Origin of the sequence: Sphingomonas sp. 3-13AW, from assembly GCF_049311085.1 — a bacterium.
GTDB lineage: Bacteria > Pseudomonadota > Alphaproteobacteria > Sphingomonadales > Sphingomonadaceae > Sphingomonas.
Genome location: NZ_JASNVZ010000010.1, coordinates 1 through 56,435 on the forward strand (window position 1 = coordinate 1; position 56,435 = coordinate 56,435).

Sequence of the window (56,435 nt, forward strand, 5' to 3'; positions counted from 1 at the left end):
GCGGGGTGGAGCAGCCCGGTAGCTCGTCAGGCTCATAACCTGAAGGTCACAGGTTCAAATCCTGTCCCCGCAACCAACAAAGCCCGCTAAGTCGCAAGACTCAGCGGGCTTTGTTGCGTCCAGAGCAGGCGGGCGCGCGCAAGGTCGCGTCTCAGCGCCGGATTGAGCTGCTGGTCCCGCGCACGCCACCGGGCAGAGCTTTCTACGGTAGCGGTACCGCAATTGCGTTGACCGCTCGGAAACGATGTGCAGACTTCCCTCAAAACAGAACATGGAGAGGGATCGCGTGGCTCGTACGTTGCTCGTTGCACTTGGACTTTTGTCGTCGATCGCGCCGCTCAGCGTCGCCCATGCGCAGACTTCTCCTGCCGAACTCTCCTATCGCAATCCGCGGCTGACTCCGGCCGAGCGTGCCCGCGACCTCGTCTCCAGAATGAGCCTTGAGGAAAAGGCGCTCCAGCTGGGACATGACGCACCCGCGCTGCCGCGGCTTGGGGTGCCGAAATATAATTGGTGGAACGAGGGACTGCACGGGGTGGCGCGCGCCGGCATCGCGACCGTCTTCCCGCAGGCCATTGGCATGGCGGCGACCTGGGACGTCGCGCGGATGCAGAATACCGCCGATGTAATCTCGACCGAGTTCCGCGCGAAATATCTCGAACGCCGGCACCCCGATGGCGGCAGCGATTTCTATCGCGGGCTGACGGTGTGGTCACCCAACCTCAACATCTTCCGTGATCCGCGCTGGGGTCGTGGGCAAGAGACCTATGGCGAGGACCCGTATTTGACGGGCCGGATCGGGATCGCCTTCATCCGCGGCCTGCAGGGTGACGACCCGAAATATTACAAGACGATCGCGACGTCGAAGCACTTCGCCGTCCATTCCGGCCCGGAGAGCAACCGCCACCGCGAGGACGTGTATCCGAGCCTCCACGACCTGGAGGACACCTATCTGCCGGCATTCCGCGCCACGGTGACGGAGGGGAAGGTCGCGTCGATCATGTGCGTGTACAACGCGGTCTGGGGCGTGCCCGGCTGCGCGAGTTCGGTCCTGCAGGAACAGTATCTGCGCCGCGACTGGGGCTTCCAGGGCTATATCGTCTCCGACTGCGGTGCGGCGGCGAACATCTATCGCAAGGACGCGCTCGCCTACACCAATACCGCGCCCGAAGGCGTCGCCGCCGGGTTCGAGAACGGCATGGACCTGATCTGCGGTGACTACCGCAACGGGATGACCACCGATCCTGAGAACATCGTTGCGGCGGTGAAGGCCGGGCACATGAGCGAGGCGACGGTCGACCGTTCGCTCCAGCGGCTGTTCGAAGCCCGCATCCGATTGGGTCTGTTCGATCCGCAGCTGCCGTTCGCGAACATCACCGCAAAGGATTACGACACGCCGGCGCACCACGCCAAATCGCGCGAGATGGCGCAGGCGTCGATGGTCCTGCTGAAGAATCAGGGCAATCTTTTGCCGTTCAAGGGCGCCCCCCGGACGATCGCGGTGATCGGGCCGAACGCCGACAGCTTCGATACGCTGGTCGGCAACTATTATGGCACGCCGTCCAAGCCGGTGACGGTGCTCGACGGGATCCGCGCTCGCTATCCCAATGCCCGGATCCTCCACGCGCAGGGCGTCGGGCTGATCGGCCCGGCCGAGGCGCCGGTGCCGGATACTGCCTTCCGGGGCCTCCGCGTCGAGCATTTCGCCAATCCGGGCTTGCAAGGCGCCCCCAGCACGACCGAGGCAGCGACGAACGCACGGGCCGAGTGGACCGGCGATCGCGTGAGCTCGGCACGCTGGACCGGCACGCTGACCGCACCGGAGACGGGCGAGTATCGTTTCCGCTTCTCCAGCGAGAACGGCTATCGCGTCTGGATCGACAACAAGCTGGTGGTCGACGAATGGGGGGTGGGCGATGCGCCCTCGATCCTGTCCGGATCAATCCGCCTGAAGGCCGGGAAGCGCTATCCGGTACGGGTCGAAGGCTTCCAGCGCGGTGCGCGCGGCCAGCAGCAGCTGCTCTGGAGCCTGCCGAGCGCCAATGGCGACGACGCGGTCGCCGCGGCCAGCCAAGCCGATGTGGTGATCTTTGCAGGGGGCCTGTCCGCCCGCATCGAGGGTGAGGAGATGAAGGTCCAGGCAAAGGGCTTCGCCGGCGGGGACCGCACCAGCCTCGACCTGCCGGAGCCACAGCAGAAGCTGCTCGAGCGCGTCCACGCCACCGGCAAGCCCGTCGTCCTCGTGCTGATGAATGGGTCGGCGCTGAGCGTGAACTGGGCGGACGCGAACGTCCCCGCCATCGTGGAAGCCTGGTATCCCGGCGGTGAAGGCGGCCACGCAATCGCTGGACTGTTGGCGGGCGATTACAGCCCGGCCGGACGCCTGCCCGTCACCTTCTACAAATCGGCGGACGATCTGCCCGGCTTCGAAGACTATTCGATGAAGGGCCGCACCTATCGCTACTTCAATGGCGAGGTTCTCTATCCCTTCGGGCACGGCCTTTCCTACACCAACTTCAGCTATGCGAATGCGCGGGTCAGCGACAAGGCGATCGGTCCCGACGGGGCGGTGACGGTGTCGGTCGATGTCGCCAATACCGGGCCGATGGACAGCGACGAGGTCGTCCAGCTCTATGTCTCGCACCCTGGCCAGGAAGGTGCGGCTATCCGCACGCTGCAAGGATTCGAGCGCGTTCACATCAAGAAGGGCCAGACGCGCACCGTCCGCTTCACTCTCAAGGATCGTCAGCTGAGCTTCGTGGATCCGCAGGGGCGTCGCCGGATCGCAGCCGGCCAGACCGCTGTCTGGATTGGCGGCGGCCAGCCCGTCGCGCGGCCGGGCCTTGCACAGGCGCCCGGGGTGGCAACGTCCTTCACGATTTCGGGCGAGAAGCTGCTTCCCCGGTGATGGGCGGGTAGACGTCCAGCCCGATCGCCGAACAGCTGTTGCTTCAGAGCACCGGCCGGATCCTATCCGGCCGGTGCTTGAAATAACCGGAGCCGTTCTTGTGCCGGCGCGCCAGGCTAGTTTCTCGCCCCTGCCAGTCCTGCAGGGCGCAGCCTTGCCGCTTCTCGCGAACGGCCGCGAGCGATCAAAGGATGCCGGGGAAGCTGCCGCCGTCGATGAGGAGGCTCTGCCCGGTGATGTAGCCGGCATGGGCCGAGCACAGGAATGCGCAGGCAGCGCCGAACTCGGCCGGGGTGCCGAGGCGGCCGGCAGGAATCGAGGCTTCGCGCTTCGCGCGCTCCTCCGCCTCGCTGGCACCGGATTTTTCGGCAGCCTGTGCGATGATGCTGGCGATGCGGTCGGTGTCGAACGAACCCGGCAGCAGGTTGTTGATGGTGACATTGGCATGCGCGACCGAGCGCGCGACGCCGGCAACCAGTCCGGTCAGCCCGGCACGCGCACCGCTCGACAGGTCGAGGCCGGGGAGCGGCATCTTTACCGAGCCCGAAGTGATGTTGACGATCCGGCCGAAGCGGCGCTCGACCATGCCGGGCAGCAGCGCGTGGATCAGCAGCGTCGGGGTGACGAGATTGCTCTCGAGGCCCGCGCGAATCTTGTCGGCGTCGAGCGCCTCGAACGGGCGCAGCGGCGGGCCGGCGTTGTTATTCACCAGGATGTCCGCATCCGGAGCGGCGGCGATCAGCGCATCGCGCCCGGCTTCCGTGCCGACGTCGGCGACGACCGTGATCACCTCACCATCGGCGGCCTTCCGGATCGCTTCGGCGGTCGCCTCCAGCTTGGCGGCGTTGCGGCCGTTGAGGATGATGCGTGCACCTGCCTGTGCGAGCGCTTCAGCACAGCCCCGGCCAAGCCCGCCGCTGGAAGCGCAGACGATTGCGGTGCGTCCCGCGATGCCCAGATCCATGCTCTCAATCCCTTTTTTCTTGCCCCGCGACAGTCGGCGGGAGGAGGATTTGCGTTGGGAGAGCGCATGCGTCATTTTAGGGCTTAGTCAAAGAGTTGAGTGACGCGTGACGACAGCAGAAAAAATCGAAAACGGCACGCAGATAGGCCAAGACCTTGCGGCATGCGACCGCGAGCCTATCCATCTTTCGGGAGCGATCCAGCCACACGGCGTGATGCTGATCGTCGATGCGGCGACCCTGCGCACCGTCGCGGGGGCGGGCGACCTCGAGGAGCGGCTGACGCCGGATTGGCTGGATCGCCCGATTTCGGAGCTGATTGGGCAGGATGTGGCGGCCGTGCTGCGCTCCGCCGACGCAGGGCCGGGCGGGACGCTGCGGCTTGCGCCCGTTTCGGCCTCGTGCGGCCGCTTGGAAGCGAGCCTGCATCGATCGGGCGACCTGCTGATCGTCGAGCTTGAGCCGGGGCCGGACGTCCCGCGTTCCGCAGGCGAGGTGCTGACCGGCATCGAGCGTGCCGCCGCCAGCTTCGAGCGTTCGGCCGACCTGGTCCAGCTGTGCGAGCGCGCCGCGGTCGCCTTTCGCCAGCTGACCGGGTTCGACCGGGTGATGATCTACCGGTTTCTGGACGATGGCGCCGGCGTGGTGCTGGCAGAAGACCGGGCGGAGGGGCTCCACACCTTCCTCAACCACCATTTCCCGGCGTCCGACATCCCCCGCCAGGCGCGCGCGCTGTATGTTCGCAATCGCGTACGCGTGATTCCAGACAGCAACTATGTTCCGGCACCGATCCGGCCGCAGTCCGCCAACCTCGCGGGTATCGACCTGTCCGACGTGGCGCTGCGCAGCGTGTCGCCTATCCATGTCCAGTATCTGCGCAACATGGGGGTCGAGGCCTCTGCATCGATCTCGATCGTGCGCGACGGCGTGCTGTGGGGGCTGATCGCCTGCCACCACAACAGCCCGCGCGGGCTGGACCCCGAGCTTCGTGCCGCCACACGCGCGTTGGCGAGCGGCTTGGCGCGTCAGATCCGTGCCCAGGAAGAAGCGGAAAGCTACCGCGAACGGCTGCGGCTGCACGCGGGCGAGGACACGGTGATCCGGCAGCTCGGCGGCGACATGCCGCTCCGAACCCAGCTGGCCCAGGCGGCCAAGGAACTGGCCGAACTTCTGGAGGCTGACGGTTTCGCGTTGCTGGGCGGTGGCACGGTCACGCGCGAGGGTGAGTGCCCGGAGACGCAGGACCTGCTGCAGCTCGCCGAATGGGTGAGGGCGCAAGGCGGTGGCTTGGTCGTTAGCCGCGAGCTTTCGACGGTGTTCCCGGCGGCCGAACGCTATGCCGCGGTGGGAAGCGGGCTGCTCGCGATGCCGATCGACGGCACGGAGTGCGAGGTCATGTGGTTCCGGCGCGAAGAGATCGCGAGCGTCGAATGGGCCGGGAACCCGCATAAAGCGGTCGACCTGGTGCCCGGCGCGGTGCTGACGCCGCGTGCGTCGTTCGAAAGCTGGTCGCAGATCGTGCGGGGGCGTTCGCGCCGCTGGACGCTGGAGGAGGTGAAGGCGGCACACCGGCTTCGCCACGTCTTCAATGACGTGCGGCAGCGGCTGCGGCTGCGCGAACTCAACGGGCAGTTGTCGATCGCAAACCGGGATCAGGAATCGCTGCTGCGGCAGAAGGACGTGCTGATGCACGAGGTGAACCACCGGGTGCAGAACAGCCTTCAGCTGGTCTCCGCCTTCCTGGGCATGCAGGCACGCGCGGTCGGAGATCCGGCGCTGACGAGCCATCTGACCGAAGCGCAGGCGCGGCTGTCCGCGGTCGCGCTCGTCCACCGTCGCCTCTATCGCGACGACCAGGTCGAGACGGTGGAACTGAGCCGCTACCTGGACGAGTTGATGGGCGACATGCGCGCGTCGCTGGGTGCCGGATGGGGTTCGGCGCTGCGGGTGTATCTGGCGCCCGTGCTGGTGCCGACCGACCGCGCCATCGACATCGGCCTGATCGCGACCGAACTCGTCATCAACGCGACAAAATATGCGTATCCTGGCGAGACCGGTCCGATCACGCTCAGGCTGGAGCAGCACCGCGCGCACTTGCGATTGATCGTCGAGGACCAGGGTGCGGGCAAGAGCGGCAGCGGCGAAGGGTTCGGGAGCCGGATGATGAGTGCGCTGGTCGGCCGCCTGGACGGCGAGCTGACCTTTGAGGACAACCACCCGGGCCTGCGCGCGATCCTGACGGCGCCGATCGGGGAAGTGCCGCGCTGAGGCGGAACTAGGCGGCCACTTCGGCTTCCTCGGCGCGCTGATAGAGCGCGAACCCGGCCGCGGCGCCCGCCGACGCCGCCTCGATCCAGTCGGGGCCGCCGGCGAGTCCAGCCTGGTCCAGCCAGCCGAGGAAGGCGCGCCACTCGCCCTTGCCGTGGGCGGCCGACAGGTAGCGCGCGGGCAAGCCGGCGCCGACTTGCCGCGCGAGGTAGACGCCGCCGAGGCGCGAACCTTCGACCACATAGGCGAGGCCTGCGATGGCCGCCGCACCCGCGGGCAGCTCGAGCGCGAGCGGAGCGGGCATGACACGGCCGAGATCGTGCAGATCCTCGGCAAGAAGCGGCGTACGCGGCCGCCAAGCCGGCAGGCTGCTCTCGGCGGCCATCGCTGCCTCCGCGACCGGCAGCGCGCGTGCGTGGGCGACCAGCATCGCGGCATAGCTCGCCCGATCGGTCAGATCGAACCGGGAGAAGAGGGTATCGACCGCGTCATGGGCGGCGCGGGTGGTTTCGCGAAGAACGGCACTGGCAAGCATCCGGGTCGCCTCTAGAGCATCTTTCACGCGACGCGAAGCTGGTGGGGGCGGGGTGGCATGCGGTTCCGGTCTGCCGTGTCAGCCGAGGCGGGCGGCGGCGGTCCGCAGGTCCTCGACGAAGCGGCCGTATTCCTCCTCCGCCTTTGCCCGGTCGGGAATGCGCAGGAGGTAGCTGGGGTGGACGGTGATCCAGCCCTCGCCGCCGTGGGGAAGCGCGATCGCCTGGCCCCGCTCGCGACTGATGGTGACGGTGCGGCCGAGCAGCGAGCGAGCGGCCGTGGCGCCCAGGGCAACCGTGACCTCGGGCTTCACCAGTGCGGTTTCCTGCTCGATCCACCAGCGGCAGGCGTCGATCTCACCCGCATCGGGCTTGCTGTGAATGCGGCGCTTGCCACGCGGCTCGAACTTGAAGTGCTTCACCGCATTGGTGACATAGACGGTGGTGCGGTCGACACCGGCTTGCGCAAGCGCGCGGTCGAACATCTGCCCGGCGGGGCCGACGAACGGCTTGCCGGCAAGATCCTCCTGGTCGCCCGGCTGTTCGCCGACGAACATCAGGCGGGCGCCGACCGGGCCCTCGCCGAACACGGTCTGGGTCGCCGGCTTCCACAGGGGGCAGCGCTTGCAGCCGAGCGCCTCTTCGCGCAGCGCTTCCCAGGCGGCCTGGATGTTGCCGCCGGTCTGGGTACGGGCCTTGTCGATCATTCCTGCCTCTCGTGCCTGGGCGCCGGCGATCAGCTGCCCGACGAGCGCCGTCTCCGGCATGTTCTTCCAGTATTTGCGCGGCATCTCCTTGAGCATCGCGCCCTTCTTGAGCCGCGCAGGATTGAAGATGGAGGCGTAATAGGTCTTCCACACCTCCTCGACCGGATCGCCCTCCGGCGCATCGGCGCGCGTGGCGCCCGGGCCTTCGGTGAGGGTCTCGCCGTCCCAGTGGAGGGAGACTTCCGGCGTCAGGATCGACCAGCGCATGCTCGCGAAGCGGTTGACGAAGAAGGCCGCGTTGGCACGCACGATGTGGTGCTCGGGTTCGAACCAGGCGACGTAGCGGCTGGTGCCGTCCTCCTCCGCCACTTCGCGGAAGCGGAGGAACGCGCGCATCTTGTGGATGTCCCGGCGGACTTCCTTGGCCAGGATTTCGAGCCTGCGCACCAGCGGATCGGCGCGGTCCTCGATCAATCGCGGCTGGGTGCGCAGCCGGCAGAGCAGCGTGTAGAGCAATGCGAAGCGATCCGGGGCGGACGCCATGACGACGTCGCGACCCAGATCCAGAAAGGCGCGCGGAACCGAGAAGGCGGCACCGGCGGGGGGTGCGGGCCGAGCCTCGGGCGCCGACTGGGCGAACAGGTCCACGACCGCATCGCCGGTGCGCCATACCACCTGGTCGGGTGCCACCCCCTCGGCCGCGAGACCGCGTGCCGCATCCCGCCACGCGTCGAAATCGTCGGGAGCGGGAAGGGTGACGCCGCGCATCAGCCAGGGTTACTCGCGCTCGTCGCTGCCGGGCGGATTGTCCTTCGCCTCCTCGAGCTCCTTGGGCTTGCGGTCCTCGTAGATGTCGGCGAGCTTTTCCTCGGTCGCGTCGTCCAGCTCCTCGGCGGCGGCGGGGAACATGTCTTCCTCCTCCTCCTCGATGTGGTGCTCATAGCGGCGGCGCATATGGAAGAACTTCTCCTTCCACTCGTCCGAATCGAACTCCAGGCTCAGGAGCTCGCCGAGCAGATCGTCGACTTCCTTGTGCTCGGCGACCGAGTGGCGGGCGTCGTCGCGCAGTTCCGGTTCGCCGAGCATGGTGGCATAGAGCGATTCTTCCTCGGCCGCGGCATGGCTTTGCAGCTCCAGCCGGAAATCCTCGAACAGCTGCTGGCGCTCGGCAGCCGGGCTCGAGAAGTCGGCGAGCTGCGCGAGCATTTCGCGCTGCTTGTCGTGGTCGCGCTTCAGATCCTGATAGATGCGGGCGTCCGCCATGGTCTTCTCCCTGGGTTTCGTTGGGCACAACCGGCGGCGGGCCGAGGCGTTTCACCCGCGAATCACTCTCAGGCGGCAAACAGCTCCAACTGCTGCTTCTTGGGCGCCACGAGCGGCTTCAACTCGGCACGATCGGCAAGCGCCAGCGGGCGCCAATCCTCCGCGATCAGGAAGGGGCGGAGCTTCTTGATCGACACGGTGAGGCGGGCGACGTCATCCAGCCGCAGCCGCCGCCAGCGGCGCGCCGACAGGATCGCGTTCACCGCCTTTACCCCAAGGCCGGGCACGCGCAGCAGCGCTTCGCGCGGCGAGCGGTTGACGTCGACGGGGAAGTTGTCGCGAAACTTCAGCGCCCAGGCGAGCTTGGGATCAATGTCGAGCGGGAGCATGCCCGTTGCGTCGTCGGCGGCCGCGCGCACCTCCTCGGGCTTATAATCGTAGAAGCGCATCAGCCAGTCGGACTGGTAGAGCCGGTGCTCGCGCATCAGCGGTGGACGCTGGAGCGGCAGCACGGCCGAAGCCTCGGGAATCGGGCTGAAGGCCGAATAGTAAACGCGACGCAGATCGAAGCGATCGTAGAGCGTCGCCGCCCGGCCGACGATGTCGCGGTCGGTCGCAGCATCGGCCCCGACGATCATCTGGGTGGACTGACCCGCGGGCGCGAAACGGGGAGCGCTGCGGTACCGCTTGCGGGCGTCGGCACCGTCGGTGATCGCGGTGCGCATGCCGGACATCGCGCCCTCGATCTGGCTCTCCGACTTCTCCGGCGCGAGGCGCTTCAGGCCGCTGGCAGTGGGCAGTTCGACGTTGATCGAGACGCGGTCGGCGTGGAGGCCCGCCTGATGGATCAACTCCGGATCGGCGTCCGGGATCGTCTTGAGGTGGATATAGCCGCGGAAGTCGTGATCCTCGCGCAGGCTGCGCGCGACCTCGACCATCTGCTCCATGGTGTAATTGGACGATCGGATGATGCCGGACGAGAGGAACAGCCCCTCGATATAGTTGCGGCGGTAGAAGCTGAGGGTCAGCCGCACGACTTCCTCGGCCGTAAAGCGCGCGCGGCGGACGTTCGAGCTCTTGCGATTGATGCAATAATGGCAGTCGAAGATGCAGCTGTTCGTCAGCAGGATCTTGAGCAGCGAGATGCAGCGACCGTCGGGCGCATAAGCGTGGCAGATGCCCATCCCCTCGGTCGAGCCCAGCCCCTTGCCGTCGCGCGAGTTGCGCTTTGAAGTGCCGGACGAGGCGCAGGACGCGTCATACTTCGCCGCGTCCGCAAGGATCGCCAACTTCTCACGAGTGTCCAGCTGCGCCATATGTTCTGCATATGTTCAAACATGGACCGGCGCAAGGCTTGTGAATCAGGCGGTTAGCGGGTTCCGATCTTCCGCATCCGCCCGCAGCGCCATCCAGGCGACAAGGCCCAGCAGCGGCAGCGCGATCAGCGCCCAGATGCCGAGCCCCTCCCAGGGAGTGAAGCCGAGCCATTCGTCGGCGACGGTGCGAAGATAGCCGGGTGCGAACCGCTCCAGCAGGACCGAGCGCCAGACGGCATATTCGAAGAAGTCGGGGGCGGCGATCTCCGCCGCCGCGATCATCAGGTTGATCGCGATCGACACCGCGAGCAGCTGGGCCGCGAGCAGCTTTCCGATTCCCGTCCGCAGAAGGGTCCAGAAGCTGGCGAGGCCGAGGCCCAGGAAGCCGAGCGCCGGAACGGCGTGGCGAGGTCCGGTGGAATGGCCGCCGTCCCAGTAATAATAGGCCGCGTTGTAGAGGAAGGGGAGGATGCTGAGCACGATCGCGATGACCGCGATGTCGCGGTGGCGCGGGTCGCAGTAGAGCCAGGCGAGGCCGATGGGGGCGAGCACCAGTACGGGCGAGACCCACAGGATACCCCGCCGCGGGCCGAACACGATCTCCCACAGCACGTGCGGCTTGGGATAGGTAAGCCCGAAGAAGCCCTGCTGCATGCCAGCAAAGTCGGTAACGCCGGCATAGCCGGACTGGAACGGCGATCCGAAGGCGAAGGCGTTGTAGGCGAAGAGCGGCAACACGGCGATCAGGGCCATGCCCGCCGCCGCGATCATCACCGGGGTTCGTTGCGGCCAGGTCCATTGGCGCATCCGCCACAGCGCCCAGATGCCGATCGGCAGCGCCTCCAGCACCGAAGGCGGCTCGATGACGACACCCCAACCGAGCGCCAGACCGGCGAGAGCCGCGTACCCGATGCTCGCACGACTGCCAGCCGGTATCCGGGTGCCGCGCCACACGGCCCACACGGCGATGACCAGCATTGCGCCGGATGCGGCATGGCCGAAGATGGTGGTGGCCCACCCCCAGGCGATCGACCCGAGCGCATAGCCTATTGCGCCGAACAGGCCTGCTGCATTGCTGCCGGTGATGCCGCGCCCGAGATCGAACAGCAGCATGGCGGCGATGGCGACGAACAATGCGGAAGTGAATACGGCCGTCAGCCGGGTGCGGATCTTGATGAACCGGTTGAACCCGGGGTCCTCGTTGCGGATGCGATGGAACTCGGCGTTGTCCCCGGTCACCGCGTCGGCGAGGGCGACGAAGGGCACCGCCATCAGCGTCATGCCCGGTGCCTTGTCCGTGTAGAAATGCTCGCCGAACTGGGCGCGGTCGATCGTCAGGTTGGCGAATTCGTCGATGGTGGCGTCGCCCTGCTCGACCAGCGAGACGGCGGCGTACATGCGCGTGGCGTTGTTGGGGTTGAACTCCCAAGAGCCGAACCAACCGCAGGAAAACCAGACCAGTGCGAACAGCAACCAGGCGATCGGATCGCGTCTAAGCCCCTTCTGCCTCGTCATGCCGCCGCCATCGCTGCCCCGTCCAAGAGGCGAGCGGCTACGACGGCAGCGACATCATGGCAATGCACGGTGATCGCCTGTGCGGTCGGCCGAGCGTCAGGGAACGCTCGCCCCCTCAGCCGCCTTGGCGGCGCGGCGTTCTGCCCGCCAGCGATCGGCATTCTGGAAGAAGCAGCCGGACTGGCCGCTGGCGCCGATGGTGTTGCAGGTGCCGACGCCGGTGGCCCCGGCCTCCAGCGCGGACTTCTGGCGCACGGCCCAGCTCTGCTGGTCGGGTGACGCCTCGGTGGTGCGCAGTTCCTTGGGGATGCGGAAACGCTCTTCCTCGCCGCGGCGCACGCAGACGACGATTTCTTCGCCGTTGGAATTCGTCGGGCAACGGTCGTTGCCATAGATCACCAGCACGCCATTCTGTGCCGCATTCTGGGCGACCGCAGGTGCAGACAGTCCCAGCACCGGCGCACCCAGGCCGATCGCCGCCATCAGCATCCACTTAGCCATCGATCGTCCTCCTGTTTCCATCGTCAACGCGCCGATCTTCATATGCGTTTCGACGTAGCGATTGCCAGTCGGCAGCCCAGCCGGATCACGGTGGACAGCACGGGATACCCGACTGCCTGTTCGGCACCATGTGCCAGGGCTGCTTCCTTGTGCTCCAGCTCTTCGGCCTGGAACTCCCGAACGGCCGCCGAAAGCTCCGGCTCTTCGTCGCGAAGCTCGGCGAGCTGCTGGTCGTAATGCTTGTCGATCTCAGTCTCGACCGCGGCCGTACAGGCCATCGCCGCCTCCGGGCCGATCGCGGCGGTGACGGCCCCGAGCGCAAAGCCCGCGACGCTCCAGATCGGCTGGAGCAGGGTCGGGCGGACACCGCGTTCGGCGATCATGCCGTCGAACCAGGCGCGGTGGCGTTCCTCCTGCTTGGCCATGCCGACGATCTCCCGCGCGAGCGGCACGCGATCGCCCATCACCGCGAGCTGCCCCGCATAGATGCGCGTCGCGCCATATTCCCCCGCCTGATCCACCCGGATCATCTGCGAAACCGGCTCACGCCGGTCGCCTGGTCGCCACCGTTTCATCCACGTTTTCCTGCCAGCACAAAGATCGCCAACGCGCCGGCGAGCGAAAAGATCGCGTTGAACCCCGCGAGCGAGATCCCGGCGAGTGTCCATTGCGGCACGTCGCAGCGGATCACCGGCGCCTTCATGATCGCGTCGAGCATGTTGCCGGTGCCGCCGGAGAAGGGGGTCGCGCAGCCGGTGATACCCTGCCACCAGCCATATTCGACGCCGGCGTGGAACACGCCGATCGCCCCGCTGACCGCGATGGCGACGCCTGCGAGCAGCACCAGCGCGACCCGCGCGGAGGTCCGCGACACCAGGAAGCTCAGGAGCGCCAGCACGATCGCCACATAATGCGGCCAGCGCTGCCAATAGCACATCTCGCACGGGTAGAGCCCGCCCAGGTACTGGCTGCCGAGCGCCCCCGCCATCAACACGGACGGGACGAGCAACGCGAGCCAGCGCGCCGCCTGGAGATTGCCTCCGCGCATCCTAGCGCTTCTTTGCCGGGGCAGCCGCGGCGACCGCGCCTTGTGCCGGACCCAGGCGGCCGAGCGTCTGCAGCGCGTAATGGAGCTGGAAATCCTCGATCCCGCGCTTCTTGAGCGCCTCGGCACTTTCGCTGAATCGGGGATCCGGCTTGCCGTCGTCCTCCAGCACCGAATTGTCGACCTTTGCTTCGTTGATGAGGTGGCGACGGAGATCCGCCTCGCGGAAGACCGGCCGGTCCTTGTAATCCGGGTCGGAGATCTGCGGCACCTTCAGGTCGGGCTCGATGCCGCCTTCCTGCACGGAGCGGCCCGACGGGGTGTAGTAGCGCGCCGTCGTCAGGCGCAGCGCCGTCTGCGGCCCCAGCGGGAGCAGGGTCTGCACCGATCCCTTGCCGAAGCTGCGCTCGCCCATGACGATCGCGCGGTGATGGTCCTGCAGGGCGCCCGCGACGATCTCCGATGCCGAAGCGCTGCCGGCATTGACCAGCACGATGAGCGGCAGCCCCTGGGTCAGGTCGCCGGCCTCGGCATAATAGCGTTCGATGTCGGTCTTCTCGCGGCCGCGCTGGGAGACGATCTCGCCGCGGTCGAGGAAGACGTCGGAGACTTCGATCGCCTCGTTCAGCAGGCCCCCGCCGTTGTCGCGCAGGTCGACGATATAGCCGAGCGGCTTGTGGCCGAGCGCCTTGTCGATCGCGGCAATGGCGGCGCGCGTGTCGGCGCCGGTCTGGGCAGAGAAGGTGTTGATGTTGATGATGCCGATGCCGTCCTTCACTTCCCACTTCACGGGCTTTTGGACGATGATCTCGCGCGTCATCGTGGCGGTGATCGGCTTTTCCTGGCCAGGGCGCACCAAGGTCAGCGTCACCTTGGTATTGGCGGGCCCGCGCATCTGCGAAATGGCCTCATCCAGCGAACCGCCGTAGATCAGCTTGCCGTCGATGTGGGTGATATAGTCGCCCGCCTTGATCCCGGCGCGGGCCGCCGGAGTATCCTCGGTCGGGGCGATGACCTTGATGGCGCCGTCGATCATCGTGACGGTCAGGCCCAGGCCACCGTAATTACCCTCGGTAGCGATGCGCATGTTGTCGAAATCGAGCGCATCGACATAGGAGCTGTGCGGGTCGAGCGCGGACAACATGCCCTGAATCGCGCCCTTCACCAGCACCTTGTCATCGACCTTGTCGACGTAGGAGGCACGGACGCGATTATAGACGTCCATGAAGGTATCGAGTTCGCGATAGCTGTCGGAATCGGCCTGCGCCATCGCGCCGTTGGCGATCGGGACGAGCGCCAGCGCACCCACAATCGCAGTGGCCTGAAGAAACGGGCGGACCATGTGGGAGACCTTATGAACGGACATGCTGCACCAGAATAGCGGCAAAGGGTGGCTGCGTAAAAGGAACTCTCTGGTTCCCGCGTTCAGCCGAGCAGGGCGGCCAGATCGACGGCGACCCCGTGTCGGCGCAGCTCGACCGTGACGTGGGGCGACTCCCCGCCCGGCGCAATCCCGATCGGCGCTCCCGCGTCGACATTCGTGCCCCGTCCGGCGCTCGCCCGGGCAAGGCCGGTGATGAGCGTCGTCCAGCCGTCGCCATGATCCAGGAGGATGATGCTGCCATAGCTGCGGAAGGGCCGCGCCAGCAGCACGCGCCCTGCGAGCGGCGCCACCACCGGTGCGCCGGGGGGCACCGACAGCGTCAGGCCGCGCGCCCGCACGCCCGCGTCGGAGATTTCGGCAAAGCCGGTCACGACGCCGCCTGAGACCGGAAGCCGATAGGGCGAGCGGTGGCGGGGGGTGCCGTCCCCGCCGGGGCGCAGCAATGGGCCGGAAAGCGACGCAAGCTCCCCCTGGGTGGCGGCCGCGATCTGGCTCGCCTCCATCTGGTCGACGATGTCGCGGGCGCGTTCGCCGAGCGCGATCGCCCGGTCCGATTCGACCAGCGCGGTGCGGCCGAGATCCTGAGAGCGCAGGCGCTCGGCGGCTTCGAGCCGCACCAGCTGAAGGCGCTCGGCCTCAAGCTTGCGGCGGCTGGTGCCGAGCGCACGGACGGCCAGGTCCGCGTGCTGGCGGGTGCGCTGAACCTGCGCGAGTTCGGCGCGGACGGCGCTGGTTCGCTGGTGGACGGCGGGAAGGACGGTTGCGAGCACCGCGCGGACGTGGACGGCGTCGGCGGTCGAGCCTGGCTGGGCGACCGCGGCCACGGCGGGGCGCCTAGCCAGGGATTGGAGCGCCGCCATCAGCCGCACGATCGGATCGCGCCTGCGGGCAAGCTCGTCGCGCCGTTCAGAGAGCAGCCGGCCGATCAGTGCGACCCGGGCCTCGGCCGTGCGGTGCTCGGCCTCGGCCACGGCGATGCGGGCGGCCATGCTGCGCTGTCGGGCAGCCGCGCGGTCTGCAGCGGTGCGGGCGGCGGCAGCTTCCCGGTCGAGCGCCCGCGCGCGTTCGGCAGCGCGCGCTGCCTCGATCTTGGCGGCGCGAAGCCGCTCACGCTGCGGGTCGAGCGGGGAGGGGGCGGCCACCGTCGCGGCGGCGACGATCGCACCACCGGCGGCAAGCACCAGCACGGCGGCGGCGGCGCTGCGGGCCCGGCGCATCAGCCTTCGCGGTGATAGGGGTGATTGGCGAGGATGCTGGCGGCGCGCCACAATTGCTCCGCGAGCATCGCGCGGGCCATCATATGGGGCCAGGTGAGCCGGCCGAACGAGATCAGCAGGTCGGCCTCGCGCCGATCGGCATCGTCGAACCCGTCGGCGGCCCCGATCAGGAAGCGCGCCTCACGCACCCCATCGTCGCGCCACTGCCCCAGGATCTGCGCAAACTGGCGGGAGGGCATGTCGCGCCCGGTCTCGTCGAGCATGACGATGCGGGTGCCGGGCTCCCGGGCGGGCACCTTGCCGCCCTTGTCGGGCAGTTCGGTGACTCGCGTCGGCCAGGTCACCCGCTTCAGATAGCGGTCGACGAGTTCAGCCTCGGGGCTGCGCCCGATGCGCCCGCGCGCGACGATATGCAGCAGCACGGGCGCAAAAGGTCAGGCGTGGGCGGGCGGGTTGCCGGTCGAACCCATGGTCGGGGTATCGCCGAACGCCCACATCCGCTCCAGATTGTAGAAGGTGCGGACTTCGGGGCGGAACAGGTGGACGATCACGTCGCCCGCGTCGATCAGCACCCAGTCGGCAGTCGGCAGGCCCTCGATACGGGGGCTGCGGCCGAACTCCGCCTTGATCTTTTCGGCGAGCTTGGTCGCCATCGAGGCGACCTGCCGGGTCGACCGGCCGGACGCGACCACCATGTGGTCGGCGATGCTGGATTTGCCTGCGAGCGGGATCGACACGGTTTCGACCGCCTGGTCGTCGTCGAGCGAGGTGAGGACGAGACGGTGCAGCGCCTCGACGTCATGGGTACCGCCTTCGCGTGCGGAAGAGGGGTTGGGCAACTTGTCTCCTAGCCTTTCATGGCCGTGCGCGTGGGATCGTGGTTCGGCGGGATGCGCCGGTGCCAAGCGGGATCGGCGGCTCGAATGCCGGTCGCCGACGTCGGATCCGGGCGGAAGCGCAGCAACACAAGTGCCGGCAGACTCCACTTTGTCCATCGTTTCGCCTGGCCTGCGGGCCGCACGTGGCGCCGCAGCCAGCCCATCGCGACACTTGCGCGGGCACGCCGATCATACCCCGGACGCGCGATAATCGCAATCGGCATGGTGCGGGCGATTTCACGCCATCCTCGCCAGCGATGAAACTGGGCGAGATTGTCGGCGCCCATGACCCAGATGAAGTCGTGATCCGGGAACCGCGCGACGAGCTTTCGCAGGGTATCGAGCGTGTAGCGCGTCCCCAGCCGCTGCTCGATGTCGGTCGCACGAATTCGCGAGTGGCGAGCCATCCGCCTTGCCGAGGCGAGCCGCGTCGCGAACGGCGCCATGTCGTCCGCATCCTGCTTGAGCGGATTGCCCGGCGAGACCAGCCACCACAGTTCGTCGAGCTCCAGCGCACGGATCGCCTGGAGCGAGATGCCGCGGTGGCCGCTATGGGCCGGGTTGAAGGAGCCGCCGAGAAGGCCGATGCGGGACATGGCAGCCGCGATGCCAGCAACGCTCCGCCGCCGCAATCGGCGCGCGCGTCAGGGTCGCGTCTGGCCGGAGCCGGTCACGACCCATTTATAGGTGGTGAGGCCTTCCAGCGCGACGGGACCGCGCGCGTGGAGCCGGCCCGTCGAGATGCCGATCTCGCCGCCCAGGCCGAATTCGCCGCCATCGGCGAACTGGGTGGAGGCGTTCCACATCACGATCGCCGAATCGACCGCGTTCAGGAAGCGTTCGGCGGCCGCTGCGTCTTCAGTCACGATCGCATCGGTGTGGCCGGAGCTGTGGCGGGCGATATGGGCGATTGCGCCCTCAACGCCGTCGACGAACTTCACCGACAGGATCGCGTCGAGATATTCGGTGTCCCAATCCTCGTCGGTAGCGGGGAGTACGCGCGAGTCGATGGCCTGGACGTCCGGCTCACCCCGCAGCTCGCAGCCGCCCTCGATGAGGGCGGCGAGCAGCGGCGCAGGATCGGCAAAGGCGCGGTCGATCAGCAGCGTTTCGGTCGCACCGCAGATGCCGGGGCGACGGAGCTTGGCGTTGACCACCAGCGCGCGGGCCATGGCGGGATCGGCGGCGGCGTCGACATAGCTGTGGTTGATGCCGTCGAGATGCGCGAGCACGGGCACGCGCGCCTCTGCCTGGACCCGCGCAACCAGGCTCTTGCCGCCGCGGGGCACGACCATGTCGATCAGGCCGTCGGCCGCCAGCATCGCGCCCACTGCCGCGCGATCGGTCGTGGGGACGAGCTGGACCGCGTCCGCAGGTGCCCCGCCGGCGACGAGGCCGCGCTGCAGGGCCGCGTGCAGCGCGCGGTTGCTCTCGACCGCCTCCGACCCGCCGCGCAGGATCGCGGCGTTACCCGCCATGACACAAAGGGCACCCGCGTCGGCGGTAACGTTGGGACGGCTTTCGTAGATGATGCCGATGACGCCGATCGGTACGCGCACGCGGCGCAGCACCAGACCGTTGGGGCGGCGATCTTCCGACACCACCGCGCCGACCGGATCAGGGAGGCCGGCGATCGCCTCCACCCCGGCTGCGGCGCCTTCGAGCCGGCCCGCGTCGAGCCGCAACCGGTCGAGTAGCGCCGCGCTCAATCCGCGTGCTTCGCCCGCCGCGACATCGCGCGCGTTGGCGGTGAGGATCGCCGGCGCATCCGCGCGGATGGCGGCGGCAGCTGCACGCAGGGCCGCAGCCTTGGTCTCGGTCGGAAGCGCGGCGAGCACGCGAGCGGCGGCGCGGGCGCGCTCGCCCATTGCCTGCACGGTGGCGACGGGATCTTCGGATCGGAGCGCGGCGGCAGTGGACATGGACGGAGCCTAGCACGCAGATGCGCGCGACCCAAAGCCCTCGACAGACGGAACCAAGCTGGTAATTTTCGCACCATGGGGGAATTAGAAGCAGGGGGCGACATTGTCGCCGCGGGATTGCTCGGGCGCGCTATCGAGCCGTCGGCGGGCGAGCGGCAGGCGCACGGCAGGGGCGGTTCGCAACGCCTGTGCCTCAACTGCGGAACCGGCCTGATCGGGGCGCACTGTCATCGCTGCGGGCAAGCCGGCGATATCCATCGGACGCTCCACTCGGTGGGCCACGACCTGCTGCACGGTGTGTTTCACTTCGAGGGCAAGATCTGGAACACGCTGCCGATGCTCGTGCTGCGACCGGGGGCGCTCACGCGCCGCTATGTCCGGGGCGAGCGGGCGCGGTTCGTGTCGCCGCTGGCGCTGTTCCTGTTCACTATGTTCCTGATGTTCGCGGTGTTCAGTTGGGTCGGCCTCGGCGGCTGGATGCAAGCCAATGACGGCGCTGCGCCCAATGTCGAAGTGTCTTTCAAGAGCGACCTGGCGGAGATGGAGCGGCAGCTTGCGGAACTCGACCGCGAGCGTGGCCGTGCGGTGGCGGCCGGCGAATCCACGCGCGAGCTGGACCTCTCGCGCGCGGCGCTGACGAGCGGAGAGGCGCTCAAAAAGGGCGGCGGCATATCCGGAATATTGCGGGCGATCGGCGAGAAGCTGGAGCGGAAGGGCTATGCCAAGGCCGCCCACAAGCTGCAGAACCCGGAGCTGTTGCTCTACAAGATCAAGACCAGCAGCTACAAATACAGCTGGGCGCTTATCCCGCTGTCGTTGCCGTTCATGTGGCTGCTGTTCGCATGGCGGTGCGAGTATCGGATGTACGATCATGCGATCTTCGTGATCTATTCCATCAGCTTCATGAACCTGCTGTTCGTGAGCATGGCGTTGTTCAGCCTGACGCCACTGCTGTCGTGGCTGGACGCGTGGCTTGTCCTGGTCCCTGTCGCGCACATGTTCCTGCAGCTGAAGGGGGCGTACCAGTTGCGGACGTTCAGTGCAGCCTGGCGAACCGCTGCGCTGCTGGTCGTCGCCGTGGTGGTGCTGACGATGTTCCTGTCGCTGCTCGTGCTTCTGGGGCTGATGGGGTGAGCTAAGCCCCCTGCGAGAGCGGGGACGGGCGGCCTAACGCTTGCCACAATGGTGCACCGGGCCCTGTGCTCTCTGCCGGGATTGCAGGGACTGCCGGTAAAGAAAAACCCTCCGCGATCGTGTCGCGGAGGGTCTTCTTTGTCGCGCGTTGCCGGATCAGGCGCCGGCAGGGCTCGGCTGGCCAAAGGGGCCTTGCGGGCGCCGCGTCTTGGGGATCGAGGTTCCGCCAGCGGCAACCGGGCGCGTTGGGCCACCAGTCGGCCGACCGATGTCCTCGCCGGCGATCAGGCGCTTGATCTCGTCGCCGCTCAGCGTCTCATATTCGAGCAGGGCGCCGGCCAGCGTGTGGAGCTGGTCGACATGCTCGGTCAGCACGTCCCGCGCGCGGGTAAGGCCGCCCTCGACGATGCGCTTGATCTCGCTGTCGATCAGCTCGGCCGTCTTGTTCGACATGCGGGCCGGGGCCGACTGCGAATAGCCAAGGAAGCTCTCGCCCTGCGGCTCGGCATATTCGACCGGGCCGACCGCATCGGACATGCCCCAGCGGGTGACCATGTCGCGCGCCAGGCTCGTCGCCTGCTGGATGTCGCCCGAGGCGCCCGAGGACACCTTGTCATAGCCGAAGATGATCTCCTCGGCGACACGGCCGCCCATCGCCACCGCCAGGTTCGCGTACATCTTGTCGCGATGGTAGCTGTAGCTGTCGCGTTCCGGCAGGCGCATCACCATGCCCAGTGCACGACCGCGCGGGATGATCGTCGCCTTGTGGATCGGGTCCGAAGCAGGCTCGTGAATCGAGACGATGGCGTGGCCCGCCTCGTGATAGGCGGTCATCCGCTTCTCGTCGTCGGTCATCACCATCGAGCGCCGCTCGGCGCCCATCATGACCTTGTCCTTGGCCTCTTCGAACTCGAGCATCGCCACCAGGCGCTTGCCCTTGCGCGCGGCGGTCAGCGCCGCCTCGTTCACGAGGTTGGCGAGATCGGCGCCCGAGAAGCCCGGCGTACCGCGTGCAATGACGCGCGCGTCGACGTCGGGTGCCAGCGGCACCTTCTTCATGTGGACCTGCAGGATCTTGATGCGGCCCTCGATATCGGGGCGAGGCACCACGACCTGGCGGTCGAAGCGGCCCGGACGCAGCAGCGCGGGGTCGAGCACATCCGGGCGGTTGGTCGCCGCGATGATGATGATGCCTTCGTTCGCTTCGAAGCCGTCCATCTCGACCAGCAGCTGGTTGAGCGTCTGTTCGCGCTCGTCGTTGCCGTTGCCGAGGCCTGCGCCACGATGGCGGCCGACGGCGTCGATTTCGTCGATGAAGACGATGCACGGCGCCGACTTCTTGGCCTGTTCGAACATGTCGCGCACGCGGCTGGCGCCGACGCCCACGAACATCTCGACGAAGTCCGAGCCGGAGATGGTGAAGAAGGGCACGCCCGCCTCACCCGCGATCGCGCGGGCGAGCAGGGTCTTGCCGGTACCGGGCGAACCGACCAGCAGCGCGCCCTTGGGGATCTTGCCGCCCAGGCGTGCGAACTTGGTCGGGTCCTTCAGGAACTCGACGATTTCCTCGAGTTCCTCGCGTGCCTCGTCGATGCCCGCGACGTCGGCAAAGGTGACCTTGCCTTCCTTCTGCGTGAGCATGCGGGCACGCGACTTGCCGAAGCCCATCGCGCCATTGGCGCCGCCGCCCTTCTGCATCTGGCGCACCACGAAGAAGGCGATACCGAGGAACAGCAGGAAGGGGAGGGCCTGGACCAGCATATACTGCCAGATCGACGGGCCTTCCTCCGGACGCGCAGTGATCGTGACGCCCGACTTGCGCAGGCGCTCCGTCAGCTGCGGATCGTTCATCGCATAGGTGCGGAACTTCTCACCGTTGGTCTGGGTGCCGGTGATGACGTTGGCCGCGACATTGACGTCCTTGATCGAACCCTCTTCGACGCGGTCGAGGAAGGCCGAATAGGGGATCGCCGTGCCGGCGGTCTGCGTGCCGCTGCTGGGGAATAGCGACACGAACAGCGCCAACCCCATCAGGATGCCCACCCAGATCAGCAGGCTCTTCATCCAGGGGTTGCCGTTGCCGCCGTTGTCGGGGCTGGGCTGTTTGTCGTTGTCGTTCATGAAAGCGCGTACCTCTTCGTCCCCGCAAGATAGGCTGCGCGAGATGAATGGCAATGGAACAACATCGATCAGGGTGATCGACGCGGCGGCGCGGGGCGGAATCGCCATCGATCGCCAGCGGCCGAGGCGGCGACCCCGGCGTGGGTCGCGCCGGACCCCGACTCCAGCGCATCGAGCAGCGGTTCGATGTTGGTGCCGGCGCCCCAGCTGCCTTCTGCCGGCTGCGCCATGCTGCGGACATGCTCGATCGCGCGGCGCGCCATGCGGCGCTGCAATTCGCGCGGCAGACCTTGAACGTTGATGCAGCGTTCTTCGGGCGGTGCGGCCAGGACGCGGTCCTGCTCCAGCAGGACGATCGTCTCGGCGAGTGCTGCATCCATTTGCGCGCAATGCTGCGCAGCACGGGCGAGGCCGCCGACGTCGAGCAGCGGGGTTTCGGCCAGGAGCGCGCGGAAGCGAGTCCGGTCGTGGCGGGGGTCTACGTTCGATGGATCTTCGACAAACGGCAGGCCGGCTGTGGTTGCGAACGCGCGCAAGCTGGCCCTGCGCCAGCCAAGCAGCGGGCGCACCACCAGCATGCCGTGGGGACCGGCGGCGGCGTCCCCGCGCCAGCGCTCCGGCTGCAACCGCCAGCGAGTACGAATGCCGGCCAGGCCCGACGGTCCCGATCCTCGCACCGCCCGCATCAGAAATGTCTCGGCCTGGTCGTCGGCATGGTGGGCCGTGAGCAAGGCCGTGGCTCCCGTCCCCAGCGCCCATGCGCCGAGCAGGTCGTACCGCGCCTGGCGCGCTTGCGCCTGGATGCTGGCGCCCTCCGGCGGCTGGAGCGGGGCAAGGATGGTGTGGGGGATGCCGACGCTGGCGCACCAGCGCCCGACCATCGCGGCTTCATCCGCGGCGTCGGCGCGGAGACGGTGATCGACGGTGGCCGCATATACCCGGCCCGGGAGCGCAGCATGGGCCAGGGCCAGCATCGCCATCGAATCGGCGCCGCCCGAGACGGCGAGCGCGATCGCACCGGTTGGGGGCGCGCCGATCGCGGCAGCAAGGTCGTGCGCGAACCGCGCGACCGCTGCCGTGTCCGGGGTCACCGGATCAGCTGCACTTGGCGGCGGCGCGTCCACGCTGAATGTCGGCTTTCATCGTTGCCGAGATGCGGTTGGCATAGACGTCCGACAGCTCGGCATAGACTTCGCAGGCGTCCTTGGGCTTCTTGAGCTGCACCAGCGCGTCGGCGAGATAGTAGAGGCTGTCGGGCGCGCGTTCGCCGTCCGGCATCTTCTTGTAATTGTCGTAGAACGCGATCGAGGCGAGGCTGGGCTTGCCATCGTCGAGATAGGAGCGGCCGATCAGGTTCTGGGCCCAGCTGGCGCGGCGGTGCTTGGGATATTTGTCGACGACCGTCTTGAGCTGGGTGGCCGCCTCCGAATAGCGCTTCGCCGCCCACAGGCGATAGCCATAGACATAGGCGTCCTCGGCCGGGTCGCCGCTCGGCGCGGGCTTCTCGACGCCGGCCGCTGCAACTTCCGGAGCCGCCGCTGGCGGCGCCTTGGCGGCGGTCTCGCTCGGGAGTTTCAGCACGCCGCCGCCGTTGCCGGGCACACGAGCCGGCGCAGCGGCGGCGCTTTCGCTTGCGCTGCGGTCGTCCGGAGCAGGTGCGGTCGCGGCGCCGCCTTCGAGTGCGGTCAGACGGCCGTCGTTGGCGCGGCGATAGGCCTCGAACGCCTCCTCCATCTGGCGCAACTTGTACTGCGCCTGCTCGACCTGGCCGGTCAGCGTCATCTGCTGCGATTCAAGCGCTGCGACGCGCGACTCCAGATTGGCGATCGGGCTGCTCGCGGGCGTGCCCGGTGCCTCAAGTGGCGTCTGGGGAGCGGTGATCTGCGGCTCGACCTGCGCCTGGGCGCCGTTCGGGAACACCTTGCGCTGGACCGCGCGCATCTCGCGCTCGAGCTTGTTCACTCGGCCCTCGATCGCGGTTTGTGCGCTGGCGGGAACGGAAACTGCGAGGCCGGCCGCGAGAAGCGGAAGCGTCATGAGGATACGCATGTCGTGACACCCCCCGGTGGGAATTGAATTGGAACGAACCCTAATGGTCCGGCGAAGCTGTCGCCAGCCTTAAGCGCCCCGTAAAAACCCCGGGGCGCTAAGGACCGGGCATCAGCCCTGGGGCGTGGTGGCGGCTGCTGCTGCGGCGGCGGGCGTGCCGCCGCCATCGCGGGCGCGGAGCGCCTGGGCGCTGATGCCGATGTCCTTGATCGGGCGGGCGCCCGTGCCGAGCGGGGCCACCGACGATCCGTTGATGGTGATCGCGAGCTTGTCCGGACGGCCCACGTTGATCATCGGGGCATTGGCATCGGCCGGGACGTCATAGCGCTCGCCCGCCGCCATCGTCTTCTGCATCAGCGTCTTGCCGGCGGCGTCGTAGACGCGCACCCACACCTCATCGGTGGCGGCGAGCGTCACCTGGCTGCCGGTTGCCGGCGCCGGGGTGGGTTCCACCGCAGCGACGGCGGGCACCGGCATCACGCCAAGCTCGCTCTCCGCCGTCGCCTGTTGCGCAGGCGGGGTGTCGCCGCCGCGCAGCCAACCGGTTCCGAACCAGAGCGCGAGCAGCACGAGGATCACCGCGACGGCGATCAGGCCACCATTGGCAAGACCCTTGGAAGGCAAACGCGGCGGGGCATGCGGCTGAAGATCGGGCCGCGGTTCGCGGCGCTGATAGCTGACGTCGAGTTCGCGGCGCAGATCGCGCGCCAGCGCCACCTCGTCGAGGCCCACCGCGCGCGCATAGGAGCGACCGAAGCCCATCGCATAGGTGGTGGAGGGCAGCTGCGAGAAGTTGGAGGTTTCGATCGCCTCCAGATGCCGTTGGGGGATCCGGGTACGCGCCGCGACCTCGGCAAGGTCGAGGCCCTGGGCCTCGCGCGCCTGCCGCAACCGTTCGCCTGCCTTCATCGATGCCGGGGCCCGATCCACGGCGCCCTCGCCCTCACCCATTCCATTCTCCACGCAGGGGGATTTTCATGTACGTCCGGTCCCCGTCTCCGCGGGAGGTTTCGGACACACGTAAACCTGTGTCAACGGCGAGACGTGCGGATCCGCCGCCGTTTCACGCCAGTTCAACTCCATTATTCTGCGCCCAGGCAGTCAGCGTGGCGCGCATGTCCGCGGGGGGCGCGGCGAGCAGCCTCTCCATCTCCGCCTTGATCGCAGCCCGGTCGAGCGAATGGATCATCGCCTTTACCGGCCCCACGGCGGCCGGGGTAATCGACAGCCGGTCGATCCCGAGCCCCAGCAACGCCATCGCCTCCAGCGTCCGGCCGCCCATTTCCCCGCACACGGTCGCGGGAATGCCCGCGGCCTGGGTCTGGCGTACGACCCGGCGCAGGAAGCGGAGGATCGCCGGGCTCAGCCAGTCGTAGCGAAGCGCCAGCAGCGGGTGCGCCCGGTCGGCGGCGAACAGGAACTGGGTAAGGTCGTTGGTACCGATCGACAGGAAGTCGAGGCGCGGGAACAGGAGATCGAGCGCCTCGGCCAGCGCCGGCACTTCGAGCATCGCGCCATAGAGAATTTCGGTCGGAGGCATGCGCCCACGCGCCGCGACCCATTCGCGCTGGCGTTCGAACAGCGAACGGGCCTGCTCGAATTCCCACGGCTCCGAAACCATGGGAAACATGACGCGCAGGGTGCGGCCGGCGGCAGCCTCGATGAGGGCGCGCGCCTGGGCCTTCATCAAACCCTCGCGGGTCAGTGCCAGGCGCAAGGCGCGCCAGCCCATCGCAGGATTTTCTTCCTCATGGTCGCCGCTCGAGAGATAGGGCAGCGCCTTGTCACCGCCGATGTCGACGGTGCGGAACACCACCGGTCGCTCGCCGGCGACGTCGAGCACTTCGCGATAGAGGCGCTGCTGACGCTCGCGCGAGGGCAGGGTGGAGGAAACCAGGAACTGGAACTCGGTGCGGAACAGGCCGATGCCGTCGGCACCGGTCAGGTCGAGCGCAGCGGCGTCGTCGCGCAGTCCGGCGTTCACCATCAGGGTGATGCGATCGCCGTCGCGGGTAACGGGAGGCTCGGTACGCAGCGCCGCAAAGGCGGCACGGCGGCGCTGGGTATAGAGGAGCTTGGCCTCGAACGCCTCTTCCAGGTCGGCCGACGGGCGGATGACCAGATAATCTTCGGCCGCGTTCAAGAGCAGGCGGTCGCCCTCCGAGATCAGGCGGCGAACGTCGCGGACGCGCCCCAGCACAGGGACCCCCATCGCCCGCGCGACGATGGTCACATGCGCGGTGAGCGAGCCTTCCTCCAGCACGACGCCCTTCAGGCGGCGGCGATCATATTCGAGGAGTTCCGCCGGGCCGAGGTTGCGGGCGATCAGGATCGTGTCCTGCCGCAAGCCCAATTGCGCGGCGGTGCCGAGCTGTCCGGAAACGATGCGCAGCAACCGGTTGGACAGGTCCTCCAGGTCGTGCATGCGATCGGCAAGCAGCGGATCGGAAATCTCGCGCATGCGCATGCGGGTCCGCTGCTGCACGCGCTCGATCGCAGCCTCCGCGGTCAGGCCTGAATCGATCGCCTCGTTGATGCGGCGCGACCAGCCCTCGTCATAGGCAAACATCTTGTAGGTCGCGATGACCTCTTCATGTTCGCCGCCGACGCCGAACTCGGCCTGGCTGGTGATGCGGTCGATCTGTTCCCGCATCTTGTCGAAGGCAGCATAGACGCGGTGGCGTTCGGCTTCGGTGTCCTCGGCGACCGTATGCTCCACGGTCACCCGCGGCTGGTGGAAGACGGCGACCCCGGCCCCCATGCCCTCGACGAGCTTGAAGCCGTTGACGCGAACGGTTCCGGTCGCCTGCGGGCGGCTGGTCGTGGACGGGCCGGTGGAATCGATCAGATCGGCGTTGGCGATCAGTTCCGACAGCACCATCGCCACCGTCTGCAACGCCTCGATCTCGACGTCGTCATAGCGGCGCGGTTCGGTGTGCTGAACCGCGAGCACGCCCACGGCTCGCTCGCGCCGGATGATCGGCACGCCGGCAAAGCTGTGGAAGCGCTCTTCGCCGGTTTCGGGGCGGTATGCGAAGTCGGGGTGGCTCGCCGCCTCGGCCAGGTTCAGCGTCTCGACATTGGCGGCGATCGTGCCGACGAGACCTTCGCCAGGGGCGAGTTTGGTGACGTGCACCGCTTCTTCCGCAAGTCCGACGGTCGCGAAGAGCTCGAATACCCCTTCCCGAAGCAAGTAAATCGAGCAGACCTCGCTATCGAGCGTCTGTCCGATGATGTTGACCACGCTGTTGAGCTTGGCTTGCGCAGGGGCGCGCGACGCCATCACATCGTGGAGGCGGGTGAGAATTTCTCGGGCGGAGGCGGCGGCCGATGCGGGCATGGGGGTGGCTACCATGCCATTGCGACCGACACCATCGCGCAGCCGGGGTGTTGCGTAACGAATTGTGGCACGAAGAAAGACGGCATCACAGCGTACGCACCAGCCGCACCGCCATCGCGAGCCATGCGGGCTCCGGCACGACCTGCTGGCGGTTACCGGCGCCGGGCGGCAGGAGGTGAAGCTTGCCGCCGTCACGCGCGAGCAAGCGGCCGAACACGAAGCGGCCTGCGGACCGGGGCACCAACACGTCGCGGTTCATGGCCTTGCCGAACGCCTCGGGCATCAGCCGGGCGCACCAGATTTCATCTCCGGCCCGGTAATCGCCGACGCCGCCGGAGACGGTGACCGCGACAAGGTTCGGGTCGACGCGCGGGGCCGCGACGGTCGCGGGACGCCGCGGGGCGGTGGCGCCGCTTCCGTCCAGGATCGCGGCGACGGCGACGTCGGGGCGGTCGGGCAGCTTCACGAGGTCGGCGGTATCGACCTCCAGTGCTTCTGCGATACGGTTGAGCCAGCCGATCGACACGGTTCGGGTGCCGGTCTCGAGCCGCCCGATCGTCTGGGCCGTGGTCGCGGGGCGGCAGCGCTGGGCCACCTCCTCCAGGGTCAGGCCCTTGGCACGGCGCACTTCGCGAATGGCGGTGATCATGTCCGGCTCCCGCAACAAACCAAATCGGTTTCTCTATGTCCTACAAACACGCCGCTGTGGCAAGTGCGAGTCGGCAGAAGGAGACCGAGGATGCGCGAGCTTGCAGAACGAAGCCTGGAAGACGGTCGGGTGGGAAGCCGCCCGGCAGCACGGGGGCGTCGCAATGTTACGGTGAACCTGGCGGAATCGCCGCTATCATGGCTGCGCGCCCGCGGGCTCGTGTCGGTGCGGCAATATGATGCGGGTGAGCAGTTGCGCGACGACTATGAGGCCGCGTGCCTGGGTGCGCGCGTGACGATGCGCTGGGACGCAGCACCCACCGGCAGCGGCAGCCGGGGCGCGCCCTCGACCGGAACCCCGGGCGGGCCGCAACTGTCGGCCAAGCGCCGGTTCGACGCCGCGGTCGCGGCGGCGGGGCCGGGTCTCGCCGACGTGCTGTGGCGGGTGGTGTGTGCGGGCGAGGGGCTGCCCGCGGCCGAAAAGGCGCTGGGCTGGCCGGCGCGGGCCGGGCGGCTGGTGCTTACGCTCGCACTGGATCGGCTGGCGGAGCATTATCGGCTTCCGTGAGAAAGCGGCGATAGGCCCAGCCGATACCGATCAGCGCGAGGCCGAGGCCCAGGAAGGAGAGGATGCGCAGCACGCCTTCCAGGGCCGCGGCGTCGACCAGGAAGACCTTGAGCGTGGTGGCGGTAAGCAGCAGCAGGCCGAGCAGACGCAGGTCGGCGGCCTTGGTGGTGATGCCGCGCCACAGCCAGAACAATGACAGGCCCAGCATCGCGGCCGAATAGCCCCAGTTCTCGCCCGTGCCGAGCGGACCGGTGAGGATGCTGCCATGGGTCGCCTGGCGGACCGTCGCGATCAGCGCCAGCAGGGTGAGCGCGGCAGCGACCGCGCGGGTGCCGCGCCGCACGGGCAAGGTCCAGAACAGGGCTGCGGCGAGCGCGGCACTCAGGGTCGCTGCATTGAGCACCGGGATCGCGCCGACCTGCTGGGCAACGGCGGCGGGATTGAAGATCAACAGATCGAACCAGGCGATCCGCGCGACACCGATCGCAAGCAGCAGCGCCGCTCCACGGGCGAACCGGCCGGCGCGCAACAGGGCCCAGCCGGCGACCAGCAGCGCCTGGGTGATGACGGCGCGCTCTACGAAGCCATAGGCTTCGAAGCGAGCAGGAGTGGCGATCGCGAGCGGCTGCTTCAGGAGGATATAGGCGATGACAGGCACCGCACCCGCGGCCAGGGCGACGGCGAAGCGGCGGGCGCGGCCGAAGCTCTCTCGATCGGCAAACAGGATCGTCACGAGCACGACGGTCGGTAGTGCCAGGAAGCGAAGGGTGTCCCGCAGCGACGGCAGCAGTCGATAGGGTAGCATCTCGCCAAAGATCGACCTGCCGATGGCCTCGCCGACTTCCCCGATCGGGATGACCGCCACCACGATGAGTGCGAGCAACGGCAGGACGGTCACCTGACGCACCGTGGCGTCCCTGGTCTGGCGACCCCAGGCCGCGAGCGCCGCCATTGCGGCGGCGAGCGGCAACGCCGCCAATGCCCCGGGCACTATTTGCTGGAGGCCGATCCACAGCAGCAGGGACGCCGCAACGGCGCCGCCGACGAGACCCGGATCCCGGGTACCGATGCGGTCGCGGTGCCGCCAGCTCAGCCACGCGCAGGCGCTCGCCAGCAGCAGGTCCAGCAGGCACCAGAGATGGTCCGCGAGCAGGTTCGAGGCAGAAAGCTGTGCGGCCAATACCGGACCCGCAGTGCCCACTACCCCCAGCAGCGCCCATCCGCGTCCTTCGCGGGACAGCACATGGCCGGGGACGGCGAAGAGCAATGTCGCAAGCACCGCGGCAATCGGGGTTACACCCGGCGTCGGGCGGGCGAGGCCTATTCCGATCAGCACCAGCACCAGGCCCAGGGCGGCGAGGGGCGCGGGCATCAGCTTGCGATCGCGCCACGCAAGGAACATCGCGGCCGCGGAGAGGACGAGGTAGAAGCCCCAGGCAAGCAGGCCGAAATCGAGCAAGGGCGCGGCCAGCAGCAGCTGGGCCAGGCCGGCGACCATCGGTGCGGCGCGCAGCCAGGGCCGCTGGATGCCGGTCGAAGGCAGCGCGAGGGTGACGCCGAGCGAGAGTGCGACAATGAAGGCGGCGACGCCGGCGGCCTGGTCCGGGCGGACCTCTGCCAGCAGGAAACTCGCCCAGCCGAATGCCGACGCGCCCGCCGCCAGCGCCAGCCACATCCAGCCGCGCGTGACTGCGAGCCACAGGAGCGCGGACACGAACAGTCCTAGGTAGACGAGCAGCGGGCCGATCCCGGCGGCGTCGAACCCCGCGACCAGCGGCGCCGCAAACCCGCCCGCCAGCGCCATGATGGCGGTGGGCGGTCCGTGACGCAGCGCCAATGCGAGGGCGGCGGCGGTGATGGCCAGCATCATCGCAAAGCCCGCGATCGGGCTCATCAGATGGTAAAGCGCGGCGGCGAGGTACAGCGTGGCATAGGCGCTGGCGATGCCGGCTCCGGAGAATACCTGCGCGATGCGGGGGTCTTCGCGGGTGGCCGGCAATCGGCGTGCGACTTCGCCGCCGGCCAGCAACAGCAGCGCGAACAGCCCGGCCAGCACCGTCCGGATAGCGGGCGATAGCAACCCGCTCTCGATCGACAGGCGGACCAGGAAAATGCCGGCCAAGACGAGTGCGGCGCCGCCGACCCATACGGGCAGTCGACCACCGACAAGCGCCTCGAAGCTCGGCATCTCGAAGCGTGGCTTGGGTGGTGTCGCCGGCTCTGGCGCTGCGTCGGCCTGGGCAGGAACGGTTGCGCGAGCAGGGCGGACGGCGACAGGCTCGACGCGACGCTCGACCGGACCTGCTTCTGTCGGACGGCTGGCGTGCCGGGCATCGGCCAGCGCATCGCGGAGGTGCGCAACCTCTTGCTCCACTGCACTAAGCCGGCGCCACATCACGACAAGCGCCGCCACGGTGCCGGCGAACAGGAACGTCATCAACAGGTCCACGCCCGACTTGTGGCACAGCTATGCCGCCAAGTCCGCCGCAAATCGGACCGCCACCGTGCCACCGGTGGACGACGGCGCTTGCACCTCTATATGCGCGGGCATCCAACGGAGCGCCGAGCCATGCAGATCGAGTTCGTCAAATGTCACGGATCGGGCAACGACTTCCCGCTGGTGGATGCCCGTGCGCTGGATCTGCCCGAAGATGCGTGGGTGCGCCTCGCCCGCGCGCTCGCCGATCGCGCCGGCCCGGTCGGGGGCGACGGACTGCTGCTGCTGACCCGCGGTGACGCAACGCACGCCTTTGGAATGCGCATGTTCAACCCGGACGGCAGCGAAGCGGAAACCTGCCTGAACGGCGTACGCTGCACCGCCCGGCTGGGGTTCGAGCGGCTGGGCATCGCCGAGGCGCGGGTGCTGCTGAAGACCAGCGATGCCGAGGCGGCATTGCAGCCGGAGCTGGCGCCCGGAGTGACCACCATCCGCACGCGGGTGGGGCCCGTCTCGACCCTCGCTTCGGACGTCGGCCTGCGGATTGATGCGCGCGAGGTGATCGATGCCCCGATCCCGGGCTTCCCGAGCGAGCGGGCGTTCACCGCCGTCGCGATGCCGAACCCCCATCTGGTGAGCTTCGTCGACCGGGTGGACGAGGCGGAGCTGGTGGCGCTCGGCGACTGGTGCGAGGCCGGGCCCGCGCTGCTGCCCGCACGCGGCAACGTCAGCTTCGTCGAGGTACGCGGCAGTGCCGAGGCGCCGGCACTGTTCGTGCGCACCTATGAGCGCGGGGTGGGACTTACCAACAGCTGCGGCAGTGCGATGGCAGCGTCGACCTATGCGGCGGCGCGCACTGGACGCATCGCATTCGATCGCGAGACGCAGGTCTTCAACCGCGGCGGCATGGTCCGTGCGAGCGCGACCCAGGCGGCAGAGGTCACGATCGCCGGCAATGCCACCTTCGAATGGGACGGCAGGATTTCCTTCGATCCGGAGACGGGCGCGCTCAGCGCGCTGGAAGTGATCGGGCGCAGGCCGGCAGAAGTGGCCGCTTGGGACGAGATGCTGGCAACGATTTCACGCTAAGCATCATTCCTGAAATTTCTCCGGGAACCAGGATCACGCAATAATATGTTGCGACGACTGGGTCCTGGGGCTAGTGGCGGCGCGATTTCAGGGAAGAGCTACAATGCCGAAATATCGTTCGCGTACCACCACCCACGGCCGAAACATGGCCGGCGCCCGCGGGCTCTGGCGCGCGACGGGGATGAAGGACTCCGATTTCGGCAAGCCGATCATCGCGGTGGTCAACAGCTTCACCCAGTTCGTCCCGGGCCATGTCCACCTGAAGGACCTGGGCCAGCTGGTCGCGCGCGAGATCGAGGCCGCAGGCGGCGTTGCAAAGGAATTCAACACCATTGCGGTCGATGACGGCATTGCGATGGGCCATGACGGCATGCTCTATTCGCTGCCAAGCCGCGAGCTGATCGCCGACAGCGTCGAATATATGGTCAACGCGCACTGCGCCGATGCGATGGTGTGCATCTCCAACTGCGACAAGATCACGCCCGGGATGCTGATGGCGGCACTACGCATCAACATTCCCGCCGTCTTCGTGTCCGGCGGGCCGATGGAAGCCGGCAAGGTCGTCGTGAAGGGCAAGACGCGCGCGCTCGACCTGGTGGATGCGATGGTGGTCGCAGCCGACGAAAGCTACACCGACGAGGAAGTGGCGGACGTCGAGCGCGCGGCATGCCCGACCTGCGGCAGCTGCTCGGGCATGTTCACCGCCAATTCGATGAACTGCCTGACGGAAGCGCTTGGCCTGTCGCTGCCCGGCAATGGTTCCACGCTCGCAACGCACGCCGACCGCGAGAAGCTGTTCCGGGAGGCCGGGCATGTGGTCGTCGACCTCGCCCGCCGCTGGTACGAGCAGGACGATGTCACCGCGACGCCGCGCGGCATCGCGTCGCGGGGAGCGTTCGAGAATGCGATGAGCCTCGACATCGCGATGGGCGGATCGACCAATACGGTGCTTCACCTGCTCGCCGCCGCGCATGAGGCGGAGGTGGACTTCACCATGGCGGATATCGACCGGCTTTCGCGCCGCGTCCCGTGTCTGTGCAAGGTCGCGCCTGCAAAGGCGGACGTGCACATGGAGGACGTGCACCGCGCCGGCGGGATCATGTCGATCCTGGGCGAGCTGGAGCGCGGCGGGCTAATCGACACGAGCCTGCCGACCGTGCACGCGCCCACGATGGCGGCGGCGCTGGGCCGGTGGGACATCGGCCGTACCAACAGCGAGGAAGTGCGCGAGTTCTTCCGCGCGGCGCCGGGCGGGGTGCCGACCCAGACCGCGTTCAGCCAGTCCCAACGCTGGGAGGACCTCGACACCGACCGCCAGAACGGCGTGATCCGCTCGACCGAGCACCCTTTCTCCAAGGACGGTGGCCTAGCGGTGCTGTTCGGCAATCTCGCGCCGGAAGGCTGCATCGTGAAGACGGCGGGGGTCGATGATTCCATCCTGACCTTCCGCGGTCGCGCGCGCGTCTATGAGAGCCAGGACGCGGCGGTGGTCGGGATCCTGGGAAACCAGGTCCAAGCCGGGGACGTCGTCGTCATCCGCTACGAGGGGCCGAAGGGCGGGCCGGGCATGCAGGAGATGCTCTATCCGACCAGCTATCTGAAGTCGAAGGGCCTCGGGGCAGCCTGTGCGCTGATCACGGACGGGCGTTTCTCCGGCGGCACCTCGGGACTCTCGATCGGCCATGTCTCGCCGGAAGCGGCCGAAGGCGGGCTCATCGCACTGGTGGAGACGGGCGATCCGATCCTGATCGATATCCCCAACCGCGGCATCCGCCTCGACCTCGATGAGGCGGTGATCGCCGAGCGGCGTGCCGCAATGGAAGCGCGCGGCGACCGGGCGTGGAAGCCGTTCGGGCGCAAGCGCAACGTGTCGCCGGCACTGCGCGCCTATGCCGCGCTCACCACCAACGCCGCGCGGGGCGCGATGCGCGACGTGAGCCAGGTGGAGCGATAAGCGCAGGGGGAAGAGCTCGCCTGCCCGCGGACTCTTCCCCGGCCGTGCCGCCTCGGCTAGACCCGCGCGGATGACGTCGCCCTTGGACTGCCCGAGTGAAGGCCGCTTCGATGGTGCGGAGCATCGCTTTACCCTGCGCGTCTATTTCGAGGACACGGACCTGTCCGGCGTCGTCTATCACGCCAATTACCTGCGCTATATGGAACGGGCGCGGTCGGACATGCTGCGGCTGGCCGGATGCGACCAGCGTGCGGCGTTCGATGCGGGCGAGGGGGCCTATGCGATCCGGGACCTTCACATTCGCTACGCCAGCCCGGCGCGTCTCAACGACGTGCTGGTGGTGGCCAGCCGGATGATCCAATTGCGCGCGGCTTCGGTCGTCATTCATCAACGAGTCATGCAGGGTTCGGTGTTGGTAGCCCAAGCGGAGGTCGAAGCGGCCTTTGTGGCGCCATCGGGCACCCCGCGCCGGCATCCGTCGGCTTGGCGGCGCACGTTCGAGACCCTGATCTGGAAGGAAAGCTGAGAGCCTGATGGACGTTCTCGTAAATACCGACGCGGCCTCCATGTCGCCGATCGCCCTGTTCATGCAGGCCGACTGGATCGTGAAGTCCGTGATGCTGGGGCTGTTGCTCGCCAGCATCTGGACCTGGGCGATCATCCTGACCTTCCTGGGCCGGCTGCGTCGCGTGCGCCGCGACACTGAGGACTTTGTCGAGGAGTTCGAGCGGACCGAGGATATCGACGCGTTTCACAAGAAGCATGTGACCGGAAAGACCTCGGTCGCCCGGGTATTTGCAGCAGGCGTGCGGGAATGGCGCCGTTCGACCGCCAGCACGACCATCGACCGCGACGGTACGCGTGAGCGGCTGGCGACCAGCATGGGCTCGGCGGTCGCGGAAGAAGTCGACAAGCTTTCGGATCGCCTGAACGTGCTGGCGACGGTCGGGTCGGTCGCACCGTTCGTCGGCCTGTTCGGCACCGTCTGGGGCATCATGCGCAGCTTCACCGGCATCGCGGCTGCCCAGAACACCAGCCTCGCCGTCGTGGCGCCGGGCATCGCGGAAGCGCTGTTCGCGACCGCGATCGGCCTGTTCGCGGCGATCCCGGCCGTGATCGCGTACAACCGCTTCAGCCACCGCATCAACCAGGTCGAGGCGCGGCTCAATCGCTTTGCCGACGCATTTCACGCGACCTTGAGCCGCCAGCTGGAAGGCGTGGACTAAGCCCATGGCGATGCAGCTTCCATCCAGCCGCGGGAAGGGCCGGCGTACCCCGATGGCGGAGATCAACGTCACGCCGCTGGTCGACGTGATGCTGGTGCTGCTGATCATCTTCATGGTGACGGCGCCGCTGCTGAACACCGGTGTGCCCGTGAACCTGCCCGACAGCCGGGCCAAGGGGCTCGAGCAGGAGCAGGAACCGGTGCAGCTGTCGCTTTCCGCGGACGGCGGCATCTATCTGGGCGAAGAGCCCGTGAGCGAGCAGGCCCTGCCCGATGCGCTGGCGCGCATTGCCGGCAGCCAGCCCGCAGGCGCCGAGCCGCGACAGGTGTTCCTGCGCGCGGACCGGGCGCTCGACTATGGGCGGGTGATGTTCGTGATGGGCGAGCTCAACCGCGCCGGGCTCAACCGGGTCGCGCTGGTGTCCACCCAGGGGGAAGCGCCCTGATCGTGTGGCCGGTAGCTGAGGTGCGGCGATGAGCCGGACGGATACATGGGCGCTGGGCGGCGCGACGATCGGCCATCTGTTGCTGTTCGTCGGCCTTTCGCTCGTCTGGAAAGGCGAGCAGCCCAAGGACCTCAAGCTGTCGCCTCCGATCGACGTGAGCCTGGTCGACGATGTCGCGCTGGAGTCCACCGCGCCTGCGGACACCGAGGCGCCGGCGGATTCGGTAGCGCCCGACCAGGGTGCGCCCGAGGATGCCGCGCCACCGGAGGAAGTTGCGCCCGAGCCCGAACCGCAGCCGGCTCCCGTGCCGCCGGCGCCACAGCCGAAGCCCGAGCCCCGGCCGGAGCCGAAGCCTGCGCCCAAGCCGCAGCCCGCACCCAAGCCGGTGCCGAAGCCACAGCCGCCCAAGCCGCAGCCGAAGCCGGATCCCAAGCCCGCGCCCAAGGCACCCGAGAAGCCTGCGCCGAAGGCCGAGCCAAAGCCTGCCGCCAAGCCCGCGGCCAAGCCCGCTCTCGCCAAGCCCGCTGCCTCCGCCGCTAAGCCGAAGCAGGCGGCCGCCAAGGGTAGCGGCAGCGATGCGGAGGCCAAGGCTGCCAAGCCACGGGGCTCACGCCTTGGATCCGACTTCGCCAAGAGCCTGGCAGAGACGGCCAAGGAAAAGGGCACCGGTCAGACGGCGCGCGCGGCCGAGGTGGGGGCGCAGTCGCTGGCCGGGCTGGGCGCTGCCATCATCCGGCAGATCCAGCCATGCGCCAACAGGATCACCAATCCGGGGCCGGGTGCCAATCGCATCCGCTCGCGCATCAACCTGCAGATGGCCAGCGACGGCAGCCTGACGGCGCGTCCCAAGCTGCTTGGGCAGACGGGGATCGACGACGAGAACGGGCGTTATGCCCAGCGCGTGGCGGAACTCGCGTCCGCGGCCATCATTCAGTGCGCGCCCTTCAAGCTCCCCGCCGAGCTGTATGAAGGCGGGTGGAAGAATATCACCATCAACTACAAGCTGCCCGGCTGACGGAGAGAGCCATGTCCAACCCCCTGTTCCGCCTTGCCGCGCTCGCGACGGCCGCCCTTGGTCTTGGCCTTGCGGCACCCGCCTTTGCGCAGGTCGAAGTCGACATCGAAGGCGGCATTTCCGATCCCATGCCGATCGCGGTGCCGGTCATGCCGACCCCCAGCGACGTCAGCACCGCCGCTGGCCAGACCAGCGCGCTTGGCCGCCAGCTCGCCGAAGTGGTCGCCAACGACCTCAAGAACTCGGGCCTGTTCACGCCGCGCGGACCGCAGGGCGTGGCCGCGGTACCGTTCGCCCAGGCGACGGCCCCGGACTTCGGCTATTGGGCCGGAACCCAGGCGCAGGCGCTGGTGCAGGGCTTCGTCCGCGCCAACGGCGACGGCACGCTCACGGTCGGCTGCTATCTCTATGACGTGTTCGCGCGCACCGAGCTGACCCGACAGGGGTTCGTGGTGGCTCCCGCCGAGTGGCGCCGCGCCGCGCACAAGTGCGCCGACACGGTCTACACCCGCCTGTCCGGAGAGGGCCCCTATTTCGACAGCCGCATCGTCTATGTCTCGGAGACGGGCCCCAAGGGCAAGCGGATCAAGCGGCTTGCGATCATGGATCAGGATGGTGCCAACCACCGCTTCCTGACCAATGGTCAGTCGATCGTGCTGACGCCGCGTTTCGCGCCGAACCAGCAGTCGATCGTCTACATGAGCTATCAGAATGATCGCCCGGCGATCTATGTCTATGACCTTGCCTCCGGGCGTCAGCGGCTGCTCGTCCAGAACGCCAGCCTGACCTTTGCGCCGCGGTTCTCGCCGGATGGACGCTGGGTGCTGTTCTCGATGGCGCAGGCGTCGAACACCGACATCTATCGCGTGCCCGCCGCCGGCGGCACGCCGCAGCGGCTGACCAACTCGCCCGGCATCGACACCGGCGGCAGCTATTCCCCGGACGGCAGCAAGATCGTGTTTGAGAGCGATCGCTCCGGGACGCAGCAGCTCTATGTCATGAACGCGGATGGATCGAACCAGCAGCGCATCAGCTTTGGCTCCGGCCGCTATGCGACCCCGTCGTGGAGCCCGCGCGGCGACCTGATCGCGTTCACGCGCCAGGGCGGCGGCAGCTTCCGCATCGGCGTGATGAGCCCGTCGGGCGGCGGCGAGAAGCTGTTGTCCGACGCCTGGGGTGACGAAGGGCCGAGCTGGTCGCCCAACGGCCGCGTCATCACCTTCTTCCGCGCGTCGCAGGGCGGGGCGGGCAAGGCGGACATCTGGTCGGTCGACCTGACCGGGCAGAATTCCCGTCGCATCCCCACGCCGCTCGACGGTTCCGACCCGAGCTGGGGTCCGCTACGTCCCTGATGGGGGTCGAAACGGGGGTTAACGTCCCTCGACCCGCTTTTAGCACTTGCCGTCGCATCCGGATGTGGCGGAGTATACGATCGTAACCTTTAGGAGAACAGCTGATGGCGAAACTGACGAGCAAGTTGATCGTGGCGGCGGCCCTTCTGGCCACCGCAGGCTGCGCGAAGAAGCGGCCGGAGGTGCTGCCGCCTGCACCGGGCGAGACGACCGCACCGATCGACAACACCGGCGCCGGCAACCAGACCGGCACCGGCGTGGTTCCGGGCAGCCGCGAGGACTTCCAGCAGTCGGTCGCCAGCGACACCGTCAATTTCGCGCTGGATAGCTACGACATCGACCCGCAGGCGCGCTCGATCCTGGACAGCCAGGCAGCGTGGCTGCAGCGCTATCCCAACGTCCGCATCACCATCGAAGGCCATGCCGACGAGCGCGGCACCCGCGAGTACAACCTGGCGCTGGGCGACCGCCGCGCCAACGCAGCCTCCAACTATCTGGCGGCACGCGGTGTCTCGGCCTCGCGCATCACCACGATCAGCTATGGCAAGGAGCGCCCGCTGGCGCTCGGCTCGGACGAGAGCTCCTATGCCAAAAACCGCCGCGCCGTGACGGTCGTTCTTCAGTAAGCAAGCAGGCGCCGCCGGAACCGCGAAGGTTCCGGCGGCTGCCGTTGACGATCGACGCCGGGGACCTCTCGCGTCCCGGTCCGTGGCGCAAAGGCGCTGCCGTCGCGAAGCTTCACGCCGCGACCCCGAACTCCCGCCAGCCTCCGCTCGCCGGCCGCTCGACGTGCCGAACCCTTCCCCTGCCAAGCCGTAACGAGCCACCCAGCAACGGTGTCGCCGATCCCGCTTGCATTCGCCTCATCGTGATATAAAAGTGATATCACATTAACAGGGAGGCGGAGATGACATCGGATCGGGTGTTGCAGCAGAGCAGGGAGCGGTCGGCGCACGCGTACAACGGCTTTATGATGCTGCTGGTGGGGCTTGGACTGATTGTCCTTGCCGTATTCGGCGGCCTCAACGCGGAGGCGAATGTCTGGGGCATCGTCCTGCTGGCGGTGTCGATCACCGCGGTGCTGCTGTTGTCGTGCGGCTTCTACCTGCTCCAGCCGAATCAGGCGGCGGCGATCCTGCTGTTCGGCGCCTATCGCGGGACCGACCGCACGACCGGTCTCCGCTGGAACTGGCCGTGGCTCACCAAGTCCAAGATCTCTGTGCGGATCCACAACATCACCTCCGAACGGCTGAAGGTGAACGACCTGCGCGGCAACCCGATCGAGATCGCGTCCAACGTAGTGTGGCGGGTGGCGGACACCGCCCAGGCGCTGTTCGACGTCGACGATTACAAGGCGTTCGTGATGGTGCAGATCGAAAGCGCCGTGCGCGCCATCGGCTCGCGGTACCCGTACGACGACTTCACCCACGAGGAGATGACCCTGCGGGGCAACGCCGATGTGGTGAGCGAGGAGTTGCGCGTGGAACTGCAGGAGCGGGTGGCGAGCGCCGGCGTTCATATCGACGAGTGCCGGCTCACGCACCTCGCCTATGCGCAGGAGATCGCCCAGGCGATGCTGCGCCGCCAGCAGGCCGAGGCGGTCATCGCCGCACGCCAGAAGCTGGTCGAGGGGGCGGTGTCGATGGTCGAGACCGCGCTTGCCCAGCTGTCGGAGAAGAATGTGGTCGAACTGGACGACGAGCGTCGCGCGGCGATGGTGTCGAACCTGATGGTGGTGCTCTGTTCGGAGCGCGATACCCAGCCGGTCGTGAACGCGGGCTCGCTGTACCAGTAACGTGGCTGGCGCTTCCAAAAAGGCATTCGCCCTGCGTCTCGATCCCGCACTCTACGCGGCGATCGAGCGCTCGGCGGCGGGCGACCTGCGCAGCGTCAATGCGCAGGTCGAATGCCTGCTACGCGAAGCACTGTCGCGGCGTGGCGTGAAGCTTGCCGATCCGGAACCGGTCCGGCGCGGCCGCCCACCCAAGGAGCGTGATGATGGCGCGTGATTCTCAGGCCGAACGGGACGATGCGTGGTTCGCGCCCAAGCGCTTCGGCTATGGCGCCGGCATGCCGATCGCATGGCAGGGCTGGGTGCTGCTGGGGGGATACGTCGCGATCGTGCTCTTGGCGTGCCGCTTCGTAGCGGCGGATCATCCGGTCGGGTTCGGCATCTTCGTAGCCGCGCTGACGCTCGCCGTGCTCGCTCTGGCGGCCATTCACACGCGGGGCGGCTGGCGGTGGCGCTGGGGCGGAAGGGACGAATAGCCAGGCTTTCCGCCACATGTGCCGCAACAGGGTTGCTGTTGCGGGCGCCGCGTTCAAGAGGGGCGGGCGGAAGTGCGGGAGAGCGGGACGTGTGGATCGAGGTTGTCGGCTGGACGGGATCGCTGTCGATCCTCCTCGCCTATGCGCTGCTGTCGACCGGACACCTCAATGCGCGCGGCTGGTGCTATCAGGTGATGAATGTCGGCGGAGCGCTGGGAATGGCGATCAATTCCTGGGCCCACGGCGCGCTGCCGTCCGTCTTCAACAACGCGATCTGGATGGGAATCGGGCTGGCCGCCATCGCCGGTCTGTGGGTCCGGCGGGCGAGGTAGGCGGAGGCCCGCTCAGGCGGCGCGGATGGGCTGGAACAGCAGTGCGTCAAACGCTGCCACCGGCATCGGCCTGCCATAGAAATAGCCCTGGCCGACCGCGCAGCCGCAGTCCGCGAGAAACGCATGTTGGGCCCGGCTCTCGACGCCCTCTGCGACCACGTCGATGCCGAGCTTGGAAGCGAGGAAGATCATCGCCGTCACGACGGCCGCGTCGGCTTCGTCCTTCAGGATGTCTTGGATGAAGCTGCGATCGATCTTGATGCGGGTGATCGGATAGCGCTTCAGCACGCTGAGCGAGGCGTAGCCGGTGCCGAAGTCGTCCAGGGCGACGCGCACTCCCTGCGCACGCAGCGCACGCAGCGGCGCGAGCATCGTCTGATCCTCACGCAGGATCACGTTCTCGGTCACCTCCAGTTCGAGGGCGGTGGCGGGCAGCGCGTGGCGGGCGAGCGCGGCGAGGACCTGTTCGGTGAGCGAACCGTCGCGGAACTGGGCGGTGAACAAGTTCACGCTGACGACGAAGTCGGGCGCCACCGCTCGCCACAGCGCGGCCTGGCGACAGGCAGTGTCCAGCACCCACAGGCCGACATCATGCGCCAGCGCGCCCGCCTCCAGCGCGGGCAGGAAGGCGTCGGGCGAAAGCAGCCCGCGCTGGGGATGCTGCCAGCGCAGCAGCGCCTCCGCCCCCAGCAGTGCACCGTCGGCAAGGCGGACCTGCGGCTGGTAATGAACGCGGAACTGGCCCTGTTCGAGCGCCTCCCGCAACTCCCCTTCGAACGCGCGGCGATGCACGGCGGCGCTGCGCAGGGCCGGCGCGTAGAAGCGTTGGCAATGGCGACCCTCCGCCTTCGCCTGGTAGAGGGCGAGGTCGGCGGCAGAGAGCAGGTCCTCGGCATTGTCGGCATCGCCCGGGAATACCGCGATGCCGACGCTGGCGCTGACATGGACATCCCGGCCATCGAGGACGATCGGCGCCGCGATACGACCGGTAAGGCAGCTCGCGATTTCGGTCGCATGCGCACGCGGATTGTCCCGCGGAAGCAGGATCGCGAATTCATCACCGCCCAATCGCGCAACCATGTCGAGCGCTCCGACGCAATCGAGCAGCCGGCCGGCGACGGTCTTGAGCACCGCGTCGCCCGCGGAGTGGCCAAGGGTGTCGTTGACATCCTTGAACAGGTCCAGGTCCAGCATCAGCAGCGCGAAGGGCGTATCCTCCGTAACCAGCGCGGAGGTTCGGTTCAGTAGCGCCGCGCGATTGGAAAGCCCGGTCAGGTGGTCGAAATGCGCCATGTGGAACAGCCGTTCCTCGGCGGCGCGCCGTTCCGTCAGGTCGCGCATGATCGAGCCGAAGGCGGAATTGGGCCCTTCCGCCCACATCGAGAGGGAGAGCTCGATCGGAAAGGTGTGACCGTCCTTGTGAAGCGCGACCAGTTCGACTTTCCGGCCGACGAGCTTGGTCGATCCCCCCTGCGCCGCGTGCATCACGCGCGCCTCGTGCATCCCCCGGCCGCCGTGTGGCACGATAAGGTCGAGGCCCTGTCCCTCTGCCTCCGACGCGGTGAAGCCGAACATCGCCTCGGCACCCGGATTCCAGAAATTGATGCGGCCGTGCTGGTCGGCGATCACGATCGCGTCGGGAGAGGTCGCGGCGATGTTGCGGAAGCGCGACTGTCCGATGGTGCGTGCCAGGTCCAGGCGCCGGACCTCCAGCCGATCCATGATGATCCCCGCAAGCGCGGCCAGATTGGCCGCGTCTGCGTCGGTGAAGGCACTGCGCGGTTCCGTGTCCAGCACGCAGAGCGTCCCGATGATGTGCCCCTCTGGCGTCCGCAGCGGCGCGCCCGCGTAGAACCGGATATGGCGCGCTCCGGCCACGTGCGGATTTCCGGCGAATCGTGGATCGGCGCTCGCATCGAGCACGACCAGCGCGGACTCCTTACCCAGCATGTGCGCGCAGAACGACCCTTCGCGCGACAGCGTGTCGAGGTCGGAACCCACTGCATCCTTGAAGACCAGCCGGTCTCTGTCGATGAAGGAAACGCCCGCGATCGACGCGCCAAAAACGCGCGCGGCGAGCTCGGTGATGTCGTGCAGCCCCAAGTCCACTCCGGGCTCAAGCGCGTCGTACCGGGCAAGCGCCGCGAGACGGTCTGCATCATGGGCGAGAAGCGGTAGCAGCGGCATGCGGTCTCTGGCCGAAAGTGGGCCCGTCGCTATGCCCGCAATTGCCTAACGTTCGGTTAGACACGCGGCTCCGTGGTTGCCCGGCTACGCAGTCTCGCAGTCTCGCAGCCGGGCAACGGGATTCACGCTTCGCCGAACACCCGGGCGAAGATCGTGTCGACGTTCTTGAAGTGGTAATCGAGGTCGAAGCGCGCCTCGATCTCCTCCGGCGACAGTGCGGCGGTGACTTCGGGATCGGCCTTGAGCAGGTCGAGCAGCGACAGTTCGCCGTCTGATTCCCACACCTTCATCGCGTTGCGCTGGACCAGGCGATAGGCGTCCTCGCGGGACACGCCCGCCTGGGTCAGCGCCAGCAGCACGCGCTGCGAGTGGACCAGGCCGCCCATGCGGTCGAGGTTCTTCTGCATGCGCGCCGGATAGACGAGCAGCTTGTCCATCACGCCCGTCAGCCGCGCGAGCGCGAAGTCGAGGGTGATGGTGGCGTCCGGGCCGATGTAGCGCTCGACCGAGGAGTGGGAGATGTCGCGCTCGTGCCACAGCGCCACATTCTCCATCGCGGGGATGGTAGCGCTGCGAACCATGCGGGCGAGGCCGGTCAGATTCTCGGTCAGCACCGGGTTGCGCTTGTGCGGCATCGCCGACGAACCCTTCTGGCCCGGCGAGAAATACTCCTCTGCCTCAAGCACTTCGGTGCGCTGGAGGTGGCGGACTTCGGTTGCGAGCCGCTCGATCGAGGAGGCGATGACCCCCAGCGTCGCGAAGAACATCGCGTGGCGATCGCGCGGGATCACCTGGGTGGAGACGGGCTCGACCGAGAGGCCGAGCTTGTCCGCGACATAGGCTTCGACGCGCGGATCGATGTTGGCGAAGGTGCCGACCGCACCCGAAATCGCGCAGGTTGCCACGTCCGCACGGGCGGCGACGAGGCGGGCGCGGTTCCGGGCGAACTCGGCATAGGCCTCCGCCATCTTGAGGCCGAAGGTTACCGGCTCGGCATGGATGCCGTGGCTGCGGCCGATCGTCGGCGTGAACTTGTGCTCATAGGCGCGGCGCTTGAGCACTTCGAGCAGCCGGTCGAGGTCGGCGAGCAGGATGTCGGATGCGCGCGCGAGCTGGACCGCAAGACAGGTGTCGAGCACGTCGGACGAGGTCATGCCCTGGTGGAGGAAGCGCGCTTCCGGGCCGGTCCGCTCCGACACATGGGTCAGGAACGCGATGACATCGTGCTTGGTCTCGGCCTCGATCGCGTCGATGCGGGCGATGTCGAACGGGCCGGCGGCCTCGTGCGCGGCCCAGATCTTTTCGGCAGCTTCCTTGGGCACCACGCCCAGTTCCGCGAGCGCGTCGGTGGCGTGCGCTTCGATCTCGAACCAGATCGCAAAGCGAGTCTCTGGCGACCAGATCGCGGTCATCTCTGGGCGGGCGTAGCGGGGAACCATAAGGGTCTGCCTGTCTGGAGTTTCGTTTGGCCGCCGAATGCCAACGACTGGCCCCCGAGTCGAGCAGAAAAGCCGACAGGCCGCACCCTGTACTCAGGTGCAGGGGTGGTGAAACCAAAGAAGTAGTCCCTATATCCCGCATACCAGCAGCGCGAATCGATTGAACAGATCGACGTGCACGCAAGTAGAAACGATGGAGGCTGGAGATGATGAAGCAGATTCTTTTGATCGGTGCCATGAGCATTGCTGTTCCGACGATGGCGCAGACCGGCCAATCCACCATGGGTACGCCGACCAGTCCTTCCGGAACCTCGGACATGGGTCCGCAAAGCTTGCCGCCGACGGCGACAACACCGGATGCCGCCGGGACATCGCAATCCCCGCAGGCCGCACAATCGACGGCGGTGACGTCGCCGACGCAGATCGCCGAGGTGGTCGAGCAGGAATTCCCCAAATATTCCGGCGGCAAGGCAGAGCTGAGCCAGACCCAGTTCGGTGCCTGGATGGCCTCGCTGCGAGCGGCGAGTGAGCCGGGCGCGAGCGCGGACAGCCCCGAGATGAAGACCTGGATCACCCAGGCCTTTGCACAGGCGGACACGAACAAGTCGAAGTCGGTATCGAAGGCCGAACTCACGGCCTTCCTGACCAAGGCCGCCGGCTAAACCGCCGGCACGCGAACCGCAGACTTCCCCCTTCCGGCCTCCGTTCCCCGGGCCGGTACCGGCCGCTGGACCTTTGTCCGGCGGCCGTTTGCGGTTCCCTACATCAGCCCCTTGGCGCGCAGGCTGCTATGGCCCTGGGTGCCGATGATGACATGGTCGTGCACCGCAATGTCGAGGTGCTTGGCCGCTTGCACCACGATGCGGGTGAGGTCGATGTCCGCGCGGCTGGGGGTCGCGTCGCCGCTCGGATGGTTGTGGACCAGGATGATCGCGGCCGAGCCGAGTTCGATCGCGCGGCGGATCACCTCGCGCGCATAGATCGGCGCTTGGTCGATGGATCCTTCCGCGACCAGCTCGTCACGGATCAGCATGTTACGGACATTGAGGTGCAGCACCCGCACCCGCTCGATGCTGTGATAGGCCATTTCGGCGTGCAGATAGTCGATCACGGCCTGCCAGTTGGACAACACTGGCCGCGCCGCCACTTCGCCCCGCAGCATCCGGATGGCGGCGGCGTGGGCGATCTTGAGGGCGGCGACGGCGGTATCGCCCATCCCCGGCACGCGGGCGACCGCCCGGGGGTCCGCGGAGAGCAGTCCGCCCAGTCCGCCGAATTCGTGGAGCAGCGCCTTTGCCAGCGGCTTGGTGTCCCGGCGCGGGATGGCGAGTGCGAGCAGATATTCGATCAGCTCATGGTCGAGCAGTGCTTCTCCGCCATCGTCGAGCAGCCGGCCGCGGAGTCGTGCGCGGTGGCCTGTGCCGTCGGTGCTGGGCCCCTGGGAGGCAGATACGTTCATGAGGCGTTGAGGCTAGGCGGTGCAAAGCCGGGGCGCAATCGCCGCGCTTGACCCGCCCGGCGGACACCGTAACGATCGCCTGCCATGGGAGCGTATAACCGGCGTGACGTCTGACAGCATCGACACGCCGGATGAACTGCCAGGTGGGCGGCGCTGGTCACGCCTGCGGCGTGCGGCGTTGCTCGTGGCGCTCCTGCTGCTGCTGATTCTGGTGTCGCTGTGGCTCAGTCGCCGCCCGATCGCCGATAGCTATGTCCGGCGCGCGCTCGCCGACCGTGGCGTGCCCGCGCGGTATAAAATCGAGGATCTGAGTTTCGGCCGCCAGCGGCTGGTCGATGTGGTCATCGGGGATCCCAAGGATCCGGATCTGGTCGCCGACTGGGCAGAACTGCGCACCCGGATGACGGTTCGGGGGCCGGAGATTACGGACGTGCGAGTCGGCCAGGTCCGGCTGAGGGGGCGGCTGGTGGGCGGCAAGGTGTCGCTCGGCGCGCTCGACAAGCTCATGCCGGCGCCTTCGGGCAAGCCGTTCGCATTGCCCGCCCTCGATGCGCGGATCGTCGACGCACGGATGCGGCTGGAGACGCCGGGGGGCATCGTGGGGCTGAAGCTGAGCGGCAGCGGGCGGCTGGATGACGGGTTCTCGGGCAATCTGGCGGCGGTATCCGACCGGCTTGCGCTCGGCGATGCCTGCACCTTCGGGAAGATGAGCGCCGCCGTCGCGATCCGGATCGCGGATGCGCGGCCGAGCATCCGCGGGCCGCTTCGCGCAGCGACGCTGGCTTGTGGGGACGCCAAGCTGGCCGGGCTCGCCACCCACATCGACCTGACGCTGGGCGAGCGGCTCGATCGCTGGCAGGGGCGGGCGGAATTGGCGCTCGCCGACGCCGCTGGTGCAGGCGCGCGGGTGCGTGGGGTGACCGGGAAGGTCGATTTCACCGGCAGCGCCCGCGACACCCAGGGCAGTGTGCGGGTGAAGAGCGGGCCGTTTGCCGCAGCCGCCGTGGGCGGCGAAGCGCTCGCGATCGACGGACGCTATCGAATCGGTCGCGAGCAGGCGTTTCAGGGCGACGTCCAGGCCCGGGGTGCCGCGTTGCCGGCGGCGATGCTGCGGCAGGTCGCCGATACCGGCGCGGCGGGCGCAGGATCGCCCGTCGGACCGCTGATGGTAGCGATCGCCCGCGCGGGCATTGCGGCGGGACGGCGCTTCGACGCGGCCGCCCAAGTGGAGGTTGCCAACGGTCCCGAGGGCGGGCGGCTGGTCGTCCGGCGAGTGTCGGCAGATGCAGCGAGCGGCGCGTCGCTCGTGCTCGCCGGGCGGGAAGGCGTGGCCTACGCCTGGCCGGACGGGCGGGTGTCGCTCAACGGTACGCTCACGATCGGCGGCGGTGGCCTGCCCGAGGCGGCCGTGCAACTGGCGCAGGCGCAGCCCGGCGGCGCGGTGACCGGAACCGCGATCGTGCGGCCTTATCAGGCGGGCGGTGCGCGGCTCGCGCTGACGCCGGTTCGCTTTACCCACGCGAGCAACGGCAGCACGCGCTTCGACACCCAGGCGACGTTGAGCGGCCCCCTGGCGGACGGGCGCGTCGACGGGCTGGTCGTGCCGCTATCCGGCCGCTGGGACGGCGGCGCGGCGGTGACGGTGAATCCCGAATGCACCGCTGTCACATGGCAGCGGCTGGCCGTGTCTTCCTTGGTGCTCGACGCGAACCGGCTGAGGCTCTGTCCCACCGGTGGCGCGCTGGTCGCGGTCAACCGCGCTGGCGTAACCGGCGGCGGAAAGCTGGGGCCGACTCGGCTTTCCGGGCGGCTAGGAGCCACGCCCGTCACCCTTGCGATGCGCGGGGGCAGGATGGGTCTCGCCCAGCTCGATTTCGCGCTCGACGGGGTCGAGAGCCGGATGGGGTCGCCGGGCAGCGTGACGCGCATCGACGCGGGGCGGCTGGAGGGACGGGTTGGAAACGGCGACGTCGGCGGTCGCTTTGCGGAGGGCGCAGGGCAGATCGGCAACGTGCCGCTGCTGCTGTCGGGGGCGGCCGGAGACTGGCGCTTTGCCGGCGGCGTTCTGAAGCTGGCCGGTGGCCTGAAGGTGGACGATAGCCAGACAGGCGAGCAGCGCCGGTTCGAGACGTTGGCGAGCGACGATGTCGCGCTCACGCTCGCCGGCAACACCATCACCGCGACGGGCACGCTCAAGCATCCCGTCAAGCAGGTGGCGGTCGCCACGGTCTCCATCACCCACCAGCTCGGGACGGGGGCCGGTGCTGCCGACCTGAAGGTGCCGGGCGTTCCGTTTGGCGAGGACTTCCAGCCGGAGGAACTGACCCCGCTCACCTTCGGCGTCGTTGCCGAGGTGGAGGGAAGCGTGTCGGGCGAGGGGCGCATCGCGTGGAACGGGGAAGGCGTGACCAGCACCGGCACCTTCCGCACCGCCGGCATCGACCTGGCCGCCGCCTTTGGTCCTGCAACCGGCATTGCGGGGGAGATCCACTTCACCGACCTGCTCGGAATGGTGACGGCGCCCAACCAGCTGCTCACCATCAAGGAGGCGAACCCTGGCATCCCGTTTCGCGACGGCGAGCTGCGCTATCGGTTGATTGCGAACCAGCGCGTCCAGATCGAGGGGGGGCGTTGGCCGCTCGCCGGTGGCGAGATGGTGCTGGAGCCCACTGTCCTGGACTTCGCCCCGCAAAAGGAGCGGCGGCTGCCGTTCCGCGCCACCGGCGTCGATGCCGGCCTGTTCCTGCAGGAATTTGACTTCGAGAATATCAACGCAACCGGCACCTTCGACGGGGTGCTGCCGATGGTGTTTGACGAGCGCGGCGGTCGCCTTGAGGGCGGCAGGCTGGTTGCGCGCGAGGGCGGCGGCAACATCGCCTATGTGGGTGAGTTGACGAAGGAGGACATCGGCTTTTGGGGCAATCTGGCGTTCCAGGCGCTCAAGAGCCTGAACTATCGCAACCTGACGGTGGAGATGAACGGGCCGTTGGCCGGCGAGATGATCACCGCCATCCGCTTTTCCGGCGTCAGCCAGGGCGAGGGGACGTCGTCGAACTTCATCATCCGCCGCCTGGCGCGGCTGCCGTTCGTGTTCAACGTGCGGATCAAGGCGCCCTTCCGGCAGCTGATCGATTCCGTGCAGAGCTATTATGATCCAAGCCGGCTGATCGAACGCAACCTGCCCGCCCTGATGGACGCGCAGGAGAAGGACGCGGCGGCCCCGGACTCGCCGTCGTCGGCGAGCGGCGCAAACCCGCCCGTTCAGCCCCCGGAAAGCGACGACAAGCCATGAACCAGACGATGAGGCGTGCAGATGCATAGGTGGATTGCGGCGGCACTGGGTGTCGCGACGATGACGGCGACAGCCGGGTGCGTGAATGTGACCGCGCCGGACAAGCCGATCGAAATCAACCTGAACATCAACATCACGCAGGAAGTGGTGTACCGTCTGGATGGTGAGGCGAAGAGCCTGATCCAGCAGAACCCGGGGATTTTTTGATGCGTAACGGAATGAAGATGCTGTTCGTGGCGGCAGCCGCCCTTGCGGTGACCGGCGTCAGCGGATCCGCATGGGCGCAGCGTGACCCCGCCTATGAGGCAGCCCGCGCCGCCGGCCAGGTCGGCGAACAGCCCGACGGCTATCTCGGCATCGTCGGGGATGCGACGCCGGAACTGCGGGCGCTGGTCAACAACATCAACATCAAGCGCAAGGCGGCCTATACCCGCGGCGCCGCTGCCGGTGCGACCGTGGAGCAGTTCGCGTTCGTCTCCGGCTGCAACCTGATCGCCAAGACCCAGCCCGGCGAGAAGTACAAGGCGCCGGACGGCAGCTGGAAGACGCGCGGCGCCGGCGCACCCGAACGTGATCCCCGCTGCGTCTGATCGGGCCCGCGGTGGCCCTTCGGGGCCGCCGCCGCCGTCAGCCCGCGGTCGCAGGCTGCCAGAGTTCGATCGGATTCCCTTCTGGATCGTGAATGCGGGCAAAGCGACCGACCTCCGGCACATCCCATTCGGCCCTCGTCACGACGTCGATGCCGGCGTCGCGAAGTGTGGCGCAGAGTCGGTCGAGGTCGTCGACTCGCAGGTTGAGCATCCACTGCCGGTCTGACGCAAAATAGTCGGTATCCGCGGCAAAGGGCGCGAAGATGGTCGGCCCGGCCTGCGTGTTCCAGACGTCGAAGCTTGCCGATCCGACGCCCAGATGCTCGGCGTACCAGGCGCGTAGGGCGTCCGGATCCTGTGCGCGAAAAAAGAACCCGCCGATCCCGGTTACGCCCATTGCCGCCTCCGCCCTATTCCGTTGAAGCGGCACCGCATTACCATCGAAACGCTCCCCATGCACCGCCGTCCCAGGCCGCTCGCACCCCATTGTGGGCTGCCGGGAGTCGGCGTAGCGTCGCGTCCGCGCCGGAAAGGTGCCGACCGTCGACCGCGGTCGAACGGGGGAGGGGAAAATGGCACCGGCGCAGTTGAGCGTGATCTTCTTTCTGGGGCTGTTCATCATCGTCGCGGTCTCCCGCGCGGTCGGCTGGCTTGCCCAGCGGTATCTCGGCCAGCCCCAGGTGGTGGGCGAGATGATCGCCGGCGTGATCCTGGGGCCGTCGTTGTTCGGGCTGCTCGCGCCGGATCTCCAGGCCATGATCTTTCCCAAGGAAGCCCGCGGCGTCCTGTATGTCGGCGCGCAGCTGGGCGTGGGGCTCTACATGTTCCTGGTGGGGCTGGGCTTTCGCGCGGACCATTTTCGCAGCAACGCCCGCAGCGCGCTTGCCGTGTCCCTGTCGGGCATGGCCGCGCCCTTTCTGGTCGCGGTCCTGATCACGCCGTGGCTGCTCGGCGTGCGCGGGCTGTTCACGCCGAGCGTCACGACGGTGCAGGCGACGCTGTTCATGGGCGCGTGCATCGCGATCACCGCGTTCCCCATGCTGGCGCGCATCATCCACGAGCGGGGCCTTTCGGGAACGCCGCTGGGGACGCTGTCGTTGTCCGCGGGGGCGATCGACGACGCGGGAGCCTGGACGGTCCTGGCGGTGGTGCTTGCGACCTTTGGCGACGGCCCGATGGTCGCGGTTAAGGCGATCGGCGGCGCGATTCTATTCGGGGCGGTGGTGCTCGGCCTCGGCCCGCGTCTGCTGGCGCCTCTCGGGCGGCGGGCGGAGCGCCGCGGCGGTATCGCGCAGGGGGATCTGGCGATCGCGCTCATGCTGTTCCTGGCGGCGGCCTTTGCCATGGACGCGGTGGGGATGCACGCGGTGTTCGGCGGTTTCCTGCTCGGCGCGGTGATGCCGCGCGGCGCCTTTGCCGACGGGCTGCGGCGGCAGCTGGAGCCGATAACGGTCGTGCTGCTGCTGCCGATGTTCTTCGCTTTCTCGGGCCTCAACACCCAGCTGACGCTGGTGGATAATCTGGCGTTGTTGGGGGTCACGCTTGCGATCCTGGTCGCATCGGTCCTTGCCAAGGGCGGTGCATGCTGGGCGGCTGCCCGGCTGACGGGGCAGGACAATCCCACGGCCCTGGGCATCGGTGCGTTGATGAACGCCCGTGGGTTGATGGAGCTGATCATCATCAACATCGGCCTGCAGCGGGGGATCATCGGGCCGGCGCTGTTCTCGATCCTGGTGCTGATGGCGATCCTGACGACGCTGATGGCATCGCCGTTGTTCGAGCTGGTGTACGGCCGCCCCGCGCGCCGCAGCGGCGCGCGGGGCACGCTTGCCGAGAAAGAGGGCATCAGCGTGCGCGAGTCGATCGCGGCTCGCTGACGCGGCTACGATCGAGGGGCGGTCGTGTCCTCCGGCCGTGCGCGGGGCGCGAATTCGACGAGTGCGGTCATCGCCGTCCACACCGCGAGCGTGGGGATCAGTTTGGGCGGCAAAGCGGTGCCCGCCGGTCCGATCAGTCCCACCACCTGTGGCATGCAGGCGATGCCGACCGCAGTGTAGAGGAAATAGACAAGCCGCCGGTGGCTCGACGAGATGTAGAGGATGCTGACCACGATCGCGGAGCACAGGACCAGCACCAGTGTGAAGCCGGCGGTCTCCAGCGTCTCGGTGCCCGCCAGGACGAAGCCCAGCACCGCCCCGAAGAAGATGTTGATCCCGTTCAGATTGGCTCGATATTCCTCGTCGCTCATGCGAGCGCCCTCGAACAGGCGCCTGGCGAATCTGCGCACGGCTTGCTCCCCCCACAATCCCTTGGCGGAGCATTGCCTGAAGGCGCCGGCTTGGCAACGCCGCAAGCCGGGGGGCGCAGCCCTGTGGCCGCGATGCTGCGCACGCCCCGCCGGGCCGGCAACCAAGTGTCACAAAGGTTGACTTGAAACGCACCCCTTTCTAAACGGGCGCCGCCTTGGCGGGGTTGCTCGCCGTACATGCGTTCCTCCCCCGAACAATGCTTTAGGAGAGGATGGCGCATGGCGGAAATCGGCCCCGGGCAGGACCCTTATGGTTCCGAGGATTCGCGTCTCACGTCGCTGGAAGAGCGGCTGAAGAAGGCGAATCACGCGGAGGCCGTGCGGACGGGGCGTGCGAAGGCGGGGGTCGATCGGAATTATTCGCTCGGCAACCGCGTGCTCGCAACGCTCCTCGGGTCCCTTGTCGGTGGCGCGCTGATCGGGTGGTTGCTTGACCGCTGGTTCGGAACGTCGCCCTGGCTCCTGCTCACGCTGCTGGCCCTCGGGGTCGGCGCCGGGTTCAGGAACATCATCAAGATTGCTGGCGAGCGCCCGGAATAACCCGGGCGTTCGTCGTATTGGCGGTTGGAAGAAACGTGGCGCAAGGCGGATCCAAGATCGACCCGATGCATCAGTTCCTGATCGAACCTGTGTTCGGTCAGAACTGGAGCCTGTTCGGGTATAATATTGCCTTCACCAATTCCGCGCTGTGGATGGTCGCGACGCTTGTCGTCCTGTGGCTGTTCATGCTCGGCGGCATGAAGGGGCAGACCGTTCCTGGCCGCTGGCAGATGGCGGTGGAGAGCTTCACGGGCTTCATCGGGGACATGTTGACGGCGAACATCGGACCGGAAGGCAAGCGCTTCCTGCCCTATGTCTTCTCGCTGTTCATGTTCATCCTGATCGCGAACATCCTGGGCCTGCTGCCGTTCGGCCTGGTCCCGGGGGTCCACCCGTTCACGGTCACCAGCCATCTGACGGTCACCGGCGTGCTGGCGATCATCAGCTTCGCGCTGGTGCTGATCGTCGGCTTCTCGCGCCACGGGCTGCACTTCTTCTCGCTGTTCGTGCCGCACGGAACGCCCTGGTGGCTGCTGTGGCTGATCCCGGTGGTCGAGCTGTTCTCGTTCCTGGTGCGGCCGTTCAGCCTTGGTCTGCGACTGTTCGTGGCGATGACCGCGGGTCACATCCTGCTGAAGGTGCTGGCCGGGTTCGTGATCAACGGCCTCAACGCAGAGGCCGTGTGGGTCGCACCCGTGGTCGCCATCCCCAGCTTCATCCTGATGATCGGCATCACCCTGCTCGAACTGCTGGTGTGCGCCATCCAGGCTTACGTCTTCGCGCTGTTGACGTCGCTCTATCTGAACGACGCCGTCAACCTGCACTGATCCCTTTCAAACAACAGAATCCCAACAGGAGTTTTATCATGGACGCAGAAGCCGCAAAGATGCTCGGTGCCGGTCTGGCCGCAATCGGTGCGGGCCTTGCCGCACTCGGCGTGGGCAACGTCTTCGCCAAGTTCCTCGAAGGCGCGCTGCGCAACCCGGGTGCCGCTGACGGCCAGCAGGGCCGCCTGTTCATCGGCTTCGCCGCCGCTGAGCTTCTGGGCCTGCTCGCATTCGTCGTCGCGGTGCTGCTGATCTTCGTCGCGTAACTCCTTTTGTGGCCGGCCATCGCCCTTCCGGGTGATCGGCCGGTGACGGAAGCACAGGCGAACGAACGGGAACCACCATGCCGCAAATCGAACAGATCGATGCGACCTATGCCTCGCAGATCTTCTGGCTGCTGATCGTGTTCGGCCTGATCTACTTCGGGATCGGGCGGGGCATGGTGCCGAGGATCCAGGGCACGGTCGAGAAGCGCGATGCGCAGATCGCCGACGACCTCGCGGCCGCTTCGCGCGCCGGTGAGGAAGCCGACGCGACCGAAGAGGCATGGCGCACCCGCATGGCGGAAGCGCGCCAGGCAGCACTTGCCGAGACCAACGCTGCCAAGGCGAAGGCGACTGCCGACGCTGCCGAGCGCGCAAAGGCGGCGAACGCTGCCATGCACGCCCGGCTCGACGCCGCCGAGATCGAGGTCAACCAGGCCCGTGCGAGCGCGCTCGCCAACCTGGAAGACGTCGCGGTCGAGGCAGCACAGGGCATTGTCGCCAAGCTGGCTGGCATCGAGGTCAGCCGCGAGGCTGCCGCCGACGCCGTCCGCAAGGCGGTGACGCATGGCTAATGTGAACGGATCGAGCATCGTGGCCGAACGACTGGACCATGCAGCGGCGCTGGAGCCGCTGGAGAAGCAGCCGATCCGCGGCGCGGACGGGCTTCCGTCCGAGCCGCTGCACAGCACCGGCGTCGCGGACGACCATCATGCGCCGAGCCCGACGGCGTGGGGCCTGGACTCCACCGGCTGGGTTGCGATTGCAGCGCTGCTGACGATCCTGCTGCTGGTGTGGCGCCGTGCGCACAAGGGCATCGCCAGCATGCTGGACACCCGGATCGCGACGATCCGCACCCAGCTTGACGAAGCCAAGCGCCTGCGCGCCGAGGCCGAAGCGCTGAAGGCGGAATATGCGCTGAAGGCCCAGCAGGCCGATGCCGAGGCGGCCGCCATGCGCGAGCATGCCCATGCCGAGGCTGCGGCAATCGTTGCCAAGGCCGAGGCGGACGCCGAGGAACTGACGAAGCGTCGTGCAAAGATGGCCGAGGACCGCATCGCCGCGGCCGAGCGCCAGGCGATTGCCGAAGTTCGTGCCAAGGCAGCCGATGCCGCCGCGAAGGCAGCAGCGACGCTGATCGCCGACCAGCTCGGCGCCGATGGCGACCGCGCGCTGATCGACCGCACCATCGCGGGGCTCGGCCGCCCGCACTGATCCCAAAGACATGGGAGGGACCCCGGTCCCTCCCACAGCCTGTCAGGGGCGCCGCTTCTCGGGTTTCCGGCGGCGCCCTTTTCCGTTTTCCAGAGCCCAGGAGTGATTTTTCATGGCCTGGATCATCCTTGGCATCGCCGTCGTCACCGAGATCTGCTGGGCGCTCAGCCTGAAGTGGGCAGGGACCCAGGCGACCCTCGCGGCATCGTCGGTGCCGATCGTCCTCTCCTTCGTGAACATGGGCCTGCTGGCACTCGCCATGCGCGGCATCCCGGCGGGCACGGCCTATGCCGTGTGGACCGGGCTTGGCGCCGTCGGCGTCATCATCGGCGGTTCGGTGCTGTTCGGCGACCGCATCGGCCCGGCGCAGGCATTCTTCATGGCGCTGATCGTCGTCGGCGTGGTCGGCACCAAGTTGTTCGCGCGCGTTTGATCTTTCGGGGCTGAGGCAATGCCGATCCCCGGAACGCATCGGCTGGCGGGAGCGCGCTCGAGTCCCTAGATCGACTGACAATGTCCGACCCGAACTCCCCCACGCGATTCAACGAGGAAAAGGCCGCCTACACCGTACGGGGTGGCGCCGACACGCCGGACCTCGAGGCGGGGGTCGCGGCGATCCGCAATGTGCTGCAGACCCTGCCGGTCCGTCCGGGCGTCTATCGCATGCAGGACGCACGCGGAGACGTCCTCTATGTCGGCAAGGCGCGCGCGCTCAAGAACCGCGTGGCGAACTATACGCAGGTGTCGCGCCTGTCGAAGCGGCTCCAGCGCATGGTGTCGCAGACGCGGTCGATGACCATCGTCACGACCAACAACGAGGCCGAGGCGCTGCTGCTCGAGGCGCAGCTGATCAAGCGCTATCGGCCGCCGTACAACGTGCTGCTGCGCGACGACAAAAGCTTTCCGTTCATCCTGCTGCGTGCCGATCACGACTTCCCGCGCATCCAGAAGCACCGGGGCGCCAGGCGTGCGAAGGGCAATTATTACGGCCCCTTCGCGAGCGCCGGGTCGGTGACCCAGACGCTGAACGCGCTGCAGAAGCTGTTCCTCCTGCGCAGCTGCACCGACAGCTTCTTCAAGACCCGCGACCGTCCGTGCCTGCTCTATCAAATCAAGCGCTGCTCGGCGCCGTGCGTCGGACGCATCGACGAGGCGGGCTATGCCGAGCTGGTGGCCGACGCGAAGGACTTTCTGGGCGGCAAGTCGACCAAGGTGCAGGCGAAGCTCGGCGAGCAGATGACCGCTGCGGCCGAGGCGATGGATTTCGAGCTGGCGGCGGTGCTGCGCGACCGGCTGAAAGCGCTGACGTTCATCCAGGGCAGCCAGGCGATCAACGCCGACGGGGTAGGCGACGCGGACGTGTTCGCGCTGGCGTGCCGTGAGGGTACGACCGGCATCCAGGCCTTCTTCATTCGCGGCGGACAGAATTGGGGCCACCGCAGCTTCTTCCCGAAACACACCAGCGACGTGCCCGAGGATGAGGTGCTCGCGAGCTTCCTGATGCAGTTTTATGAGGAGGTGCCGCCGCCCAAGAACGTGTTCGTCGACCGCGAACTGGAGGAGGCCGAGCTGCTGAGCGAGGCCCTGGCCGAGCGCGCGGGGCACAAGGTGGCAGTGTCGGTGCCGCAGCGCGGCCCGCGCCGGCGGCTGCTGGAGCAGGCGCAGCGCAACGCGGTCGAGGCCATCGAGCGGCGCAACGCCGAATCGACGACTCAGGCCAAGCTGCTGCGCGAGGTCGCCGACCTGTTCGAACTGCCCGAGCCGCCGGACCGGATCGAGGTCTACGACAACAGCCACATCCAGGGCACCAATGCGCTGGGTGCGATGGTGGTCGCCGGGCCCGAAGGCTTCCGCAAGGGCCAGTATCGCAAGTTCAACATCCGCAACAAGGATACGGTCCCGGGCGACGACTTCGCGA

The 56,435-nt window shown here is 67.8% G+C and carries 55 protein-coding genes (1 of these 55 running past the window's edge); 28 read left to right on the forward strand and 27 right to left on the reverse strand.

The genetic code is table 11. The features are described from left to right. Positions 1-286 precede the first annotated feature (286 nt). Positions 287-2,908 (forward strand): glycoside hydrolase family 3 C-terminal domain-containing protein, encoded by a 2,622-nt coding sequence (locus QP045_RS11925; RefSeq protein WP_422515208.1) that lies wholly within the window; start codon positions 287-289, stop codon positions 2,906-2,908. Between the two features lie 184 nt (positions 2,909-3,092). On the opposite strand, the gene QP045_RS11930 is transcribed toward QP045_RS11925, so the two are convergent. Continuing rightward, on the reverse strand, positions 3,093-3,872 hold the full coding sequence (locus QP045_RS11930) for an SDR family oxidoreductase (RefSeq protein WP_422515209.1): 780 nt from the start codon (positions 3,870-3,872) through the stop codon (positions 3,093-3,095). Between the two features lie 106 nt (positions 3,873-3,978). Between QP045_RS11930 and QP045_RS11935 the strand changes: the two genes are divergently transcribed. Next, positions 3,979-6,138 carry a histidine kinase dimerization/phosphoacceptor domain -containing protein gene (locus QP045_RS11935; RefSeq protein ID WP_422515210.1) on the forward strand — a complete coding sequence of 720 codons (2,160 nt, stop codon included), beginning with the start codon at positions 3,979-3,981 and terminating at the stop codon, positions 6,136-6,138. Positions 6,139-6,145: 7 nt separating this feature from the next. Here QP045_RS11935 and QP045_RS11940 read toward each other — a convergent pair whose 3' ends face one another. The 14 genes from QP045_RS11940 to QP045_RS12005 form a co-directional block, all read right to left on the reverse strand. Next, positions 6,146-6,700, reverse strand: a complete 555-nt coding sequence (locus QP045_RS11940) for a biliverdin-producing heme oxygenase (RefSeq protein ID WP_422515211.1) — start codon at positions 6,698-6,700, stop codon at positions 6,146-6,148. A gap of 51 nt (positions 6,701-6,751) precedes the next feature. Continuing rightward, a complete protein-coding gene (locus QP045_RS11945) occupies positions 6,752-8,146 on the reverse strand; it encodes a UdgX family uracil-DNA binding protein (RefSeq protein ID WP_422515212.1) in 1,395 nt (464 codons plus the stop codon). A gap of 9 nt (positions 8,147-8,155) precedes the next feature. After that, positions 8,156-8,641: a hemerythrin domain-containing protein gene (locus QP045_RS11950; RefSeq protein ID WP_422515213.1), complete on the reverse strand. Its 486-nt coding sequence runs from the start codon at positions 8,639-8,641 to the stop codon at positions 8,156-8,158. A 68-nt stretch (positions 8,642-8,709) separates the two neighbouring features. Then, positions 8,710-9,957 carry a putative DNA modification/repair radical SAM protein gene (locus QP045_RS11955; RefSeq protein ID WP_422515214.1) on the reverse strand — a complete coding sequence of 416 codons (1,248 nt, stop codon included), beginning with the start codon at positions 9,955-9,957 and terminating at the stop codon, positions 8,710-8,712. A gap of 45 nt (positions 9,958-10,002) precedes the next feature. Beyond that, positions 10,003-11,472: a hypothetical protein gene (locus tag QP045_RS11960; RefSeq protein ID WP_422515215.1), complete on the reverse strand. Its 1,470-nt coding sequence runs from the start codon at positions 11,470-11,472 to the stop codon at positions 10,003-10,005. A gap of 96 nt (positions 11,473-11,568) precedes the next feature. Then, positions 11,569-11,973 (reverse strand): hypothetical protein, encoded by a 405-nt coding sequence (locus QP045_RS11965; protein WP_422515216.1) that lies wholly within the window; start codon positions 11,971-11,973, stop codon positions 11,569-11,571. A 38-nt stretch (positions 11,974-12,011) separates the two neighbouring features. Beyond that, entirely contained in the window at positions 12,012-12,548 is a 537-nt protein-coding gene (locus tag QP045_RS11970; RefSeq protein ID WP_422515217.1) for a demethoxyubiquinone hydroxylase family protein, read from the reverse strand. Further along, positions 12,545-13,021 (reverse strand): disulfide bond formation protein B, encoded by a 477-nt coding sequence (locus QP045_RS11975; RefSeq protein WP_422515218.1) that lies wholly within the window; start codon positions 13,019-13,021, stop codon positions 12,545-12,547. Before QP045_RS11975 ends, QP045_RS11970 begins: the two co-directional genes overlap by 4 nt. A gap of 1 nt (position 13,022) precedes the next feature. Beyond that, on the reverse strand, positions 13,023-14,360 hold the full coding sequence (locus QP045_RS11980) for a S41 family peptidase (RefSeq protein WP_422515342.1): 1,338 nt from the start codon (positions 14,358-14,360) through the stop codon (positions 13,023-13,025). An 83-nt stretch (positions 14,361-14,443) separates the two neighbouring features. After that, positions 14,444-15,619 (reverse strand): murein hydrolase activator EnvC family protein, encoded by a 1,176-nt coding sequence (locus QP045_RS11985; protein ID WP_422515219.1) that lies wholly within the window; start codon positions 15,617-15,619, stop codon positions 14,444-14,446. Then, the gene (locus QP045_RS11990; RefSeq protein ID WP_422515220.1) at positions 15,619-16,041 is read right to left on the reverse strand and encodes a 23S rRNA (pseudouridine(1915)-N(3))-methyltransferase RlmH; all 423 of its coding nucleotides are present in this window, start codon (positions 16,039-16,041) and stop codon (positions 15,619-15,621) included. Before QP045_RS11990 ends, QP045_RS11985 begins: the two co-directional genes overlap by 1 nt. Before the next feature lie 12 nt (positions 16,042-16,053). Beyond that, positions 16,054-16,458, reverse strand: coding sequence for a ribosome silencing factor (rsfS, locus tag QP045_RS11995; protein WP_422515221.1), 405 nt, complete (start codon positions 16,456-16,458; stop codon positions 16,054-16,056). An 8-nt stretch (positions 16,459-16,466) separates the two neighbouring features. Continuing rightward, positions 16,467-17,093 (reverse strand): nicotinate-nucleotide adenylyltransferase, encoded by a 627-nt coding sequence (locus QP045_RS12000; protein WP_422515222.1) that lies wholly within the window; start codon positions 17,091-17,093, stop codon positions 16,467-16,469. Between the two features lie 48 nt (positions 17,094-17,141). Then, positions 17,142-18,419, reverse strand: coding sequence for a glutamate-5-semialdehyde dehydrogenase (locus QP045_RS12005; protein ID WP_422515223.1), 1,278 nt, complete (start codon positions 18,417-18,419; stop codon positions 17,142-17,144). A gap of 75 nt (positions 18,420-18,494) precedes the next feature. Between QP045_RS12005 and QP045_RS12010 the strand changes: the two genes are divergently transcribed. Next, positions 18,495-19,553 (forward strand): DUF3667 domain-containing protein, encoded by a 1,059-nt coding sequence (locus QP045_RS12010; RefSeq protein ID WP_422515224.1) that lies wholly within the window; start codon positions 18,495-18,497, stop codon positions 19,551-19,553. A 156-nt stretch (positions 19,554-19,709) separates the two neighbouring features. Here the strand turns inward: QP045_RS12010 and ftsH are convergent, their stop codons facing one another. From ftsH to QP045_RS12040, 6 genes are all read right to left on the reverse strand, one after another. Continuing rightward, positions 19,710-21,674, reverse strand: a complete 1,965-nt coding sequence (gene ftsH / locus QP045_RS12015; protein ID WP_422515225.1) for an ATP-dependent zinc metalloprotease FtsH — start codon at positions 21,672-21,674, stop codon at positions 19,710-19,712. 68 nt (positions 21,675-21,742) lie between these two features. Continuing rightward, positions 21,743-22,765, reverse strand: a complete 1,023-nt coding sequence (gene tilS, locus QP045_RS12020) for a tRNA lysidine(34) synthetase TilS (protein ID WP_422515226.1) — start codon at positions 22,763-22,765, stop codon at positions 21,743-21,745. 4 nt (positions 22,766-22,769) lie between these two features. After that, positions 22,770-23,711, reverse strand: a complete 942-nt coding sequence (locus tag QP045_RS12025) for a tetratricopeptide repeat protein (RefSeq protein WP_422515227.1) — start codon at positions 23,709-23,711, stop codon at positions 22,770-22,772. A 123-nt stretch (positions 23,712-23,834) separates the two neighbouring features. Next, positions 23,835-24,674 carry a helix-turn-helix domain-containing protein gene (locus QP045_RS12030; protein ID WP_422515228.1) on the reverse strand — a complete coding sequence of 280 codons (840 nt, stop codon included), beginning with the start codon at positions 24,672-24,674 and terminating at the stop codon, positions 23,835-23,837. A 112-nt stretch (positions 24,675-24,786) separates the two neighbouring features. After that, complete coding sequence (gene ptsP, locus QP045_RS12035) at positions 24,787-27,063, reverse strand: phosphoenolpyruvate--protein phosphotransferase (RefSeq protein ID WP_422515343.1); 2,277 nt, start codon at positions 27,061-27,063, stop codon at positions 24,787-24,789. Between the two features lie 85 nt (positions 27,064-27,148). Continuing rightward, complete coding sequence (locus QP045_RS12040) at positions 27,149-27,712, reverse strand: helix-turn-helix domain-containing protein (protein WP_422515229.1); 564 nt, start codon at positions 27,710-27,712, stop codon at positions 27,149-27,151. Between the two features lie 90 nt (positions 27,713-27,802). On the opposite strand from QP045_RS12040, the gene QP045_RS12045 reads away from it, so the two are divergent. Next, positions 27,803-28,279: a DUF6456 domain-containing protein gene (locus tag QP045_RS12045; RefSeq protein ID WP_422515230.1), complete on the forward strand. Its 477-nt coding sequence runs from the start codon at positions 27,803-27,805 to the stop codon at positions 28,277-28,279. Here the strand turns inward: QP045_RS12045 and QP045_RS12050 are convergent. After that, positions 28,233-30,716 (reverse strand): DUF2339 domain-containing protein, encoded by a 2,484-nt coding sequence (locus tag QP045_RS12050; protein ID WP_422515231.1) that lies wholly within the window; start codon positions 30,714-30,716, stop codon positions 28,233-28,235. The two genes, QP045_RS12045 and QP045_RS12050, sit on opposite strands and share 47 nt — an antisense overlap. Positions 30,717-30,848: 132 nt before the next feature. Between QP045_RS12050 and dapF the strand changes: the two genes are divergently transcribed. The 12 genes from dapF to QP045_RS12110 all read left to right on the forward strand — a co-directional run bounded on the left by dapF (position 30,849) and on the right by QP045_RS12110 (position 40,397). Next, a complete protein-coding gene (gene dapF / locus QP045_RS12055; protein ID WP_422515232.1) occupies positions 30,849-31,805 on the forward strand; it encodes a diaminopimelate epimerase in 957 nt (318 codons plus the stop codon). Positions 31,806-31,908: 103 nt separating this feature from the next. Then, positions 31,909-33,759: a dihydroxy-acid dehydratase gene (gene ilvD / locus QP045_RS12060; protein WP_422515233.1), complete on the forward strand. Its 1,851-nt coding sequence runs from the start codon at positions 31,909-31,911 to the stop codon at positions 33,757-33,759. A gap of 70 nt (positions 33,760-33,829) precedes the next feature. Next, positions 33,830-34,285 carry a YbgC/FadM family acyl-CoA thioesterase gene (locus QP045_RS12065; RefSeq protein ID WP_422515234.1) on the forward strand — a complete coding sequence of 152 codons (456 nt, stop codon included), beginning with the start codon at positions 33,830-33,832 and terminating at the stop codon, positions 34,283-34,285. 7 nt (positions 34,286-34,292) lie between these two features. Beyond that, the gene (gene tolQ, locus QP045_RS12070; RefSeq protein ID WP_422515235.1) at positions 34,293-34,985 is read left to right on the forward strand and encodes a protein TolQ; all 693 of its coding nucleotides are present in this window, start codon (positions 34,293-34,295) and stop codon (positions 34,983-34,985) included. 4 nt (positions 34,986-34,989) lie between these two features. Further along, positions 34,990-35,430 (forward strand): ExbD/TolR family protein, encoded by a 441-nt coding sequence (locus tag QP045_RS12075; protein WP_422515236.1) that lies wholly within the window; start codon positions 34,990-34,992, stop codon positions 35,428-35,430. 28 nt (positions 35,431-35,458) lie between these two features. Then, a complete protein-coding gene (locus tag QP045_RS12080; RefSeq protein ID WP_422515237.1) occupies positions 35,459-36,445 on the forward strand; it encodes a cell envelope biogenesis protein TolA in 987 nt (328 codons plus the stop codon). Between the two features lie 11 nt (positions 36,446-36,456). Beyond that, positions 36,457-37,797, forward strand: a complete 1,341-nt coding sequence (gene tolB / locus QP045_RS12085; protein WP_422515238.1) for a Tol-Pal system beta propeller repeat protein TolB — start codon at positions 36,457-36,459, stop codon at positions 37,795-37,797. A gap of 104 nt (positions 37,798-37,901) precedes the next feature. Beyond that, a complete protein-coding gene (pal, locus tag QP045_RS12090) occupies positions 37,902-38,423 on the forward strand; it encodes a peptidoglycan-associated lipoprotein Pal (protein WP_422515239.1) in 522 nt (173 codons plus the stop codon). Positions 38,424-38,704: 281 nt separating this feature from the next. Continuing rightward, on the forward strand, positions 38,705-39,592 hold the full coding sequence (locus QP045_RS12095; protein WP_422515240.1) for an SPFH domain-containing protein: 888 nt from the start codon (positions 38,705-38,707) through the stop codon (positions 39,590-39,592). A gap of 1 nt (position 39,593) precedes the next feature. After that, positions 39,594-39,806, forward strand: a complete 213-nt coding sequence (locus QP045_RS12100; RefSeq protein ID WP_422515241.1) for a toxin-antitoxin system HicB family antitoxin — start codon at positions 39,594-39,596, stop codon at positions 39,804-39,806. Then, positions 39,796-40,065 (forward strand): hypothetical protein, encoded by a 270-nt coding sequence (locus QP045_RS12105; RefSeq protein WP_422515242.1) that lies wholly within the window; start codon positions 39,796-39,798, stop codon positions 40,063-40,065. The genes QP045_RS12100 and QP045_RS12105 overlap by 11 nt, the downstream gene beginning before the upstream one ends. 89 nt (positions 40,066-40,154) lie before the next feature. After that, positions 40,155-40,397, forward strand: a complete 243-nt coding sequence (locus tag QP045_RS12110; protein WP_422515243.1) for a CBU_0592 family membrane protein — start codon at positions 40,155-40,157, stop codon at positions 40,395-40,397. Between the two features lie 12 nt (positions 40,398-40,409). On the opposite strand, the gene QP045_RS12115 is transcribed toward QP045_RS12110, so the two are convergent. Together QP045_RS12115 and purB are read right to left on the reverse strand one after the other, a co-directional pair. After that, positions 40,410-42,584: a putative bifunctional diguanylate cyclase/phosphodiesterase gene (locus QP045_RS12115; protein ID WP_422515244.1), complete on the reverse strand. Its 2,175-nt coding sequence runs from the start codon at positions 42,582-42,584 to the stop codon at positions 40,410-40,412. A gap of 122 nt (positions 42,585-42,706) precedes the next feature. Then, positions 42,707-44,023 carry an adenylosuccinate lyase gene (gene purB, locus QP045_RS12120; protein ID WP_422515245.1) on the reverse strand — a complete coding sequence of 439 codons (1,317 nt, stop codon included), beginning with the start codon at positions 44,021-44,023 and terminating at the stop codon, positions 42,707-42,709. A 209-nt stretch (positions 44,024-44,232) separates the two neighbouring features. On the opposite strand from purB, the gene QP045_RS12125 reads away from it, so the two are divergent. Then, positions 44,233-44,685, forward strand: a complete 453-nt coding sequence (locus tag QP045_RS12125) for a calcium-binding protein (RefSeq protein ID WP_422515246.1) — start codon at positions 44,233-44,235, stop codon at positions 44,683-44,685. A 98-nt stretch (positions 44,686-44,783) separates the two neighbouring features. Here the strand turns inward: QP045_RS12125 and radC are convergent, their stop codons facing one another. Continuing rightward, a complete protein-coding gene (radC, locus tag QP045_RS12130) occupies positions 44,784-45,482 on the reverse strand; it encodes a RadC family protein (protein WP_422515247.1) in 699 nt (232 codons plus the stop codon). A 103-nt stretch (positions 45,483-45,585) separates the two neighbouring features. On the opposite strand from radC, the gene QP045_RS12135 reads away from it, so the two are divergent. The 3 genes from QP045_RS12135 to QP045_RS12145 are packed head-to-tail and all read left to right on the forward strand — an operon-like array spanning position 45,586 to position 49,364. Beyond that, positions 45,586-48,774, forward strand: coding sequence for an intermembrane phospholipid transport protein YdbH family protein (locus QP045_RS12135; RefSeq protein ID WP_422515248.1), 3,189 nt, complete (start codon positions 45,586-45,588; stop codon positions 48,772-48,774). Between the two features lie 21 nt (positions 48,775-48,795). Then, positions 48,796-48,981 (forward strand): YnbE family lipoprotein, encoded by a 186-nt coding sequence (locus QP045_RS12140; RefSeq protein WP_422515249.1) that lies wholly within the window; start codon positions 48,796-48,798, stop codon positions 48,979-48,981. A gap of 11 nt (positions 48,982-48,992) precedes the next feature. Next, entirely contained in the window at positions 48,993-49,364 is a 372-nt protein-coding gene (locus QP045_RS12145; protein WP_422515344.1) for a YdbL family protein, read from the forward strand. A gap of 37 nt (positions 49,365-49,401) precedes the next feature. Here QP045_RS12145 and QP045_RS12150 read toward each other — a convergent pair whose 3' ends face one another. Further along, entirely contained in the window at positions 49,402-49,761 is a 360-nt protein-coding gene (locus QP045_RS12150) for a VOC family protein (RefSeq protein ID WP_422515250.1), read from the reverse strand. A 175-nt stretch (positions 49,762-49,936) separates the two neighbouring features. Here QP045_RS12150 and QP045_RS12155 point away from each other — a divergent pair, with 175 nt between their 5' ends. After that, positions 49,937-51,241 carry a cation:proton antiporter gene (locus tag QP045_RS12155; RefSeq protein ID WP_422515251.1) on the forward strand — a complete coding sequence of 435 codons (1,305 nt, stop codon included), beginning with the start codon at positions 49,937-49,939 and terminating at the stop codon, positions 51,239-51,241. 5 nt (positions 51,242-51,246) lie between these two features. On the opposite strand, the gene QP045_RS12160 is transcribed toward QP045_RS12155, so the two are convergent. Then, on the reverse strand, positions 51,247-51,651 hold the full coding sequence (locus QP045_RS12160; RefSeq protein WP_422515252.1) for a hypothetical protein: 405 nt from the start codon (positions 51,649-51,651) through the stop codon (positions 51,247-51,249). Between the two features lie 240 nt (positions 51,652-51,891). Between QP045_RS12160 and QP045_RS12165 the strand changes: the two genes are divergently transcribed. The 7 genes from QP045_RS12165 to uvrC form a co-directional block, all read left to right on the forward strand. Beyond that, entirely contained in the window at positions 51,892-52,212 is a 321-nt protein-coding gene (locus tag QP045_RS12165; protein WP_422515253.1) for an AtpZ/AtpI family protein, read from the forward strand. A gap of 35 nt (positions 52,213-52,247) precedes the next feature. Next, entirely contained in the window at positions 52,248-53,039 is a 792-nt protein-coding gene (locus tag QP045_RS12170) for a F0F1 ATP synthase subunit A (protein WP_422515254.1), read from the forward strand. Between the two features lie 38 nt (positions 53,040-53,077). Beyond that, positions 53,078-53,305, forward strand: a complete 228-nt coding sequence (locus QP045_RS12175) for a F0F1 ATP synthase subunit C (RefSeq protein WP_422515255.1) — start codon at positions 53,078-53,080, stop codon at positions 53,303-53,305. 77 nt (positions 53,306-53,382) lie between these two features. Beyond that, positions 53,383-53,877, forward strand: a complete 495-nt coding sequence (locus QP045_RS12180) for an ATPase (RefSeq protein WP_422515256.1) — start codon at positions 53,383-53,385, stop codon at positions 53,875-53,877. After that, positions 53,870-54,517, forward strand: coding sequence for a hypothetical protein (locus tag QP045_RS12185; protein ID WP_422515257.1), 648 nt, complete (start codon positions 53,870-53,872; stop codon positions 54,515-54,517). The genes QP045_RS12180 and QP045_RS12185 overlap by 8 nt, the downstream gene beginning before the upstream one ends. A 112-nt stretch (positions 54,518-54,629) precedes the next feature. Next, positions 54,630-54,950, forward strand: coding sequence for a DMT family transporter (locus QP045_RS12190; protein ID WP_422515258.1), 321 nt, complete (start codon positions 54,630-54,632; stop codon positions 54,948-54,950). 80 nt (positions 54,951-55,030) lie between these two features. Then, positions 55,031-56,435: the 5' portion of an excinuclease ABC subunit UvrC gene (gene uvrC / locus QP045_RS12195; protein WP_422515259.1), read on the forward strand. 521 nt of this gene lie beyond the right edge of the window; only the first 1,405 of its 1,926 coding nucleotides appear in the window; its start codon is at positions 55,031-55,033; its stop codon lies off the right edge, out of view.

Bases quoted from the DNA above. Each gene is read 5' to 3' on its own strand.
- QP045_RS11930 (WP_422515209.1), bottom strand. From the start codon at position 3,872: ATGGATCTGGGCATCGCGGGACGCACCGCAATCGTCTGCGCTTCCAGC.
- QP045_RS11945 (WP_422515212.1), bottom strand. From the start codon at position 8,146: ATGCGCGGCGTCACCCTTCCCGCTCCCGACGATTTCGACGCGTGGCGG.
- QP045_RS11950 (WP_422515213.1), bottom strand. From the start codon at position 8,641: ATGGCGGACGCCCGCATCTATCAGGATCTGAAGCGCGACCACGACAAG.
- QP045_RS11955 (WP_422515214.1), bottom strand. From the start codon at position 9,957: ATGGCGCAGCTGGACACTCGTGAGAAGTTGGCGATCCTTGCGGACGCG.
- QP045_RS11960 (WP_422515215.1), bottom strand. From the start codon at position 11,472: ATGACGAGGCAGAAGGGGCTTAGACGCGATCCGATCGCCTGGTTGCTG.
- QP045_RS11965 (WP_422515216.1), bottom strand. From the start codon at position 11,973: ATGGCTAAGTGGATGCTGATGGCGGCGATCGGCCTGGGTGCGCCGGTG.
- QP045_RS11970 (WP_422515217.1), bottom strand. From the start codon at position 12,548: ATGAAACGGTGGCGACCAGGCGACCGGCGTGAGCCGGTTTCGCAGATG.
- QP045_RS11975 (WP_422515218.1), bottom strand. From the start codon at position 13,021: ATGCGCGGAGGCAATCTCCAGGCGGCGCGCTGGCTCGCGTTGCTCGTC.
- QP045_RS11980 (WP_422515342.1), bottom strand. From the start codon at position 14,360: ATGGTCCGCCCGTTTCTTCAGGCCACTGCGATTGTGGGTGCGCTGGCG.
- QP045_RS11985 (WP_422515219.1), bottom strand. From the start codon at position 15,619: ATGCGCCGGGCCCGCAGCGCCGCCGCCGCCGTGCTGGTGCTTGCCGCC.
- QP045_RS12000 (WP_422515222.1), bottom strand. From the start codon at position 17,093: ATGTCCCGCATCGGCCTTCTCGGCGGCTCCTTCAACCCGGCCCATAGC.
- QP045_RS12005 (WP_422515223.1), bottom strand. From the start codon at position 18,419: ATGTCCACTGCCGCCGCGCTCCGATCCGAAGATCCCGTCGCCACCGTG.
- QP045_RS12010 (WP_422515224.1), top strand. From the start codon at position 18,495: ATGGGGGAATTAGAAGCAGGGGGCGACATTGTCGCCGCGGGATTGCTC.
- ftsH (WP_422515225.1), bottom strand. From the start codon at position 21,674: ATGAACGACAACGACAAACAGCCCAGCCCCGACAACGGCGGCAACGGC.
- QP045_RS12025 (WP_422515227.1), bottom strand. From the start codon at position 23,711: ATGACGCTTCCGCTTCTCGCGGCCGGCCTCGCAGTTTCCGTTCCCGCC.
- QP045_RS12030 (WP_422515228.1), bottom strand. From the start codon at position 24,674: ATGGGTGAGGGCGAGGGCGCCGTGGATCGGGCCCCGGCATCGATGAAG.
- ptsP (WP_422515343.1), bottom strand. From the start codon at position 27,063: ATGCCCGCATCGGCCGCCGCCTCCGCCCGAGAAATTCTCACCCGCCTC.
- QP045_RS12040 (WP_422515229.1), bottom strand. From the start codon at position 27,712: ATGATCACCGCCATTCGCGAAGTGCGCCGTGCCAAGGGCCTGACCCTG.
- QP045_RS12045 (WP_422515230.1), top strand. From the start codon at position 27,803: ATGCGCGAGCTTGCAGAACGAAGCCTGGAAGACGGTCGGGTGGGAAGC.
- QP045_RS12050 (WP_422515231.1), bottom strand. From the start codon at position 30,716: ATGACGTTCCTGTTCGCCGGCACCGTGGCGGCGCTTGTCGTGATGTGG.
- dapF (WP_422515232.1), top strand. From the start codon at position 30,849: ATGCAGATCGAGTTCGTCAAATGTCACGGATCGGGCAACGACTTCCCG.
- ilvD (WP_422515233.1), top strand. From the start codon at position 31,909: ATGCCGAAATATCGTTCGCGTACCACCACCCACGGCCGAAACATGGCC.
- QP045_RS12065 (WP_422515234.1), top strand. From the start codon at position 33,830: ATGACGTCGCCCTTGGACTGCCCGAGTGAAGGCCGCTTCGATGGTGCG.
- tolQ (WP_422515235.1), top strand. From the start codon at position 34,293: ATGGACGTTCTCGTAAATACCGACGCGGCCTCCATGTCGCCGATCGCC.
- QP045_RS12075 (WP_422515236.1), top strand. From the start codon at position 34,990: ATGGCGATGCAGCTTCCATCCAGCCGCGGGAAGGGCCGGCGTACCCCG.
- QP045_RS12080 (WP_422515237.1), top strand. From the start codon at position 35,459: ATGAGCCGGACGGATACATGGGCGCTGGGCGGCGCGACGATCGGCCAT.
- tolB (WP_422515238.1), top strand. From the start codon at position 36,457: ATGTCCAACCCCCTGTTCCGCCTTGCCGCGCTCGCGACGGCCGCCCTT.
- pal (WP_422515239.1), top strand. From the start codon at position 37,902: ATGGCGAAACTGACGAGCAAGTTGATCGTGGCGGCGGCCCTTCTGGCC.
- QP045_RS12095 (WP_422515240.1), top strand. From the start codon at position 38,705: ATGACATCGGATCGGGTGTTGCAGCAGAGCAGGGAGCGGTCGGCGCAC.
- QP045_RS12105 (WP_422515242.1), top strand. From the start codon at position 39,796: ATGGCGCGTGATTCTCAGGCCGAACGGGACGATGCGTGGTTCGCGCCC.
- QP045_RS12115 (WP_422515244.1), bottom strand. From the start codon at position 42,584: ATGCCGCTGCTACCGCTTCTCGCCCATGATGCAGACCGTCTCGCGGCG.
- purB (WP_422515245.1), bottom strand. From the start codon at position 44,023: ATGGTTCCCCGCTACGCCCGCCCAGAGATGACCGCGATCTGGTCGCCA.
- QP045_RS12125 (WP_422515246.1), top strand. From the start codon at position 44,233: ATGAAGCAGATTCTTTTGATCGGTGCCATGAGCATTGCTGTTCCGACG.
- radC (WP_422515247.1), bottom strand. From the start codon at position 45,482: ATGAACGTATCTGCCTCCCAGGGGCCCAGCACCGACGGCACAGGCCAC.
- QP045_RS12140 (WP_422515249.1), top strand. From the start codon at position 48,796: ATGCATAGGTGGATTGCGGCGGCACTGGGTGTCGCGACGATGACGGCG.
- QP045_RS12145 (WP_422515344.1), top strand. From the start codon at position 48,993: ATGAAGATGCTGTTCGTGGCGGCAGCCGCCCTTGCGGTGACCGGCGTC.
- QP045_RS12150 (WP_422515250.1), bottom strand. From the start codon at position 49,761: ATGGGCGTAACCGGGATCGGCGGGTTCTTTTTTCGCGCACAGGATCCG.
- QP045_RS12155 (WP_422515251.1), top strand. From the start codon at position 49,937: ATGGCACCGGCGCAGTTGAGCGTGATCTTCTTTCTGGGGCTGTTCATC.
- QP045_RS12165 (WP_422515253.1), top strand. From the start codon at position 51,892: ATGGCGGAAATCGGCCCCGGGCAGGACCCTTATGGTTCCGAGGATTCG.
- QP045_RS12175 (WP_422515255.1), top strand. From the start codon at position 53,078: ATGGACGCAGAAGCCGCAAAGATGCTCGGTGCCGGTCTGGCCGCAATC.
- QP045_RS12180 (WP_422515256.1), top strand. From the start codon at position 53,383: ATGCCGCAAATCGAACAGATCGATGCGACCTATGCCTCGCAGATCTTC.
- QP045_RS12185 (WP_422515257.1), top strand. From the start codon at position 53,870: ATGGCTAATGTGAACGGATCGAGCATCGTGGCCGAACGACTGGACCAT.
- QP045_RS12190 (WP_422515258.1), top strand. From the start codon at position 54,630: ATGGCCTGGATCATCCTTGGCATCGCCGTCGTCACCGAGATCTGCTGG.